The organism is Micromonospora sp. IBHARD004, assembly GCF_052814115.1.
Genome location: NZ_CP199934.1, coordinates 1230735 through 1286126, shown reverse-complemented (window position 1 = coordinate 1286126; position 55392 = coordinate 1230735). Strand labels below are relative to the sequence as shown.

General features: G+C 70.4%; 54 protein-coding genes, 3 pseudogenes and 1 riboswitch (2 of these 58 running past the window's edge). Of the genes and pseudogenes, 32 read left to right on the top strand and 25 right to left on the bottom strand.

Annotated elements, in window-relative coordinates; genetic code table 11:
• From ACTWO6_RS06325 to ACTWO6_RS06315, 3 genes are all read left to right on the top strand, one after another.
• A protein-coding gene (locus tag ACTWO6_RS06325; RefSeq protein ID WP_446218715.1) for a LysR family transcriptional regulator crosses the window boundary here: on the top strand, positions 1 to 395 show its end. The gene continues 583 nt to the left of window position 1, outside the view; only the last 395 of its 978 coding nucleotides appear in the window; its start codon lies off the left edge, out of view; the stop codon is at positions 393 to 395.
• 167 nt (positions 396 to 562) lie between these two features.
• Positions 563 to 1417, top strand: a complete 855-nt coding sequence (locus ACTWO6_RS06320; RefSeq protein ID WP_446218713.1) for an aldo/keto reductase — start codon at positions 563 to 565, stop codon at positions 1415 to 1417.
• 87 nt (positions 1418 to 1504) lie between these two features.
• Positions 1505 to 2203 carry a hypothetical protein gene (locus tag ACTWO6_RS06315; protein WP_446218712.1) on the top strand — a complete coding sequence of 233 codons (699 nt, stop codon included), beginning with the start codon at positions 1505 to 1507 and terminating at the stop codon, positions 2201 to 2203.
• 4 nt (positions 2204 to 2207) lie between these two features.
• Here the strand turns inward: ACTWO6_RS06315 and ACTWO6_RS06310 are convergent, their stop codons facing one another.
• Complete coding sequence (locus tag ACTWO6_RS06310) at positions 2208 to 3044, bottom strand: helix-turn-helix transcriptional regulator (RefSeq protein ID WP_446218711.1); 837 nt, start codon at positions 3042 to 3044, stop codon at positions 2208 to 2210.
• 102 nt (positions 3045 to 3146) lie between these two features.
• On the opposite strand from ACTWO6_RS06310, the gene ACTWO6_RS06305 reads away from it, so the two are divergent.
• On the top strand, positions 3147 to 3899 hold the full coding sequence (locus tag ACTWO6_RS06305; RefSeq protein ID WP_446218710.1) for an SDR family oxidoreductase: 753 nt from the start codon (positions 3147 to 3149) through the stop codon (positions 3897 to 3899).
• 72 nt (positions 3900 to 3971) lie between these two features.
• Positions 3972 to 4955, top strand: coding sequence for an aldo/keto reductase (locus tag ACTWO6_RS06300; protein WP_446218709.1), 984 nt, complete (start codon positions 3972 to 3974; stop codon positions 4953 to 4955).
• A gap of 42 nt (positions 4956 to 4997) precedes the next feature.
• Here the strand turns inward: ACTWO6_RS06300 and ACTWO6_RS06295 are convergent, their stop codons facing one another.
• The gene (locus tag ACTWO6_RS06295) at positions 4998 to 5498 is read right to left on the bottom strand and encodes a GNAT family N-acetyltransferase (RefSeq protein ID WP_446218708.1); all 501 of its coding nucleotides are present in this window, start codon (positions 5496 to 5498) and stop codon (positions 4998 to 5000) included.
• A 171-nt stretch (positions 5499 to 5669) separates the two neighbouring features.
• On the opposite strand from ACTWO6_RS06295, the gene ACTWO6_RS06290 reads away from it, so the two are divergent.
• The 4 genes from ACTWO6_RS06290 (at position 5670) to ACTWO6_RS06275 (ending at position 8458) form a co-directional block, all read left to right on the top strand.
• The gene (locus tag ACTWO6_RS06290) at positions 5670 to 6224 is read left to right on the top strand and encodes an NADPH-dependent FMN reductase (protein ID WP_446218707.1); all 555 of its coding nucleotides are present in this window, start codon (positions 5670 to 5672) and stop codon (positions 6222 to 6224) included.
• Positions 6225 to 6248: 24 nt separating this feature from the next.
• Complete coding sequence (locus ACTWO6_RS06285) at positions 6249 to 7262, top strand: ATP-binding cassette domain-containing protein (RefSeq protein WP_446218706.1); 1014 nt, start codon at positions 6249 to 6251, stop codon at positions 7260 to 7262.
• Complete coding sequence (locus ACTWO6_RS06280) at positions 7259 to 8113, top strand: ABC transporter permease (protein WP_446218705.1); 855 nt, start codon at positions 7259 to 7261, stop codon at positions 8111 to 8113. Before ACTWO6_RS06285 ends, ACTWO6_RS06280 begins: the two co-directional genes overlap by 4 nt.
• An 81-nt stretch (positions 8114 to 8194) precedes the next feature.
• A complete protein-coding gene (locus ACTWO6_RS06275; protein WP_446218704.1) occupies positions 8195 to 8458 on the top strand; it encodes a hypothetical protein in 264 nt (87 codons plus the stop codon).
• Between the two features lie 59 nt (positions 8459 to 8517).
• Here the strand turns inward: ACTWO6_RS06275 and ACTWO6_RS06270 are convergent, their stop codons facing one another.
• From ACTWO6_RS06270 to ACTWO6_RS06255, 4 genes are all read right to left on the bottom strand, one after another.
• Positions 8518 to 10992, bottom strand: coding sequence for an FtsX-like permease family protein (locus ACTWO6_RS06270; RefSeq protein ID WP_446218703.1), 2475 nt, complete (start codon positions 10990 to 10992; stop codon positions 8518 to 8520).
• Positions 10989 to 11714, bottom strand: coding sequence for an ABC transporter ATP-binding protein (locus ACTWO6_RS06265; protein ID WP_446218702.1), 726 nt, complete (start codon positions 11712 to 11714; stop codon positions 10989 to 10991). The genes ACTWO6_RS06270 and ACTWO6_RS06265 overlap by 4 nt, the downstream gene beginning before the upstream one ends.
• Positions 11711 to 12295, bottom strand: a complete 585-nt coding sequence (locus ACTWO6_RS06260; RefSeq protein ID WP_446218701.1) for a PadR family transcriptional regulator — start codon at positions 12293 to 12295, stop codon at positions 11711 to 11713. The genes ACTWO6_RS06265 and ACTWO6_RS06260 overlap by 4 nt, the downstream gene beginning before the upstream one ends.
• A gap of 188 nt (positions 12296 to 12483) precedes the next feature.
• Positions 12484 to 15744, bottom strand: coding sequence for an ATP-binding protein (locus ACTWO6_RS06255; RefSeq protein ID WP_446218700.1), 3261 nt, complete (start codon positions 15742 to 15744; stop codon positions 12484 to 12486).
• 220 nt (positions 15745 to 15964) lie between these two features.
• Here ACTWO6_RS06255 and ACTWO6_RS06250 point away from each other — a divergent pair, with 220 nt between their 5' ends.
• The 13 genes and pseudogenes from ACTWO6_RS06250 to ACTWO6_RS06190 all read left to right on the top strand — a co-directional run bounded on the left by ACTWO6_RS06250 (position 15965) and on the right by ACTWO6_RS06190 (position 24757).
• Entirely contained in the window at positions 15965 to 16381 is a 417-nt protein-coding gene (locus ACTWO6_RS06250; RefSeq protein ID WP_446218699.1) for a YbaB/EbfC family nucleoid-associated protein, read from the top strand.
• A 7-nt stretch (positions 16382 to 16388) separates the two neighbouring features.
• Positions 16389 to 16706 (top strand): hypothetical protein, encoded by a 318-nt coding sequence (locus ACTWO6_RS06245; RefSeq protein ID WP_446218698.1) that lies wholly within the window; start codon positions 16389 to 16391, stop codon positions 16704 to 16706.
• A 4-nt stretch (positions 16707 to 16710) separates the two neighbouring features.
• Positions 16711 to 17205 carry a WXG100-like domain-containing protein gene (locus ACTWO6_RS06240; RefSeq protein WP_446218697.1) on the top strand — a complete coding sequence of 165 codons (495 nt, stop codon included), beginning with the start codon at positions 16711 to 16713 and terminating at the stop codon, positions 17203 to 17205.
• Positions 17198 to 17716 (top strand): hypothetical protein, encoded by a 519-nt coding sequence (locus ACTWO6_RS06235; protein WP_446218696.1) that lies wholly within the window; start codon positions 17198 to 17200, stop codon positions 17714 to 17716. The genes ACTWO6_RS06240 and ACTWO6_RS06235 overlap by 8 nt, the downstream gene beginning before the upstream one ends.
• A complete protein-coding gene (locus ACTWO6_RS06230) occupies positions 17716 to 18168 on the top strand; it encodes an SUKH-3 domain-containing protein (RefSeq protein ID WP_446218695.1) in 453 nt (150 codons plus the stop codon). The genes ACTWO6_RS06235 and ACTWO6_RS06230 overlap by 1 nt, the downstream gene beginning before the upstream one ends.
• A 159-nt stretch (positions 18169 to 18327) precedes the next feature.
• Entirely contained in the window at positions 18328 to 18666 is a 339-nt protein-coding gene (locus tag ACTWO6_RS06225; RefSeq protein ID WP_446218694.1) for an ArsR/SmtB family transcription factor, read from the top strand.
• Positions 18663 to 19118, top strand: coding sequence for an SRPBCC family protein (locus ACTWO6_RS06220; RefSeq protein ID WP_446218693.1), 456 nt, complete (start codon positions 18663 to 18665; stop codon positions 19116 to 19118). The genes ACTWO6_RS06225 and ACTWO6_RS06220 overlap by 4 nt, the downstream gene beginning before the upstream one ends.
• Positions 19115 to 19705 carry a dihydrofolate reductase family protein gene (locus tag ACTWO6_RS06215; protein ID WP_446218692.1) on the top strand — a complete coding sequence of 197 codons (591 nt, stop codon included), beginning with the start codon at positions 19115 to 19117 and terminating at the stop codon, positions 19703 to 19705. Before ACTWO6_RS06220 ends, ACTWO6_RS06215 begins: the two co-directional genes overlap by 4 nt.
• 323 nt (positions 19706 to 20028) lie before the next feature.
• Complete coding sequence (locus tag ACTWO6_RS06210; protein ID WP_446218690.1) at positions 20029 to 20394, top strand: GYD domain-containing protein; 366 nt, start codon at positions 20029 to 20031, stop codon at positions 20392 to 20394.
• 69 nt (positions 20395 to 20463) lie between these two features.
• Complete coding sequence (locus tag ACTWO6_RS06205; protein WP_446218689.1) at positions 20464 to 21198, top strand: SDR family oxidoreductase; 735 nt, start codon at positions 20464 to 20466, stop codon at positions 21196 to 21198.
• A 40-nt stretch (positions 21199 to 21238) separates the two neighbouring features.
• Positions 21239 to 22498: a low temperature requirement protein A gene (locus ACTWO6_RS06200; RefSeq protein ID WP_446218687.1), complete on the top strand. Its 1260-nt coding sequence runs from the start codon at positions 21239 to 21241 to the stop codon at positions 22496 to 22498.
• Positions 22499 to 22757: 259 nt separating this feature from the next.
• Positions 22758 to 22937, top strand: a pseudogene (locus ACTWO6_RS06195) (DUF6642 family protein); the annotation flags it as partial.
• Between the two features lie 746 nt (positions 22938 to 23683).
• Positions 23684 to 24757, top strand: a complete 1074-nt coding sequence (locus ACTWO6_RS06190) for a sulfite oxidase (protein WP_446218686.1) — start codon at positions 23684 to 23686, stop codon at positions 24755 to 24757.
• Between the two features lie 15 nt (positions 24758 to 24772).
• Here ACTWO6_RS06190 and ACTWO6_RS06185 read toward each other — a convergent pair whose 3' ends face one another.
• From ACTWO6_RS06185 to ACTWO6_RS06175, 3 genes are all read right to left on the bottom strand, one after another.
• Positions 24773 to 25012 (bottom strand): hypothetical protein, encoded by a 240-nt coding sequence (locus tag ACTWO6_RS06185; protein WP_446218685.1) that lies wholly within the window; start codon positions 25010 to 25012, stop codon positions 24773 to 24775.
• 350 nt (positions 25013 to 25362) lie between these two features.
• Positions 25363 to 26964, bottom strand: coding sequence for a DHA2 family efflux MFS transporter permease subunit (locus ACTWO6_RS06180; protein ID WP_446220572.1), 1602 nt, complete (start codon positions 26962 to 26964; stop codon positions 25363 to 25365).
• A gap of 369 nt (positions 26965 to 27333) precedes the next feature.
• Positions 27334 to 27801 carry a hypothetical protein gene (locus ACTWO6_RS06175; RefSeq protein WP_446218684.1) on the bottom strand — a complete coding sequence of 156 codons (468 nt, stop codon included), beginning with the start codon at positions 27799 to 27801 and terminating at the stop codon, positions 27334 to 27336.
• Positions 27802 to 27986: 185 nt separating this feature from the next.
• Here ACTWO6_RS06175 and ACTWO6_RS06170 point away from each other — a divergent pair, with 185 nt between their 5' ends.
• Positions 27987 to 28112 (top strand): hypothetical protein, encoded by a 126-nt coding sequence (locus tag ACTWO6_RS06170; protein WP_446218683.1) that lies wholly within the window; start codon positions 27987 to 27989, stop codon positions 28110 to 28112.
• Between the two features lie 101 nt (positions 28113 to 28213).
• Positions 28214 to 29083 (top strand): endonuclease/exonuclease/phosphatase family protein, encoded by an 870-nt coding sequence (locus ACTWO6_RS06165; RefSeq protein WP_446218682.1) that lies wholly within the window; start codon positions 28214 to 28216, stop codon positions 29081 to 29083.
• Positions 29084 to 29226: 143 nt separating this feature from the next.
• Here ACTWO6_RS06165 and ACTWO6_RS06160 read toward each other — a convergent pair whose 3' ends face one another.
• Both ACTWO6_RS06160 and ACTWO6_RS06155 read right to left on the bottom strand, forming a co-directional pair.
• Positions 29227 to 30105 (bottom strand): FAD-dependent oxidoreductase, encoded by an 879-nt coding sequence (locus ACTWO6_RS06160; RefSeq protein ID WP_446220571.1) that lies wholly within the window; start codon positions 30103 to 30105, stop codon positions 29227 to 29229.
• Between the two features lie 47 nt (positions 30106 to 30152).
• On the bottom strand, positions 30153 to 30653 hold the full coding sequence (locus tag ACTWO6_RS06155; RefSeq protein WP_446218681.1) for an FAD-dependent oxidoreductase: 501 nt from the start codon (positions 30651 to 30653) through the stop codon (positions 30153 to 30155).
• A gap of 821 nt (positions 30654 to 31474) precedes the next feature.
• A riboswitch (cyclic di-AMP (ydaO/yuaA leader) is annotated at positions 31475 to 31625 on the top strand.
• A gap of 2 nt (positions 31626 to 31627) precedes the next feature.
• Between ACTWO6_RS06155 and ACTWO6_RS06150 the strand changes: the two genes are divergently transcribed.
• Positions 31628 to 32764, top strand: coding sequence for an NlpC/P60 family protein (locus ACTWO6_RS06150; protein ID WP_446218680.1), 1137 nt, complete (start codon positions 31628 to 31630; stop codon positions 32762 to 32764).
• A gap of 48 nt (positions 32765 to 32812) precedes the next feature.
• Here ACTWO6_RS06150 and ACTWO6_RS06145 read toward each other — a convergent pair whose 3' ends face one another.
• Genes ACTWO6_RS06145 through ACTWO6_RS06130 form a run of 4 tightly spaced genes read right to left on the bottom strand, consistent with a single transcriptional unit; the run spans position 32813 to position 36748 of the window.
• Complete coding sequence (locus ACTWO6_RS06145) at positions 32813 to 33892, bottom strand: sensor histidine kinase (protein WP_446218678.1); 1080 nt, start codon at positions 33890 to 33892, stop codon at positions 32813 to 32815.
• Positions 33885 to 34601, bottom strand: a complete 717-nt coding sequence (locus ACTWO6_RS06140; protein ID WP_446218677.1) for a response regulator transcription factor — start codon at positions 34599 to 34601, stop codon at positions 33885 to 33887. The genes ACTWO6_RS06145 and ACTWO6_RS06140 overlap by 8 nt, the downstream gene beginning before the upstream one ends.
• 58 nt (positions 34602 to 34659) lie before the next feature.
• Complete coding sequence (locus tag ACTWO6_RS06135) at positions 34660 to 35364, bottom strand: VanZ family protein (protein ID WP_446218676.1); 705 nt, start codon at positions 35362 to 35364, stop codon at positions 34660 to 34662.
• A 7-nt stretch (positions 35365 to 35371) separates the two neighbouring features.
• Complete coding sequence (locus tag ACTWO6_RS06130) at positions 35372 to 36748, bottom strand: AAA domain-containing protein (protein WP_446218675.1); 1377 nt, start codon at positions 36746 to 36748, stop codon at positions 35372 to 35374.
• A 235-nt stretch (positions 36749 to 36983) separates the two neighbouring features.
• Here ACTWO6_RS06130 and ACTWO6_RS06125 point away from each other — a divergent pair, with 235 nt between their 5' ends.
• Both ACTWO6_RS06125 and ACTWO6_RS06120 read left to right on the top strand, forming a co-directional pair.
• Entirely contained in the window at positions 36984 to 40277 is a 3294-nt protein-coding gene (locus tag ACTWO6_RS06125; protein WP_446218674.1) for an NACHT domain-containing protein, read from the top strand.
• A gap of 236 nt (positions 40278 to 40513) precedes the next feature.
• Positions 40514 to 41377 (top strand): hypothetical protein, encoded by an 864-nt coding sequence (locus ACTWO6_RS06120; protein WP_446218673.1) that lies wholly within the window; start codon positions 40514 to 40516, stop codon positions 41375 to 41377.
• 421 nt (positions 41378 to 41798) lie between these two features.
• Here ACTWO6_RS06120 and ACTWO6_RS06115 read toward each other — a convergent pair whose 3' ends face one another.
• Genes ACTWO6_RS06115 through ACTWO6_RS06100 form a run of 4 tightly spaced genes read right to left on the bottom strand, consistent with a single transcriptional unit; the run spans position 41799 to position 42991 of the window.
• Positions 41799 to 42206 (bottom strand): hypothetical protein, encoded by a 408-nt coding sequence (locus ACTWO6_RS06115; protein ID WP_446218672.1) that lies wholly within the window; start codon positions 42204 to 42206, stop codon positions 41799 to 41801.
• A gap of 10 nt (positions 42207 to 42216) precedes the next feature.
• Positions 42217 to 42480 carry a hypothetical protein gene (locus tag ACTWO6_RS06110; RefSeq protein WP_446218671.1) on the bottom strand — a complete coding sequence of 88 codons (264 nt, stop codon included), beginning with the start codon at positions 42478 to 42480 and terminating at the stop codon, positions 42217 to 42219.
• Positions 42477 to 42740, bottom strand: a complete 264-nt coding sequence (locus ACTWO6_RS06105; protein WP_446218670.1) for a DivIVA domain-containing protein — start codon at positions 42738 to 42740, stop codon at positions 42477 to 42479. The genes ACTWO6_RS06110 and ACTWO6_RS06105 overlap by 4 nt, the downstream gene beginning before the upstream one ends.
• Positions 42737 to 42991 (bottom strand): hypothetical protein, encoded by a 255-nt coding sequence (locus ACTWO6_RS06100; protein WP_446218669.1) that lies wholly within the window; start codon positions 42989 to 42991, stop codon positions 42737 to 42739. The genes ACTWO6_RS06105 and ACTWO6_RS06100 overlap by 4 nt, the downstream gene beginning before the upstream one ends.
• 425 nt (positions 42992 to 43416) lie before the next feature.
• Between ACTWO6_RS06100 and ACTWO6_RS06095 the strand changes: the two genes are divergently transcribed.
• Both ACTWO6_RS06095 and ACTWO6_RS06090 read left to right on the top strand, forming a co-directional pair.
• Positions 43417 to 43659: a winged helix-turn-helix domain-containing protein gene (locus ACTWO6_RS06095; protein ID WP_446218668.1), complete on the top strand. Its 243-nt coding sequence runs from the start codon at positions 43417 to 43419 to the stop codon at positions 43657 to 43659.
• Between the two features lie 182 nt (positions 43660 to 43841).
• A complete protein-coding gene (locus ACTWO6_RS06090; protein ID WP_446218667.1) occupies positions 43842 to 44111 on the top strand; it encodes a hypothetical protein in 270 nt (89 codons plus the stop codon).
• Positions 44112 to 44331: 220 nt separating this feature from the next.
• Here the strand turns inward: ACTWO6_RS06090 and ACTWO6_RS06085 are convergent, their stop codons facing one another.
• Positions 44332 to 44862: a DUF6884 domain-containing protein gene (locus ACTWO6_RS06085; protein WP_446218666.1), complete on the bottom strand. Its 531-nt coding sequence runs from the start codon at positions 44860 to 44862 to the stop codon at positions 44332 to 44334.
• 114 nt (positions 44863 to 44976) lie between these two features.
• Between ACTWO6_RS06085 and ACTWO6_RS06080 the strand changes: the two are divergent.
• Positions 44977 to 45755: pseudogene (locus ACTWO6_RS06080) on the top strand (transposase family protein).
• A gap of 489 nt (positions 45756 to 46244) precedes the next feature.
• On the opposite strand, the gene ACTWO6_RS06075 reads toward ACTWO6_RS06080, so the two are convergent.
• Positions 46245 to 46562 (bottom strand): hypothetical protein, encoded by a 318-nt coding sequence (locus tag ACTWO6_RS06075; protein WP_446218665.1) that lies wholly within the window; start codon positions 46560 to 46562, stop codon positions 46245 to 46247.
• Between the two features lie 229 nt (positions 46563 to 46791).
• Between ACTWO6_RS06075 and ACTWO6_RS06070 the strand changes: the two genes are divergently transcribed.
• Together ACTWO6_RS06070 and ACTWO6_RS06065 are read left to right on the top strand one after the other, a co-directional pair.
• On the top strand, positions 46792 to 48111 hold the full coding sequence (locus tag ACTWO6_RS06070; RefSeq protein WP_446220570.1) for a DNA cytosine methyltransferase: 1320 nt from the start codon (positions 46792 to 46794) through the stop codon (positions 48109 to 48111).
• A gap of 6 nt (positions 48112 to 48117) precedes the next feature.
• Positions 48118 to 48417 (top strand): annotated as a pseudogene (locus ACTWO6_RS06065) (very short patch repair endonuclease); the annotation flags it as partial.
• Positions 48418 to 48585: 168 nt separating this feature from the next.
• Here ACTWO6_RS06065 and ACTWO6_RS06060 read toward each other — a convergent pair.
• The 4 genes from ACTWO6_RS06060 to ACTWO6_RS06045 all read right to left on the bottom strand — a co-directional run.
• Positions 48586 to 48963 carry a transposase gene (locus tag ACTWO6_RS06060; RefSeq protein WP_446220569.1) on the bottom strand — a complete coding sequence of 126 codons (378 nt, stop codon included), beginning with the start codon at positions 48961 to 48963 and terminating at the stop codon, positions 48586 to 48588.
• A gap of 308 nt (positions 48964 to 49271) precedes the next feature.
• Positions 49272 to 51062 (bottom strand): DrmB family protein, encoded by a 1791-nt coding sequence (drmB, locus tag ACTWO6_RS06055; RefSeq protein WP_446218664.1) that lies wholly within the window; start codon positions 51060 to 51062, stop codon positions 49272 to 49274.
• Entirely contained in the window at positions 51059 to 54235 is a 3177-nt protein-coding gene (locus ACTWO6_RS06050; RefSeq protein WP_446218663.1) for a helicase-related protein, read from the bottom strand. The genes drmB and ACTWO6_RS06050 overlap by 4 nt, the downstream gene beginning before the upstream one ends.
• Positions 54228 to 55392 carry the 3' portion of a UvrD-helicase domain-containing protein gene (locus ACTWO6_RS06045; protein WP_446218662.1) on the bottom strand. Its footprint extends 671 nt past the window's final position, so 1165 of the gene's 1836 nt are visible here — the last part of the coding sequence; its start codon lies beyond the right edge, outside the window — the gene reads right to left on this strand; the stop codon is at positions 54228 to 54230. The genes ACTWO6_RS06050 and ACTWO6_RS06045 overlap by 8 nt, the downstream gene beginning before the upstream one ends.

Here is a 55392-nt window from a genome sequence, read left to right as displayed (position 1 = left end):
CGCCCCCGGCGACCGCGCCCGGCCTGCACGACCACGTCCTGGCGGTGTGCCGGCGGCACGGCTTCACGCCCGGCCGGGTCCGGCCCGCCCGCAACCCGGAGTTCCTCTTCGGCCTGGTGCTGGCCGGGGGCGCGGTGGCCGTCGAGCCGGCGGCGCTGGCCCGCCGGGAGCCCCGGATCGCGTGGCGGCCGGTGGTCGGGGCGCCGCTGGTGAAGCGGACGTCGGCGGCCTGGCCGGACCGTTCGCCGCACCCGGCCGCGCCGATGTTCGGGCAGCTCGCGGCCGAGGTGCTGGCCGTCGCCGAGCCGCCGGCCGCAGCGCCGGCGATCGTCCCGGCCGCGCGGCCCTGGCCGGTGCTCTTCGAGGCCGGCCGGGGCGGAAAGTTGCCCTCCTGATCTCCCGGAGTGGGCCACCGCGATCTGGGGCTGAGCGGGCAGCTTGTCGCAGATCACCCGGCCGGACCGTGAAGAAACCGCCTGGCCGGGTAGAACATCACGGTGGCACGCCCGGCTCCGCGCGTGGACGCGCTTCCGGGCACCCCGACGATGGGAGAACCAGCGGAATGGCCGCGAACACGATTCCCGACATCTCACTCAACGACGGCAACACCATCCCGCAGCTCGGCTTCGGGGTCTTCCAGATCGAGCCGAAGGACACCGTGGCGGCGGTCGGCAAGGCCCTGGAGGTCGGCTACCGGCACATCGACACCGCCGAGATGTACGGCAACGAGGCCGAGGTCGGGCAGGCGGTCCGCGCCTCCGGGCTGGACCGCGGCGAGGTCTTCGTCACCAGCAAGCTGAACAACGGCTTCCACCGGCCCGACGACGCCCGCAAGGCGTTCGAGTCGACGCTGGAGGCGCTGAGGTTCGACTACCTGGACCTGTTCCTGATCCACTGGCCGCTGCCGACCCTCTACGACGGCGACTTCGTCTCCACCTGGAAGGTGCTGGAGGAGCTGCGGCGCGACGGTCGGGTCCGGTCGATCGGGGTGTCGAACTTCCAGGTGGCGCACCTGGAGCGGCTGGCCGCCGAGGCGGACGTGGTGCCGGCGGTGAACCAGATCGAGGCGCACCCGTACTTCGGCAACGAGGAGGTGCGCGCGTACGACAAGGCGCACAACATCCTGACCGAGGCGTGGTCCCCGATCGCGCAGGGCAGAGTGCTCGACGACCCGACGATCGTCGACATCGCCCAGCAGGTCGGCCGCACCCCCGCCCAGGTGGTGCTGCGCTGGCACGTGCAGCGCGGCGACATCGTCTTCCCCAAGTCGACCACCCCGAAGCGGATCGAGGAGAACTTCCACATCTTCGACTTCGAGCTGGACGACGCGGCGATGGACCGGATCACCGGGCTGAACAAGGGCGAGGCCGGACGTCAGGGCCCGAACCCGGACACCTTCGACTTCGTACCGAGCTGACGTAACGCGGCGGAACAGCGCGGCGCAGGTAAGGAGGGGGGCCCGGAAGGGCCCCTTCCTCGCGTACGAAAGGACCACCTCGCCGCGATGATGTCCCGCCGTCTCCCCTTGGCCCTGCTGTCGTTGCTGATCGTCGCCGGAGTCGGCGCCTGCGGGCCGACCGCGGCCCCGCGGGCCAGCCAGTGGTCCGCGCCGCCGACACCCTCGGTGACGCCCCCGCCGCCGCTGCGGCCCGCGCCCACCACAGCCGCCCAGGTCCGCAGCCGGGTGAAGGCCGCGATGCTGGACCTGGACGCCGACTTCCACCCGGAGACGGCTGACTACGCCGAGGAGAGCACCGAGGCGGTGAAGCTGATCGCGCCCTGCCGGGACAGCCTGGCGTCGGACCGCAAACGCAGCGGCCAGCGGGAGCGGCTCTGGCGCGGGAAGAAGATCTGGCTCCGCCAGTACGTGGTCGGCTACCTGAAGGTGCCCGGCCGCAAGCTCGCCGACGAGCTGCGCGCGACCCTGGCCAAGTGCAAGCAGTACACGTACTCGTCCGACGGCAAGGTGTCGACGATCGTGCGCCCGTCGCCCCCGCTGCTGCCGGACGGGCCGGAGACCATCACCTTCTGCGAGCGGCTCGCCAGCAGCCGCCCGTTCCACCAGTGCACGCTGCTGCTGGCCCGGGGCAACTTCGTGCTGGAGATCGACGCCTCCGACGAGAACGGCGACCTGGCGGCCACCCAGAAGCTGCTGACTCGGCTGGCGCCGCTGGCGGTCACCGCCCTGCAGAAAGCGGCCTGATCCCTCAGGAGCCGACTCGCTCGGCGATCCGGTGGAACGCCGCCTGGGTCGCCGAGCCCGGTTCGGGGACGTAGACGATCAGCCGCTGGTCGGTCTCCGGGACGTGCAGCACCCGGCACTCGAACTCCAACGGCCCCAGCACGGGGTGGTCGATCCGCTTGACGGTCGGGCGGCGCTCGCCGACCTCGTGCTCCGCCCAGAGCGCGGCGAACCGCGGCGACACCCCGAGCAGTTCGGTGACCAGCGTGGCGATCGCCGGGTCGCCCGGGTAGCGGCCGTACGCGGCGCGCAGGTCGGCCACCGAGGTACGGGCGAACCGCAGCACCTCCGGGTCGTCCCAGTACGACCCGGGCACCGCGCGGCGGAACATCCAGCGGATCATGTTCCGCTCCTCGGCCGGCACCGCCGACAGCTCGCCGACGAACCAGGTGGCCAGCCGGTTCCAGGCCAGGACCTCGTAGCTCGCGTCGACCAGGTACGCCGGGGTCCCGGTCATCGAGTCGAGCAGGTGCCGCAGCCCGTCGGACACCTCCCGGCTGGGCCCGGCGGACTCCGGGGCGCTCTCCCCCGCGACCCGGAACAGGTACGCCCGCTCGTCGCGGGTGAGCAGCAGCGCCCGGGCCAGCGCGGCGAGCACCTGCCGGGACGGGTGCGGCCCGCGCCCCTGTTCGAGGCGGATGTAGTAGTCGATGGACATGCCGGCGAGCTGGGCGACCTCCTGACGGCGCAGGCCGGGCGTGCGGCGGCGTACCCCGTCGGGGAGGCCGACCTCGGCGGGGCGCAGCCGGGCGCGGCGGCTGCGCAGGAAGGCGGCCAGCTCGTCACGGCGCAGGGTCGTCATGCCTCCAGCTTGCCGCACCCGGCGCCGCCGAGGGTGGTACCGCCGGTCCCAGCATCGGCCGGCCTCTCCCGGCCGACCGCGCCGGGCGGCAGGCTCGACGGCATGACGACATCGACGATCGCCCTGATCACCGGGGCCAACAAGGGAATCGGCCTGGCCACCGCCCGGCAGCTCGGCGCGCGCGGGTGGACCGTGCTGGTCGGCGCGCGGGACGCCGCGCGCGGCCGGGAGGCGGAGCGGGCGCTGCGCGACGGCGGCGCGGACGCCCGGTTCGTGCCGCTCGACGTCACCGACGAGGAGTCGGTCGCCGCCGCGGCCAAGCTGGTCGAGCAGGAGTACGGCCACCTGGACGTGCTGGTCAACAACGCCGGCATCATCCGGGCCGACGGTTCGGCGCTGCCCAGCGAGACCACCCTCGCGACGCTGCGCGAGGTGTACGAGACGAACGTGTTCGGGGTGGTGGCGGTGACCAACGCGCTGCTGCCGCTGCTGCGCCGGGCCCCGGCCGCCCGGATCGTGAACGTCTCCAGCGAGGTCGGCTCGATCGCGGTGATGACCGACCCGCAGGGCGCCCTGTTCGAGCTCACCTCGGTGCCGTACCCGTCGTCGAAGGCGGCGCTGAACATGGTCACCGCGATGTACGCCAAGGAGCTGCGGGACACCCCGATCAAGGTGAACGCCGCCAACCCCGGCTACTGCGCCACCGACCTCAATCACCACAGCGGGTTTCGTACGGCCGAGCAGGGCGCCGAGGTCAGCGTGCACCTGGCGACGCTGCCGGCGGACGGGCCGAGCGGCCTGCTGTGGGGGTTCCAGATGGACGCCGGCGGCGGCTACGGGGTACTGCCCTGGTGACCGCTTGACTTCGCGCGCACTCGAAGGTCGAGGGTGGTCGGCGTCGGCTCTCATCCCACGGGGAGGACACCCATGAGATACCGCACGATCGGCACCGACCCGGCCACCCGCCGCGAGGTCAGCGTGCTCAGCCTCGGCGCGATGCTCTTCGGCACCGCCACCGACGAGGCCACCTCGTACGCCATCCTCGACCGGTACGTCGAGGCCGGCGGCACCTTCATCGACACCTCCGACAACTACGCGTTCTGGATGAACGGCGGCCAGGGCGGGGAGAGCGAGGAGCTGCTCGGCCGGTGGCGGCGCAGCCGGGGCGTCGGCGACGAGATCGTCGTCGCCACCAAACTCGGCGCGCGGCCCCTCGCCCCCGGCACCAGCTACATCGACAACCCGGAAGGGCTGTCGGCGAAGGTGATCCGGGAGTCCGCCGAGCGCAGCCGGGAACGGCTCGGCATGGACCGGCTGCATCTGCTCTACGCGCACATCGAGGACCGGACCGTGCCGGCGGAGGAGACCGTGACGGCCTTCGCCGAGCTGGTCGCCGAGGGCACGGTGGGCCTGCTGGGGGCGAGCAACCACCGGGCCTGGCGGGTGGAGCGGGCCCGCGCGCTCGCCGCCGCGGCCGGCCTGCCCGGGTACGAGGTGCTCCAGTACCACCACAGCTACCTGCAACGGCGCTTCGACGTGCCCAGCGAGCTGGACCCGGACGGCGACGTCGGCGCGGTCGGCCCGGACCTGGCCAGCTACCTGCGGGCCGAGCCGGAGCTGGCGCTGGTGGCGTACTCGCCGCTGATCCGGGGCGGCTACACGCGGGCCGACCGGCTCGGTTCCGCGTACGACCTGCCGAGCACGCCGGTGCGGCTGGCCGCGCTGCGGGAGGTGGCGGCACAGGCCGGGGCGACGGTGAACCAGGTGGTGCTGGCCTGGCTGATGGGCGGTGACGTGCCGGCGATCCCGCTGGTGGGGGCGTCGTCGGTGGCGCAGCTCGACGAAAGCCTGGCCGCGGTGGACCTGACGCTGACCGCCGAGCAGCGTGCCCGGCTCGACGCGGCGCGCTGACCCGGACGCCGAGGGCGGCGGCATCGGCTGCCGCCCTCGGCGCTACGCAGTCAGGTCGACGCGCCAGTCGTTGGAGCGCATCAGGTGGCCGGGCGGGTACTCGAACTGGGTCTCGCCGAGCAGGGTGAAGCCGGCCTTGCGGCAGACCGCGTTCGACGGCGGGTTGTCCACCGACGGGTAGGCGTGCGCCCACCGCCGGTCGCCGCGCGCCGCGGCCGCCGCGATCGCCGCGCGCACCCCCGCGGTCGCCAGCCCTCGGCCCTGGTACGCGGGCAGCACCGCCCAGCCCATCTCGTAGACCTGCTCGCCGCGCCACTCCCGGTCCCAGTAGCCGACGCTGCCGACCTTCACCCCATCGGGCAGCACGATGGTGAACATGTGGCCGCTGCGCGGGCCGGGGCCGCGCACGTACCGCTCGTGCCGGGCGATCACCTGTTCCTCGGTCTCCGGCCCTCCGGTGTGCGCGCGGACCTCCGGCGCGTTGAGCTGCCGCAGCAGGTCGAGGTCGCCCTCGTTCCACGGCTCGATGCGCACCTCGGTCATTTCGCTCCCGTTCTCGCGACGGCTCATTGAACCAGCCGCCACCGACGATTCCGTGCATCTCACCCTCGACCACCGAAGTGCCCATGCTCCGAGCCGCTAGATCGGATCTAGCGCGCGCTCGCCGTCCTCTCGCGCCTGAAGGTTGAAGCCCGACCGAGGTGGGAGGGGCGCATGACGCCGCTGAGGCTTGCCGTGATCATCGGCAGCACCCGTGAGGGACGCATGGGCGACCGGATCGGCCACTGGTTCGTCCACCAGGCGCAGCAGCGCGACGAGATGGCGGTGACCGTCGTCGACCTCGCCGGGTACGACTTCCCCGCCAGCTATCCGGCGGAGCCGACCGCGACGATGCGGTCGTTCGCGCAGCAGGTGAGCCGGGCGGAGGCGTTCGTCGTGGTCACCCCCGAGTACAACCACAGCTTCCCGGCCTCGTTGAAACAGGCGATCGACTACGCGTACGACGAGTGGCAGGCCAAGCCGGTCGGCTTCGTGTCGTACGGCTGCCGTTCCGTCGGCCTGCACGCGGTCGACCAGCTCCGGACGGTCTTCACCGCCCTGCACGCCGTGACGGTACGCGACATGGTCGGCGTCGACCTGCTCTGCGGCGAGCCGACGCCGCAGGCCGAGGACCAGCTGCGCCAGGACTCCCGGGTCCTGCTCGACCAGCTCTGCTGGTGGGGTCTGGCGTTGCGCGACGGTCGCGCCGCGCGCCCGTACGTCTCCTGAAGGTGGAAGAGGAAGGTTGCGATCATGAGTAAGCGCACCACCGGCCTGGCCGTCGAGGCCGACGGCTTGACCCGGTCGTTCGGGGAGACCCGCGCGCTGGACGGCATCAATCTGCAGGTCCCTGCCGGCACCGTGTACGGGCTGCTCGGCCCGAACGGCGCCGGCAAGACCACGGCGGTACGGGTGCTGGCGACGCTGCTGCGCCCCGACGGCGGCCGGGCGCGGGTCTTCGGGCATGACGTCGTGAAGGAGGCTGACGCCGTTCGCGCCCGGGTCAGCCTGACCGGCCAGTACGCCTCGGTCGACGAGGACCTGACCGGGTTGGAGAACCTGGTGCTCCTCGGTCGGCTGCTCGGGCTGGGCAAGCCGGCCGCCCGCCAGCGGGCCGAGAGCCTGCTGGCCGCGTTCGGTCTGACCGAGGCGGCCGGCCGCCAGGTCAAGAAGTACTCGGGTGGCATGCGGCGGCGCATCGACATCGCGGCGAGCATCCTCAGCACCCCCGACCTGCTCTTCCTCGACGAGCCGACGACGGGTCTGGACCCGCGCAGCCGCAACCAGGTGTGGGAGATCGTCCGGGCGGTCGTGGCGCACGGCACGACGGTGCTGCTGACCACGCAGTACCTGGACGAGGCGGACCAGCTCGCCGGGCGGATCGCGGTGGTCGACCACGGCAAGGTGATCGCGGAGGGCACGCCGGGCGAGCTGAAGTCGTCGGTCGGTTCCGGCACGGTCCACCTGCGACTGCGCGACCCGGGGCAGCGGTCGGAGGCCGAGAAGGTGCTCCAGGCCGCACTCGGCGTGCCGGTGCAGCTCGAACCGGATCCGGTGGCGATGACGGCCCGGGTCGGCGGAGACGGTTCCGACCTCGACGCCAGCGTGCAGGCCGCCCGGGCGCTCGGGGAGCTGGCCCGCGCCGGCATCGTCGTCGACGACTTCTCCCTCGGCCAGCCGAGCCTGGACGAGGTATTCCTGGCCCTGACCGACCACCCCGCCGTCGAGGCCGACGAGCGGGACGACCAGCTGGAGGCAGCCCGATGAGCAACGTCGCTACCACGACCGGGCGGGCCCCGTCCGTCTACGTGCCGTCCGCCGAGGCGCTGGCGACCGTCCTCGCGCCCGGTGCGCGACCGCCCCGGCCGAGCGCGCTGTCGGCGTCGCTCACCTTCGGCTGGCGGGCGCTGCTGAAGATCAAGCACGTGCCGGAGCAGCTGTTCGACGTGACGGCGTTCCCGATCATCATGGTGCTGATGTTCACGTACCTGTTCGGCGGCGCTCTCGCCGACAGCCCGCGGGACTACCTGCAGTTCTTCCTGCCCGGCATCATGGTGACCAGCGTCGTGATGATCACCATGTACACCGGCGTCGGCCTGAACACCGACATCGAGAAGGGGGTCTTCGACCGGTTCCGGACGCTGCCGGTCTGGCGGCCGGCCGCGCTGGTCGGCATGATCTTCGGCGACGTGCTGCGTTACATCCTCGCCGCCCTGGTCATCCTCGGTGTCGGGCTGGCGCTCGGGTTCCGGCCCGACGGTGGGCTGCTCGGCGTGCTGGCCGGGATCGGTCTGCTGGTGGTGTTCTCGTTCGCGTTCTCCTGGGTCTGGACGTTCTTCGGGCTGATCCTGCGCAGCGAGAAGTCGGTGATGGGGGTCAGCATGATGGTGCTGTTCCCGCTGACCTTCCTGAGCAACGTGTTCGTCGACCCGGGCACCATGCCCGGCTGGCTCCAGGCGTTCGTCAAGGTCAACCCGATCACCCATCTGGTGGCGGCGGTGCGGGCGGCGATGGCGGGATCGTCCGACCCGACGAACACCATGTGGCTGCTGCTGTGGAGCGCCGGCTTCGTGGTGGTCTTCGGCGCGCTGACCATGTACCGCTACAACCGCCGCTGACTCGGACGCGAACCGGGGGTACCGCCGCGTCCCGCGCGGTACCCCCGTCGTCGTCGCACCCGCCGCTGCCAGACTGGGCGCATGTCCGTTGCCAGCAAACTTCAGATCAAGCCGGGACAGGACGTCGTGGTGCTGCGGAAGCCTGACGATGTGGAGATTGAGGGCACATCGAGCGGTGTGGTCGAGGATGTGGCCTCCGCCGACGGGGCCGTGGTCTTCGTGACCGCCGCAGCGGACGCCAACTCGGCACCGACCTCAACCGGGACACCCTCGCCGCCCTCCTCAGCCAGCGAGGGGTCCAACCGGTACGTCAGATCTCCGTCGACGGCACCTGGTCCGCGCTGAGATTCCGCCCCGCGGCCTGAGGATCACAGGGCTTCCCACGCCGGCGACCGTTTCGCGCGTCAGTCGAGCGGCTGGCGCGCCAAGGTGGGCGCCTCCTTCCCCGCCAGCAGCCAGCCGCCGACGTACGCGACCACCGGCAGGCCGACCAGGATCGCGGCCAGGTCGAGTACCGGCACGTGACCCAGCCAGTGCGACTCCCGGTGGTACCAGGCGAGCAACGCCAGGTACGCACCGGCGGTGCCGATCACCGCGCCGAGCAGGGCCAGGGCCCCGGCGGTCGCGGCGGTGAGCGCCCGCCGGGTGCCGCGCCGCGCACCGGCCGCAGTCAGTGTGCGCAGGTCCCGGGCAGTCTCGCTGCGGATCAATCCGACGGTCATGGCGAGCACGCCGAGGGCGACCGCGAAGCCGGTACCGGTGGCTTGGTCGGCCAGCCGCGCCAGGTCCGCTCCGGTAGGTCGGGTCTCCACGCTGAGCCCGGCGGCCAGCGCCGTCCGCTGTGCCTGGTCGATCTGGGCCTGGGTCAGCGGGCGCGGCGCCCGGAGCAGCCAGCCGGCCGGGATCGGCGTCAGGTGCAGCGACTGTACGGCGTGCGTGGTGAGCAGGGTGCCGGGCAGGGACGTGTACGTCGGCAGCGGCGCGTGCTGGAGCCGTGGGCGCCAGTCGCGGTACTTGCCGGGGAACAGGTCGTAGCTATCGAGGCCGGCCCGCGACGTGACGACGTCGGTGCCCGCGTCGATGCTCGTCGGGTCGATCCCGTAGTGCCCGAGCAACTCCGACGTGGCCACGAACAGCGGTACCGCGTCGGCGCTGCTGTACCTGAAGCCCTGGCGCCCGTCGACCGTTATGGGGTGCGGCTTGCCCAACTGCATGGGTTCCCCGCCGCCCGAGCCACCCACCTGCGGTGCGTTCGGGTCCACCGCCGCCTGCAACGGCAGCACGGAGGTGGCATGCAGGTCGGCGGAGATGGCGTCGACCCGCAGCCGTGCGTTCTCCGCCTGCGTGGGCGTGAGCGACGGCAGGGGTCCGTTGAGCGCGTTCTGAGACAGCCAGACGATGAGCTGGTCGGCGGGCAGGTTGCCGCCGGTGGGTGCCGCCGCCTTGGCCACGGACACGGCTGCGCCCAGCGCGACGGCGGCCGCGATGCCCACGGCGAGCGCGATCGCGGCCAGCGCCGCGCTCGACCGGGCCCGGTACCGCGCCAGGTCGCGCAGCGCCAGCCGCGGCGCCAATGGAGCGAGCCGCGCGAGCCGGCCCAGGCCGGCGATGCCCACCGGGGCGAGCAGCAGCAGCCCGAGGGCCGTGGCGAGGACGCCGCCGATGATGAACGACGGCTTGGTCTGCTGTGCCGCGACGAGTGAGCCGAGCCCGCCGAGTAGGAGTACCCCGCCGAGCGCTGCGAACCGGCGCGCGGGCCGCGGCGGCACCGGCCGCGCGGACAGGGCGGCGACGACGGGTACCCGTGCGGCGGCGCGTGCCGGCCACCACGCGGCGCAGACCGCGGTCAGGATCGCCAGCAGCACCGCGGCGAGCACCGGCAGCCAGGGCAGCTGGAAGCGGTCGATGCGGTGCCCGACGAGGGATTCCAGTCGCGGGCTGAACGCGAACCAGCCGGCGAGCCCGGCCGCGGCGCCGGCGAGCGCACCGACCACGCCGATGACGGCGCCGTTGGCCACCAGTACCAGTCGGATGTGCCGGTGGCTCGCGCCGATCGTGCCGAGCATGCCGAGCGCCCGCAGCCGACGCTGGGCCATCACGGTGAACCCGGCGACCGCCAGTAGGCCGACGAACAGCAGTCCGATCGTGGCCAGCATGAGCACCCCGACGCTGGCGGTGTCCGGCTCCTCGCCCCGGATCTCGACCGACACCCCGTCGGGCAGGGTCTTCCCGGCGAACTCGGTCTGGGTGGCCCGGATCAGCACGATGACGTGGTCGGGCGGGGTGGCCCGGCCAGGCGCCACGAGGGCGAAGCGGTCGAGCAGGTTCAGCGGGTTCTCGACCAGGCCGACCACGGTCCGGTGCCGGCCGCCCTGGTCCCAGGTGCCGCCGAGGTGCAGGTTGAAGATCTTCGCCACGCGGTCGGTGACGGCGATCTCGTCCGGGCCCTGCGGGTACCGGCCGGCATTCAGCCGCAGCATCGACCTGGCGTAGGGGCCGCGTGGGTCCTGCGCCCGCAGGTCGACCGGGTTCGCCGAGCCCGGCACCGGGATATTCTGGTGCTCGATCACCTCGGCCGTGCCGAAGGCGGTCCGCAGCGCGGCCACGTCGGCGTCTAACTGCGCGCCCGTGCTGCTCACTGTCACCAGGTGGTCGGCGGTACCGAACGACGAGGACTGCGTTCCCAACGTGTTGGCGGCGACGCCGAGGCCGGCCGTGGTGGCCGCGACGGCGACCAGCAACAGGGCCAGCACCAGCGACTGCTGGCGCCACTCCCGGCGGAACAACCGCCACGCCCAACGCACCACGGCCCGCCGGGCCGCCATCCCGCCGTGGCCGCTACCGAGGACGAGCGGCGGATCCTGGACGTCGACGCTCATCGGGCCGGCTCGCCGGTGAGCAGGGAGTCCGGCCCCGGGCGGGCGGCGGTACGGTCGACGATGCGGCCGTCGCGGATGAACACCACCTGGTCCGCCCACGAGGCGAGCTGCGCGTCGTGGGTCACCACCACCGCGGCCAGCCCACGCTTGCAGGCCGACAGCACCAGCCGCATCACCGCCTCGCCGTTGGCCGAGTCGAGGGCGCCGGTGGGCTCGTCGGCGAGCAGCAGCCGGCGGTCGCCGACGACAGCTCGGGCGATCGCGACGCGCTGCCGCTCACCGCCGGACAGCTGGTCGGGGAACCGGGACGCCCGGTCGGCGAGGCCCAGCTCCTCCAGCGCGCGCAGCCCGGCGGCCCGTGCCCTGCCGGCCGACACGCCGTCCAACTCCAGCGGCAGCGCCACGTTCTCGGCCGCGGTCAGTCCGGGCAGCAGGTTGAAGTCCTGGAACACGTACCCGATCGCGCGCCGGCGCAGCCGGGCCCGGTCGTCACGCGACATCGAGGACAGTGACCGGCCGGCCACGAGCACCTCACCGGCGGTCGGCGACTCCAGCGCGCCGGCGATGGTCAGCAGCGTGCTCTTGCCCGAACCGCTGGGCCCCATCACCGCCACCATCTTCCCCGCCTCGACGGACAGGTGCACCTCGCGCAGCGCGTGCACCTCGTCCGCGCCGTCCAGGTAGGTCTTCGACACCCCGCGCAGTTCCAGCACGTCGCTCATCGACGAACCCCCGTCCGGCGCCGGATCTGCGGCGCGGGCGGCGCCTTGGCGGTTGCCCGAGGCTCCAGCGCGGCGCGTTTGAGTCGCCCGTCGGCGGTGTCCAGCCACCGCACGACCGAATCCAGCCGATAGAGCTCCGCGTCGACCACCAGAGCCAGACCGAGGTCGAGGTCGGCTTCCTCCTCCTTGAGCCGGGTCCACTGCTGCATCAACTCCACCAGGTAGCGCCGGTGCGCCTGGATCACCTCGTGCACGTCGACGCCGGGCAGGCGTACCGCGACCAGGATCTTGATGACCAGCTCGTCGCGGGGCGGCGACGCCAGGTCCGGTGGCGTACGCAGCCAGCCGGCCAGCTCCTCGGCGCCGTCGGCGGTGATCCGGAAACCCTTCTGCGGCCCGGGATCGGCGTCGTCGTCGGACTCCACCAGGCCGTCGCGCTCCAGCCGCTGGAGCGTCGTGTACACCTGCCCGACGTTGAGCGGCCACACCTCGCCGGTCCGCGCCTCGAACTCCTCCCGCAGCTGAAGGCCGTACTTCGGGCCCTCGCTGAGCAGCGCCAACAGCGCGTGCCGGATGCTCATGACGTCACCACCCTCGATATCATGCTGCGTATGATACTCGGTATACAGCACTCTGTCCGGGCTAGTCAGGAAGTTGACAGGCGGTATCAGCCGCCTCGGCTGGACCGTGTGCCGACGTGCAGGTCCGGTGGTCATCGACTACTTGTTAACTAGCGCTACGACCGCAGTCCGGCCAGATAGGACGCTGTCTAGAGGCGCCAGGGCGGCGGCTCGGCGGGGAGATAGCGGCAGGTGCTGCCGGTCGAGACGGTGTCGCGCAGGTGGGCGGCGAGCGCGGGGTGGCGGTCGTCGAGCCGGCGCAGCGTGTCCCGGATGCGGGCGGTCACGGTCTTGCGGGCCCGCTCGGCCTCGTCACCGAGGCGACGGCTACGGCCCGCCAGCCCTGCCGCGGCGCGCAACTGGTCGAGCAGCGCCGCGCGCTCGGCGTCGAGGCCGGCCACCTTCGACTCGTCGCCGCGGGCGGCGGCCCGGTCGATCTCGTCGTCGAGCCGTTGCAGATGGCGCCGGTAGCGGGCCTTCGCCTCGTCGTCGAGGACCGGGTCGCCGCCGAGCCGGCGGGCGGCGGCGAGCTCCGGGCCGGCGGCGGGGTCGAGCAGCTCGACCGCCGGCACGTCGACACCGGGCCGGCTGAGCAGCAGGCGCAGGTCGTGCAATCCCTTGGCGTCGGGCAGGTGCGCGACCACGCCCGCGTACGTGAGCTGCCAGACGGGACCGTCGCGGCGGAACTCGTACGCCTCGACGAGCTGCCGCACGAAGATCGACGCGTCGGCCGCCTCGACCGGTTGCTGCCCGGTGGTTGGCGCCTGGGCGGCGGTAGGTGGCTGAACGGGACGCTGTCCGGCGGGCACCGCACCGACCCCGGCTGGCGCCGCGCCGGCCAGCCGGGTGAGCACCTGGGCCATGCCGAGCGTGCGGGCGTCCCGTTCGGTGGCGGCGCGCAGCTCCGCCGCGGCGGCCGCGTCGCCCGGCCGGTCGCGCCCGGTCAGCGCGTCAGCGAGCGCGGCGCGGGCGAGCAGGGACCAGGGGCGGGAACCCATCCGGCCGGCGGCGTCGCGGGCCGAGGAGAGGAGGGCCACCGCGTCGTCCCATCGCTCCTGCGCGGCGTCGACGAGGCCCAGCCAGTGGTCGACCGGGCCGCTGATGTCGCAGCCGAACAGCGCGGCCATCCAGCCGCCGCGGTGCGGTTCCAGCGCCTGCCGCACCTCGGCGCAGCGGCGCGGGTCGCGGGTCGCGACGGCGGCCTGCGCGCGCAGCCGCACCCACAGCGGAGAAACCGCACGGGAGTACGTCGTCCCGGCGGCTTCGATGCCGGCGGTCAGGCGTGCGGCCGTCTCGTCGTCGCCGCGCTCGGCGGCGGTGATCGCCCGGAGCAGTTCCAGGTGGGGGTGCCCGGCCACGTCCGGCCCGTCGAGCAGCGTGTCGATCTCGTCGAACCGGCCCTGCAGCAGCAGCCGCGACCAGCGCAGGTGGTGGCCCATGAACGCGTGGTCGGAGTGCCCCCACTCGCCGTAGTCGTTCAGCTCGGAGAAGAACTCGTCGGCCTCGGTGAAGTCGCCCCGGAACGCGGCGATGATGCCGCCGTCGATGGCCGCCCCCATCCGGTGGCGGGCGTTGTCGCTGTCCCGGCCGGCCGTGACGAACGCGGTGAGCTCCCGGTGGTAGCCGGGGTCGCCGAGTTCCAGCAGCGCGACCCAGCGCAGCGAGGTCGCCCACATCTCGGTCTCCCGGTCGCCGGTCCGGCGGGCCACGTCGCGGATCTCGACGGTGAGCGACGCCCGGTCGGCGGCCGTGCCCAGCCCCCAGGTCGTGTCGTGGCGGGCCCACAGGCTGAACGTGAGCGCCTCGTCGTCGTGGCCGCGGCGGGCGAGCGTCTCGGTGGCGGTGATGAGGTCGGCGATGAGCGTGCTGAGCGGCGCGGCGACGTCGGGCTCGCCGATGAGCCGCCGGTACGCCTCGCGCAGCAGCTCCTCCGGCTCACCTGAGCGGCCTGAGGTGGGCCGGTGCCGGTGGGCGGTGAGCGCGACGCGGGCCAGCACCACCGGCTCGTCGAGCGCGAGCGCCAGGGTAGCGGCGTCGGCGAGGAGCCGCTCGGCCTCGCCCCGGCCGCCGGCGTGGTGCAGCAGTTGAGCGAGCTCCACCATGATCTTGACTCGTTGGGTCGGATCCTCGGCGACCTCCCGCGCGCGGCGGAAGTGGACCGCCGACTCCTCCATGGCCAGCCGACGGCCCGCGTCCCTTGCGGCGGCGACCAGCAACTCGGCGGCCCGGGCCGGGTCGAGATCGGCGCCGGCGAGCCAGGCGTGGCGGGCCAGGTCGGCGGGGATCAGCCGCTCGGCGAGCGCCGCCGAGCGGTCGACGGCCCGGACGACCGCGGCGTGTCGGGCCCGCCGGTCGTCGTCGGGCAGCCCGTCGTAGAGGGTCTCGCGGACCAGATCGTGGGCGAAGGCGAACCGGCCGCCGCCGCGGGCCACCACGAGCCGGGCGGTCACCGCGCGGTCCAGGAGCCGGTCGACCTGCGCGGCCGGGGTGGGTACGCAGGCGGCGAGGACCTGGCGGTGGAAGTCGCGGCCCAGCACGGCGGCGACGGTGAGCGCCTCGACCACCGGGGCGGGCAGTTGGGCGAGGCGCCGCCGCACGGCTTCCCGGACCCCGGGGGCGATCGTGGTGACCAGGCCGTCGGCGCGCCACAGCCGGGCGGTCTGCTCGACGAAGAACGGGTTGCCGCCGGTCCGCCGGTGCACCTCGTCGAGGAGGCCCGGATCGGGCTTCCGTCCGGCCGTGCGGGTCATCAGCGCGCCCACCTCGTCGCGGGACAGGCCGGTGAGGGTGACGGTGGTCGCCTTCGCCGTCAGTGGCATCAGCAGCGGGCGCAGCCGGTGGTCGCCCGACTCGACCTCCGCGTCCCGGTAGGTGCCGATCAGCAGCAGCCGCTCGAACCAGGTGTGCTGGGCGGCGAACTGCAGCAGCCGCATCGAGGCGGGGTCGGCCCAGTGCAGGTCGTCGAGGACGACCACGACCGGCCGCCGCTGGGCGACCGCGACCAGCGCGGTGGTCACCGCGTCGTAGAGCGCGAACGCCTCCTGGTCGCCGTCGTCCTCGTCGCTCGTGCCGTCGGTCGCCTCGCCGAGCAGGGCCCCGAGACCGGGCTCGGCGGCCTCCCGCGCGAGCGCCCAGTCGTCAGGCGAGCGGCGCAGGGCGCGCAGCACCTGCACCCAGGGCCAGTAGCCGGGCGCGCTGTCGGAATCCCAGCAGGCGGCGCCGAGCACCAGCGCGCCCCGCTGCCGGGCCTCCTCGGCCACGGCCGTGACGAGCGTCGTCTTGCCGATGCCGGGCTCGCCGGTGACGAGCACCAGGCCGCCGTGGCTCGCGGTCGCGCGGTCCACCTCGGCGCGCAGCAGGCCCGCGGGATGCTCCCGCCCGATGATGGTCTCGCCGAACCGCGGCTGCATGGCCCCCCGACCGTAACGGAACGGGCCGACATGATGAGGGCAGCGGCCGCCTGGCCGGTCACGAGGTGCGGGTCGGGCGGGCGGCGGTCCGCCGGCGAACCGTGGGCGCATGACCGGTGGCTGGGCCCCGGATGCCGGTACCGCACCGACAAGCCTCGATGCGCTTGCGGCGGTCGCTTAAGATCACGCTGACGTGGTCACAACGGAAACGGGGGCTGAGGTGGCGTCTACCGACCCGTCCGGCATCGACAAGGCGCTCACCGACACGTTGCGCAGCCTTGCCGCCTACCAGTCCACAAGGGAAGCCGCGGATGCGCCGCCGCCCGAGGGGTACGGCGAGGCGGCGGACGGCCTGGTCCGCGTCCGCACCGCACCGCCGGGCCGGATGACCGCGCTGGAGGTCGACCCGCGGCTGCTCCGGCTCGACCTCGCGACGCTGACCGACCACATCATGGTTGCGGTCAATGACGCGATGGAGGACCTCCAGCGGGCCACGGCGACGACGGCGGGCCCGGTCGACCTCGGCGACCTGGGCCGGCAGCTGAGCGCCATCCAGCAGGACGCCGCCCGACAGTTCACGACGTTCCTCGACGGACTCGCCGACGCGCAGGACCGGCTGAGCCGTCGGGGCGGGTGACCGCGGCGTGCAGATCGATCCGGACGGGCTGGCCGCCGCCGGCGACGCGATGCGTTCGGTGGCTGACGACTTCGCCAGCCGGGTGACGGCCTTCCAGGCGCGACTGGCCTCGATCGGCCCGGCGTTCGGCGACGACGACACGGGTTCCCTCCTCGGCATGGCGTACGAGGAGGCGTCCGGCTTCGTCTTCGAGGCGCTCACCGAGGCCCTCGAGGAGGTCGGTTTCGCCGGCGACGACCTCGCCGCGATGGCGCGGTCGCACGAGGCGAACGAGGCCGACACCAGCGACCTGTTCCACTCCATCCTCGGACGGCTCGGAGGCTGACGGCGTGGGCCTGCAGATCCCCGGCGAGCTGCGCAGTCTGCTCGACATCCTGGGCTACGACTGGCCGGCTTCGGACGAGCAGAAGCTGTTCGAGCTGGGCCAGGCGTGGCTCGAGTTCAGCGACGAGATGGCGGAGTTCCTGGCCGGGGCGGTCACCGCCGCCACCAACGCCCTCGCCGGCAACGAGGGCGGCGACGTCGAGGCGTTCCGGAACTGGTGGGCGGGTGCGGAGAGCCCGACCGCGAGTCTGGTCAGCAACGTCACCGGGTCGGTGGTCGGCGGGGCCGGGCTCATCATCTGCGCCGCCATTGTGCTGGCCCTGAAGATCGCCGTCATCGTGCAGCTGACGATCCTGGCGATCCAGATCGCGCAGGCGATCGCCACCGCGGGCCCGACCTTCGGCGCGTCCCTGCTCGAGATTCCCGTGTTCCAGACGCTGGCCCGCACGATCGTCGGCAACCTCATGCAGGAGGCCGTCTGGCGGTTGATCGATGGTTAGGAACCGCACCGGCAAGATCGCCGCCAAGTTCGCCCGGGAGTGGGTCCGGGACCTCAAGAAGGTCAAGCGTCGGCGGCGGGGCGCACCCGACGCACGGCCGACCCGCAACGCGTCCCCGGCCCGGCAGGCGTCGTACCGGGCCCGACAGGAGGCCGACCGCCAGCAGCGCAACGGGCGGGTCAACGGCACCGCCGAGGCGGTCACCACGGCGGACGGCCGGCACACCGCGGTCTCCGTGAGCGACGGTCCGGACAAGATCTACCCGCACCACCGCGAGGTGGCCCGGGCGCTCGACAGCGTGCCCCAGAACCTCCGCGCGCCGTGGCACGGCAACTGCGCGCTGCCGCAGTCGTTGTCGAAGCTGCTGGACCGGGGCATCGACCCGCGCGGGGGCGCCATCGGCGCGGCGCGGATCCGCGCCCCCGGCAACCCCGGCCACGGCGCCCACAACCCGTGCTGCAACAGTTGCAAGTCGTTGCGGAACGAGTTCGACCTCAAGGAGGCGCTGTGATGCGCGGCGACGAGCGCGACCTGCCGGCGCGGGCGGCACAGGAGCTCAAGGCGGCGGGCTGGTCGCCGCGCCGCCGGACGGACGTGTCCGGGTGGGAGAGCGCGCTCGCCCCGGAGGGGTTCACGATGCACCCCGCCGCGCGCGCGTTCCTGACCGAGTTCGGCGGCCTGGCCGTGCCGGTCAGCGGTCCCGGACGGGACTACGCCCGCATCGGCGTACGACTCGACCCGACCCTGTGCCTGGGGCAGAAGACGTGGTTCGACAGCCTCGACGCGTCGACGGCCGGCCAGCTCTATCCGGTCGGGGAAGAGTACGACGGGCACGCCAGCCTGGCGATCGACGCGGCCGGCACCGTCCACATGCTCTTCAACGACCAGATCAAACGGGTCGGCCGCGGCGCGACCGGCCTGGCCCGGCTGCTGGAGGGTGAGGAGGCCCCGAGCGAGCCGTGAGCCGCCGCGCTCCACGAAAGCCCTCGACCCGCTGGCACGGCGCGGTCGGGGGCTTCCTCGTGTCCGCCGCCCGACGAGTCCCGGCCGGCGGTCCGGCGAGCCCGAGAAAATTCAACTGATCGGTTTACGAACGGCCCGGCGCCAGCTATCGTCAACCACATGGTTGAGGATCCGGTGGGGATGGACGCGGTGTTCCACGCCCTCGCGCACGGGGCGCGGCGCACCATGCTGCGCCGGCTCGCCGAACGGGAGCTGACCGTCGGCGAGCTAGCCGAGCCCCTGGACATGTCCCTGGCGGCGGCCTCCAAGCACCTGCAGGTGCTGGAACGCGCCGGCCTGGTGCGGCGCACCATCGCCGGCCGCCGGCACGTCTGCGCGCTGGAACCGGCCCCGCTCGCCACCGCCTCCGCCTGGCTGGACTTCTACCGGCGCCACTGGGCCGACCGCCTCGACGCCCTGGAGGCGCTCCTCACCGACGACGAAGGGACCGACCGATGACCACCGCCGTACGGCTGCGCCGCGACCTGCCCGCCCCGCCCGAGAAGGTCTACCGGGCCTGGCTCGACCCCGACCTGCTGCGCCGCTGGCTCGCCCCCGGCGGGCTGGAGGTGGCCCGCGCCGAGGTCGAGCCGCGGATCGGCGGCCGGTACCGGATCTGGCACACCGACGCCGGCGCCGACGTCGGCGGCTTCGACTGCGAGCTGGTCGAGCTGGAGCAGGACCGGCGCATCGTCTGGCGCTGGGGCTTCGTCGGCCCGCGGCGCGCCGACGGCCCGACCTTCGACTCGCTGCTGACCGTCACCCTCGACGGGAAACCGGGCGGCGGGACGGCGCTCACCCTCGTACACGAAAGGTTGGACGACCTGGCGGCGGCGATGCCGCAGGTGGCCGACGGCGTCGCGGCCGGCTGGACGTCGGTGCTGGACAAGCTCGCGGAGGTGGCGGCGTGAAGGTCGTGGTGGTCGAGTGGATGAGCCTGGACGGGGTGGTGCAGGCGCCCGGCGCGCCCGACGAGGACCCCAGCGGCGGCTTCGCGCACGGCGGCTGGCACCTGCGCTGGTTCGACGACACCTCCCGACAGTGGGTGGTGGACAACCTGAACCAGGCCGCTGGGTTCCTCTTCGGACGGTTGACCTACGAGAGGTTCGCCGCGCACTGGCCGCACGTCACCGGGCCGGAGAAGGTGGTCGCGGACCCGCTGAACAGCAAGCCGAAGTACGTGGTCTCGTCGACGCTGTCCTCCCCCGCCTGGGCGCCCACCTCGGTGCTGCCCGACGTGCCCGCCGTCGCCAAGCTCAGGGAGTCCGGCGACGGTGAGCTGCACGTGATCGGCAGCGCCCAGCTGGCCACGTCCCTGCTGGCGCACGACCTGGTGGACGAGCTGCGGCTGATGGTCGACCCGGTGCTGGTCGGCGGCGGCAAGCGCATCTGGCCGGAGGGTGGGCGGCTCGCGTCGTTCCGCCTGACGAGCAACGAGCCAACCAGCACCGGTGCGCTGCTGCTGACGTACGGCCGGGAGCCGGCACTCGCCGGCTGACCGGTGCGGCCGTGGTCGTCGCGGGATGACTAGCGCTCCACGTAGCGGGTACGCGCGGTGCATGGGTAGCCACAAGCCAAACAAGCACGACCCCGGCGGCGAGTCGGCACGTGCGGGGCGGAATCCGGGCAGCGGGGCACGGGGCCGGCAGGGCTCCGAGGTCGAACACTCGCCAGACCGCCGGCACCTGCGGGCCGCGACCGGGACATCGGGCACGGAACGCGACCACGGCCGGGCGAAGGTCGAGGGCCGCGAGCGGATCCAACGCCAAGGGACGCGCTGAGCGCGACCTGATCCACGCGGGTTGAACCGAGCAGGCGCTGGTGGCCGTCGAGCGGCTGCCAGCACATCTGGGAGTTGATGCCGAGGTGCCCAAATTCCTGTTGCAGTCGACCTACACCCTCGACGGGCTCAAGGGGCTGATCACTGACGGTGGTACCAAGCGCGTCGAGGTCGTCCGAAAGACGATCGAGGCTAGCGGCGGCCGGCTGGAGTCGATGTACTTCTCATTCGGTAAGAAAGACACCTATGTGTTGTGTGACATGCCGGACCACAAGGCCGCGGCCGCACTGGCCATCGCCATCCGGGCGGCGGGCGGTGTGGACTCGCGGATCACACCGGTGCTCACAGCCGAGGAAATCGACGAGGCGGTCCGGGTGAAAGAGGCCTACCAGCCGCCGGGTAGATGACCTGTGTCCGGTGAGCGAGCGATGACGCCCATCCTGGTGACGGGCGGGACGGGGACACTCGGCCGCCACGTGGTGTCACGTCTGCGCGACGCCGGCTGCGTCGTACGCGTCCTGACCCGGCGCGCCCGACCGGCCGAGGGCGGAGTCGAGTTCGTCACCGGCGATCTGGCCAGCGGCCAGGGCGTCGAACGGGCCGTGGCGGGTGCCGAGACGATCGTGCACTGCGCCAGCAGCTACCGGGGCGACCCCGGCGCCGCTCGGCATCTCGTCCAGGCGGCGTCGCGGGCGGGCAGGCCGCACCTGGTCTACATCTCCATCGTCGGAGTGGACCGGATTCCGATCAGCAGCCCGATCGACCGGGCCATGTTCGGCTACTACGAATCCAAGCGACTGACCGAACGGGTGGTGACCGACTCGGGCCTGCCATGGACGACGCTGCGGTCGACCCAGTTCCACGACCTGATCCTGAAGGTCGCACAGGTGCTGGCCAGGTCACCGGTCATGCCCGTGCCCGCCGGCTTCCGGGCCCAGCCCATCGAGGCCGACGAGGTGGCGGCCCGGCTCGTCGAGCTAGCGCTCGCCACGCCGGCCGGCCGGGTGCCGGACATGGCCGGGCCGAGGGTGTACGCCGCGGCGGACCTGTTCCACGGTTACCTGCGCGCTGCTCGGCGGCGCGGGATCGTCGTGCCGTTGCCGGTGCCGGGTAAGGCGGCCCGGGCGTTCCGGGACGGGGCGAACCTGGCGCCGGAGCAGGCCGTGGGCCGACGGACCTGGGAGGAGTTCCTCACCGACCGGGTCAGGTAGGGCGGTTCAACGGCGGTGTCGCCGCCAGGGCGAGCCGGCGATGCTCGGGGTCGTCGGTGCGCTCGGCCATCGACCGGCCGGTGGTGCCGCCGCGCGAGCTGGCAGAACGGGCGATCCGATGGCGACGAGCAGGGCAGCCGAGGTGCTGCGGAGACCCGGGGATCCGCAGCGGGCCACGTTCCTGGAACTGTTCTTCGACCTGGTGTTTGTCGTCGCGATGGCCCAGCTCTCGCGCGGGCTGGTCCAGGATCTCGCGTGGAGCGGTGCCTTCCGGACGCTGGTGCTGTTGCTGGCCATCTGGTGGATCTGGTCCAGCACCGCGTGGGTGACCGACCGGATGGACCCGCAACGACCGGCGATCCAACTGCTGGTCATCACGACCCTGGTGGGCAGCCTGGTGATGGCGGCCGCGCTGCCCGAGGCGTTCGGCGATACAGGCCTGATCTTCGTCGGCGCGTACGTCGGCATACAGATCAGCCGCGGGCTCATCCTCATGCTCGTTCTGCGTGGCCACGAGTTGCAGCGCACCAGCGTGCGGGGGCTGTTCTGGTACGGCCAGTCCGCGCTGCCGTGGATCGCCGGGGCGCTCGTGCACGGTACGGCGCGTGGCGCGCTGTGGGCACTCGCGGTGGTCCTCGACCACACGGCAGGCACACTCGGCTTTCCCACACCGGCGCTGGGCCGCACGCCCAGGCAGGACCTTACGATCTCGGGCGAGCACCTGTCCGAGCGCTACCGGCAGTTCTTCATCATCGCGCTCGGCGAGCTGATCCTCGTCACGGGGCTGGCATTGAGCAGCAGCGGCTTCGCTCCGGACCGGATGGCCGCGTTCGGGGCTTCGATCGCGACCACCGTGCTCCTGTGGCGGATCTACATCCATCGCGCTGGGAAAATGATGGCGGAAGCCATCGCCGCGTCTCCCGACCCGGTCCGCCTTGCCCGATCAGCGTCATACGCCCACCTGGTCATGGTGGCCGGCCTGGTCGCCGCAGCCGTCGGCGCCGAACTCGTCATCTCCCATCCACTCGGGCACACCCAACCGGCCTGGATCGCCGTCATCCTCGGCGGACCCGCGCTGTACCTGGCCGGGCACGCCCGCTTCGAGCAGGCGGTGTTCGGCCGCGTGTCCCGGTCCCGGCCGATCGGCGTGCTTGTGCTGGCCGCCCTGACACCGGCGATGCTCGCCTCACCGCCACTGATCGTCGCCACCGCCGCTGCCCTCGTCCTGGCCGGGGTCGCCGCATCCGACGCAGCCCGCGCCCGTGGACGCCCACCCGAGCCGCCGTCACCACCCGGCTGACCGGATGTGCACCCACGTCCCGAGACCCGTCACGGACGCCCTGCACCCGAGCCGGTGCAGCACCCAGGTCCACTCGTGGCTGTGTCCGGTCGGGTAGATCCGTCGGCGCCTTTCGGTCAGCGGGGCGAGGGCTTTCGGTGCCGCCACTGTCTACAACAGGTCGTGCGGCAAGCCGATTGCTTTAGGCAACCTTTGTGGCGACCACCACCCGCGGCCAGGTACGCACCCAGTTCCTGGCCGAGTCGCTGCTGCCTTCTGCATCGAGGGCCAGTGGCACCGGGACCTCAACGAGCGCGGGTCCGTCCTGCCCACGCTCGAGCTGCTCGAACGGCTCGGCCGGATCCGGTTCATCCACAAGGACGCGGCCACCCGCGACGAGCTCTTCTACTTCCTCGACCGCTGGCTGCTCAAGCAGTACGCCGACTACCGGGTCGGCTTCCACATCCTCCGGCAGCTCGGCACCGCAGAGCGCGCAGATGTAGTCGTCGTCGCGGACCACGTTGCGCTCGCCGCAGTCAAGGCAGCGCCGAAAGACGATGGTCGCGGTGAAGCCTTCGGGGCGGCCAATACCCGCCCGGTCGAGGGCATCCGCCACCGCCGCCCAGGAGGTGGGATCGGGGCAGTAGCCGGTGGACTGGTTGCTCACCTCGGTCACGACCGAGCCGTCCCGCTCGCCGGCGAAGGCGATCTCCCCCGCGCCGAGGACCTCCCCACCGCCGGCGCAGGCGACGTGCTCGCTGCGTCTCGGCGCGAGCCGCAGAGTGCCGCCAGGGTCGATGACGTAGGTGAACGGCTCGTCACGGTCGCGCGGATCTGCGGCCGCCAGGTAGGTGTCGAGATCGACCGATGATCGGATGGGCCAGCCTTCGGGAAAGTCGGCGACCGACGCCCGTACGTCGGCCGGGCCGACGTACCGGTATCGACGCCCCGCCCGTGCCACGGCACCGACCCTACGCCCGTGCGTCCGCCGTCGTGGTCGTACGTGGTGATCCACCGCAGCCACGCTTGCTCCCTGGAGATCGACCGCCGCGAGAATTGCCGGAACCGGGCGCTGGCCTGCGGGAACGGGCACTAGCGTAGGCGTGGAAGGGGAGCTACGCGTCCCCGGCGAACGTGCAGCAGAGCGCAACCTCGTACGCCACGGTGTGCAGTAGCCGAAGGAACACCAGGAGGAAAGCCGAGGGCATGTGGGGGAAGCGGGACGACATGGTCGTCCACCAGACGGAGCCGTTCAACGCCGAGCCACCGCCGGCCGCGCTGGCCGGGCCGCTGACCCCGGCCGACGCCTTCTACAGCCGCAACCATGGATCGATACCGCAGATCGACCCGTCGACCTGGCGACTGCGTGTCGATGGCCTGGTCTACCGGGAGCTGGACCTGTTCCTGGCCGATCTGCAGGAGCGGTTTCAGCCCCGTACCGAGGTGGCCACGCTCGCGTGCGCGGGTAACCAGCGGGCCGGGCTGATGGCGGTACGGGATATCCCGGGCCAGACCCCGTGGGGGCCCGCCGCTATCTCGACGGCCGAATGGACCGGCGTGCGCCTCGCCGACGTGCTCGCCGCGGCCGGACCCGCCCCCGGCGCGGCGCACATCGCCTTCACCGCTCCGGACGTCGCCCAGGTCGCGGATCCGCCACAGCCGTTCGGCGGCTCCATCCCGTTACGGAAGGCCCTCTCCGACGAGGTGCTGCTGGCCTGGTCGATGAACGGGCAGCCACTGCCCGCGGCGCACGGTGGGCCGGTCCGGGTCGTGGTGCCCGGCTACATCGGTGCCCGCAGCGTCAAATGGGTGCAGAGCATCACCGCCTTGGCACAGCCGTCGGACAACTACTTCCAGGCGGCGGACTATCGACTGCTGCCGCCCGACGCCGACCCCACCCGGCCTGGGCAGGGCTTCGCGCTCGGCCCGGTGGCCCTGACCTCCGCGATCCTCTCCCCCGACGATGGCGCCAGCATGGCCGCCGGCCCCACCGACGTCGCCGGCTACGCCTTCACCGGTGACGGCCGGGCCGTCGTCCGCGTCGATGTCTCACCCGACGGAGGGCAGACCTGGATCCAGGCCTCCATCGACGACGCGGCCGGCCGGTGGGCGTGGCAGCAATGGCACGCCACCCTGGACCTCCCATCCGGTTGCAGGGAGATCACCGCCCGGGCGTGGGACGACGCCGGCGAGTCGCAGCCCGAGTCCCCCGCCACCGTGTGGAACCCCATGGGTTACGGCAACAACTCCTGGCACCGCATACGGGTCGATGTGCGCTGACCTGCTCTGGCGCGGTCAGAGGTGCCGGTGCAGGAAGGCGGCTGCCGCGCTCGCCGCGTCGGTGACGTACGGCTCGGTGTCGTAGAGGTCGATGTGCTGGGCGGCGTCGAGCCAGACGATCTCCTTCTCGCCGGCGGCCCGGCGGTGCAGCTCGTCGGCGAGTTCGGGCGCGCAGTGGGCGTCGACCTTGCCGTGCACGACCAGCAGCGGGGTCGCGGCGAGGAGCGGGGCCCCGCCGAGCGCGTCGAACGTCATCGGCGTATGCAGTGAGCCCCGGGTCACCCTGGTCGACGACCCCAACGGCCTGGGCGACGGCCCGTTGCGGTGAGGCGGACCAGCTCAGCACCGCGCCGCGCTTAGTAGCGTGAGCTGGCCTGTCTCGAGTCGCGACGAGAAGGACGCGGCGTACGATGACGCGCTCATCGCCCGGGGCCACGCGGGTCGTCGTCGCGCGGCTGCGCCCCTGACCTCGGCGAGTGCGTGAGAATCGCCCACGCGAACGGTGTGCGCCGACGTGGGTCCCGGCGCACACCGTTCGTGTGTGCGGTGCGCTCCTCCGCCCGAAGCGGGACCGCCGGGAGTACCCGACGGCCCCGAAGGTCGGCTCAGTGGATGACGACGGGCGTCTTCCCCTGCTCCCCCTGCTGGTCGTCGAGCAGGTGCGACCGCTCACGCCGGCGGGGCAGGAACGCGGCCGGGATGAACGTCAGCAGCACCAGCGCGAACGCCACCCAGAACGTCGTGGCGAAGGAGTTGGCGGCGAAGTCGAGCCCGCGCTCGATGAGCGACGGGTCGACCGGGAACTGCTGGGTCAGTTCCGGCCGCTGCTGGGCGGCGATGGCCAGCCCGGCCTCGGTGATCGGCTTGCCGCTCGGATCGGTCACACCGGGGATCGGCTGGGAGCCGTTCAGCTCGTTGGTGAGGATCACCGACATCACCGCGGCGCCGACGGAGCCGCCGATCTGCTGGAGGATGTTCACCAGCGTGGAGCCGCGGGCGACCTCCTGCGCGTGCAGGGTCTTCAGCGCGGACGTCATGATCGGCATCATCGTGCCGCCCATGCCCAGACCCATCACGAACAGCGAGCCGCAGAGCAGCACGTACGAGGTGTTCGGGTCGACCTGGGTGAAGGCGAAGAACCCGAGGACGATGAGCGCCAGCGCGAACGGCACCGTACGGCCGATCGGCACCCGGTCGGCCAGCGTCCCGGCGATCGGCATGGTGATCATCGCGCCGATGCCCTGTGGCGCCATCAGCAGGCCGGCGGCCAGCGTCGACTCGCCGCGCACCTGCAGGAAGTAGCTCGGGAACAGCAGGCCGGCGCCCATGAACGCGATGATGAAGACGAACAGGGTCACCGTCGCGATGGTCAGGTTGCGGTTGCGGAACAGCCGCAGGTCGAGCAGCGGGTGCCGCGGCTTGAAGGAGTAGAGGACGAACGCCACCACCAGCGCGGCACCGATCAGCATGGGCGCCCACACCTCGGGGTCGGTGAACGTGCCGGCCTCGGGCAGCGAGGAGACGCCGTAGAGGAACAGGGCGAGCCCCGGCGAAAGCATCAGCATGCCGAGGAAGTCGAACGACTCCGACGGCTGGGGGTTGTCCTTCGGCAGGGCCAGCTGCGCGTAGATCAGCGCGATGATGCCGATCGGCAGGTTGATCAGGAAGATCCAGTGCCAGCTCGCCACGTCGATCAGCCAGCCGCCGAGGATCGGGCCGCCGATCGGGCCGAGCAGCATCGGGATGCCGAGCACGGCCATCAACCGGCCGATCCGGTGCGGCCCCGCCGCTCGGGTCATGATCGTCATGCCGATCGGCATGAGCATGCCGCCGCCGAGGCCCTGCAGCACGCGGTACGCGATCAACTCCCCGATGGTGTCGGCGGTGGCGCACAGAACGGACCCGATCGTGAACAGCGCCAGGGCGATCATGTAGAGGCGTTTGGTGCCGAACCGGTCGGCGGCCCACCCGCTGAGCGGGATGACCGTGGCCAGCGCGAGCGTGTAGCCCGTCATCGTCCAAGCGACGCGGGCGTAGGACGCGTCGAACTCGCTCTGGAACGTCGGCAGCGCGACGCTGACCACCGTCACGTCGAGGATCGACATGATCGCACCGAGCACGACGACGCCGGCCACCTTGAGAACCGCGGCGTCGAGCTTGTCCGATGTCGGCACAGGCTGCGGTGCCGCGACAGCTTGCTGTGTCACGAAGTCTCCTGAAGTCGGATCTGACCGAACGGGTGAGCGGTGGTGGCGGCGCGGCGCCGGCCGATGGGCGGGCGCGACGTGCGGAGGGGTGACGCTCGCAGGCAGATTAGCCGCCGCCGCCGACACTCCGCCCTTGGATTAGCTCCCAGCGCCTCGACTTGTGAGGACGATTACGGCCGGCCCGGTGGCGAGCATGACGACAACGGCAAGGGCGGCGAGGACGTGACCAGCGCGTTCACCACCGACCCGGTCAGCGGCTACCCACCCGGGACCCCGGACGCGCCGACCTGACACGGCGTCAACGGGGCTCTGCAGGACGTGGCCGCATGATCGCGTTCCCCGCGTTGGTGGCGGCCTGCCCTGGCCGGTTCAGGCGTACGCCAGGGCGAGCCTGCGATGTTCGGGGTCGTCGGTGCGCTCGGCCAGTGCACGCAACTCGGACGATGCGGTGGCGAGGTTGCGGGCGCGCCAGGCGTGCATGAGGGCGGCGGCGGTTTCCGCCGGGCTGCCGGTGGCGGTGGCGACCACCTCCGCGGTCTCATCCGTCAGCGGGTCGATGGTCGGCACGGTGACGTCCTGCTCACGCAGGTGCCCGCGACCGGCCGCGACGACCGGTTCGACCAGTGGGCGGCGTACCGGCACCCGGACGGTGTGGTCACCTTCGTCGCGCAAGGGCGCAGAACTCGACCATGACCGGCCGGGGCTGACGACGCTGCCGTTCTCAGTGCCGCAGTTGGCGGCCCTCGCCGTCGACGAACGGTTCCATCTGCAGTGACTCGGCATCGCATGGGCTTTTGCCGGGTCAAACAGCGCCGCTGACCCCAGCACCTTGTTCACGATGGCTCGAACCTGCCGAGTCCGGGCCGCGGCGAGGCCGATCGCTGCGGCCGTCGCCATCGAAGCGCTACCGGCTGGTCATTCCGTCTTCGGTAAGAGATCATCGACGGCTTCACGGGCAGCATTTAGGGTGTTTTTGCGTCTCCTGCAGGGGTGCGCCGTTCTCGTACCGGAGGGAGCCCCTCATGTCGAAACGTCCTGTCACCCGCCGGCTTCCCCTCTTTGCCGCGGCCGTCCTCGCCGCGTGCTTCCTGCCGTGGCTGGCCGTGCCGCACCCCGCCGGCGGCTACCGGCATTCCGCCTGTTGCTGACGCGGAAAACCGGCTGGGTGATGAGAACGCTGCACCGAATGACCCTGAAGGGGAATTCCCGTACGGCGCTGGCCTGCCCACCATCTGATCCGGAGGACCTGTTGAGACTGAGCATTCACCGCCGCAAGCTGCTTGGCGCCGCGCTCGCCGCTGCGCTGGCGCCGCTGCCGCTGGCCACGCCGGCGGGCGCGTCCGAGCCCGCGGGAGCGGCCGCGCCGCCCGCGCCTCTGCGTGTGGCGACCTACAACATCCATGCCGGGGCCGGTGAGGACAACGTCTTCGACCTGGCCCGGACCGCCGGGGCGATCCGGGCGCTGAACGTCGACGTGGTCGGCCTTCAGGAGGTTGACGTCCACTGGGCAGCCCGCAGCAACTTCGTGGACGAGGCCGAGGAGCTGGCCGAGCGGCTGGGCATGCAGGCGTTCTTCGCGCCGATCTACGACATGGATCCGCTGACCGCCGGTGCGCCCCGCCGGCAGTACGGGGTCGCGGTCCTCAGCCGTTACCCGATCCTCGATGCCGAGAACCACGAGATCACCCGACTTTCGACCCAGGTGCCCAACCCGGTACCTGCCCCGGCGCCGGGGTTCGCCGAGGTGACGATCAACGTGCGGGGAGCGCACGTGCACGTGTATTCCACGCATCTCGACTACCGGGCGGACCCCAGCGTGCGGCGCTTGCAGGTCGTGGACACGCTGGACATCCTGGCCGCCGACTCCGGGCCAAAGGTGCTGGTCGGTGACCTCAATGCGGAGCCGGGGGCGCCCGAGCTGGCCGCCCTGTGGCAGGACCTGCGTGACACCGCCCCGGCTGGCGGCAAGACGTACCCGGCGACCGATCCGGTGAAGCGGATTGACGTCGTCAGCGTCTCGCCGGACATCACCGTGGTGGGCACGGGCACCCTGGCGACCCCGGCGTCGGACCACCGGCCGGTCGTCGCCGACCTCCTGCTGCACGAGCGCGGCGACTGAGCCGGCCGCCCGGGCGGCAGCCGACGCGGCAAGGGGGTGCTCCGGTCTTGGGACCGGAGCACCCCCGGCCTGAATCCTGGTCAGCGGGACCGGTCGGCGTGCCTCGTGCACGCGGACAGCCTGAGCCGACCGGTGTGTGGGTCCTACGGCTCGTCGGCTCGCAGAATGCTGGCGAGTATGTCGTTGAATGCTTCGGTCGAACTCGGGTGGGTGTAGACGGCGTCGCGGAGCTCGGCTGCCTTGATCCCGTGCCGCATGGCGAGCGCGACCGTGTTGATGATTTCCTGCGCGTCGATGCTCAGCAGGGCGGCGCCGAGAATCTCGTCCGTTTCGGCATCGATCACGAACTTCATCACGCCGCGGGTCTCCTCGACGGCGTAGGCCCGAGGCATCGCCACGATCTCGGCGACGGGTTGGCTCGCGATTTTCACCCGGTGCCCGGCCTGGCGGGCTTCCCGCTCCGTCATTCCCACGGTCGCCAGCGGTGGGGTCATGAACAGAGTGCGGGGGACGACGACGCGGTCGGTCGTCGTGCGCCGGCCCTCGCCGGTGAGCTGGTCGAGGACGATGCGGCTGTCGTCGAGCGAGAGATAGGTGGTGAACTGCGCTTCGCCCTTGACGTCTCCGACGGCGTAGATGTGCGGCTGGCTCGTCCGAAGGTGCTCGTCGGCCTCAATCTCTCCTGCCACTGTGGTGCGGACGCCAGCGGCGTCCAGCCCGAGGTCGCGCGTTGCCAGCACCCGGCCGGTGGCGGCGAGGATGGCGTCGACTTCGACGCTGTGCTGCTGGCCGTCCTTGTCGTAGATCACCGTCGCGCCGCTCTCGCCGTCGCGTACCTGGGTGACGTGCGCACCGGTGACGATTTCGATCCCGTCGCCCGCCAGGATGCTCTCGGCCACGGCCGCGATGTCATCGTCCTCCCGGCCCAAAAGGCTGGCAGCGCGCACGAACATGGTGACCTGGGAGCCGAACGCGCGGTAGATCGAGGCGAACTCGATCCCGAGGTACCCGCCGCCGACGATCGCGAGCCGCGGCGGCAGGAGCGTTGACTCAATCAGATCCCTGCTTGTCAGGGTGCGCTTGCTGCCGGCAGGCCGGGGATGTCAGGAACGATCGGTTCCGAGCCAGTGTCGATCAAGATTGTGTCGGCGGCGACGGTGAGCTGCTCGTCGGCCGTCACGACGCTGACGGAGTGCGGGTCGATGAAGGTGGAGCGCCCCGTGAGCACCGTCACCGTCTCGATGCTGTCCAACGCGTCGAAGTTGCCGCGACGCATCATCTCCCGGATGGCCTGGACCTCCCGGACTGACCGTTGGTACCAGTCCTGCGCCGGGTCATCCGGCCGGCCTTTGTGGGAACGGTCGACGAGTCCCTTCGTCGGTACGCAGCCCACGTTGGGGCAGGTGCCGCCGTACATGCGGTCCGACTGCTCCACGAGCACGATGCGCTTGCCGAGCCGGCCCATCTTCGCGGCTACGGTCTTACCCCCCTTGCCGAAGCCGATGACGAGAATGTCGGCGTGAAGAATTCTGTTCACGGCACCCATATCTCCGGTCTCCAACATAGCCATTCGGCCATTGGCGAGCGTGAAACCAAGCAATATCGATCCAAATAGCGCCGGCCCATGCTATCTGAAGACGCGCCGCTCCGTGATTCAAACGGGTTATAGCCGCCATAAGGAGGAAGCTTGCAGCCGAGAAGTCAAACCCGTAGCGTCGGCGCATCCGGCCGGGTCGTCAAGTCATCAACGCGATGACGCTCGGGCCGGACCGCCCAATCGCGATCATGTGAGCCGGGGAACCAACCGAACATTGGGTGAATCCAGGGCCCGACGGTCATGGAAGGGCGCATCCTCCCGCCCGAACCCGTCATGGCCAACTGGATCGCCACCCGCGGCTACTCCGCCTGACCGCACCACGCCACGCGCGGCCGAAGGTGCTGCTCGCGGAGTGTGCCCGATGAGGAACACTGTAGGCACGGATCCGTCGTACGACAGTTCGGCGGATCCGTGCCGTCAGTTCCACCCTCGTGGAAGCCGGCCGTCATACATCACGGACCGCAAATAGGCCACCCCCGACCGCCAATGCCCCGGAGGCGTATGCCGCCAGCACGTCCGAGCCGGCCCCAAGGATCGAGCGGTGCGGTTCCCGACCTGGCCAAGCCTCACGCGAGCCGTTACCGCAGGAGAACAGTGCGCAGGTTGAGGGTCAAGATTAGAGCCGTTTAAGATTCGATTAGCGGAACCTTATCGTACGCATAATTCCGGCACCCAATGTGCCCGCTTGACAGCGCAGTGAATTGGCGTCGCCGGCTCGTTGATTTCTTTGGGCCGTCCTCACTAATGTTGGTCAGCGTCCGTTCCGGATGTCGGTCTCCACCTGGAGTACCCCGGGACGGCCACCGCCGAGTCGCTGGACGTCACTGGCGTCGACAGGCGAGCCGGGGAACCACCGCAGGTTTCGGGGTGAATCCGCATCAGCGGTAGGGCGCCTTCCACGCCCGAACCCGTCAGCTAACCCGGCAGGCGGTCGAGGTCTGTGCACCGTGACGTGCGTCGGCCTCGAGTGGAAGGAGCCGAACCCGTTGCCACCCGTGCGCACCCGGCCCGCCGGATCGCGTCTATTCACCAGAATCCTCGCCGTCGCGGCGGCGGCCATGGTGGCCGTCGGGCCAGCGGCCCACGCCCACGCCGCACCGTCGGCCGCCGATGTACAGCAGCAGATCGAAGCGGCGTGGCAAAAGCTCGAACCCGTCATCGAGCAGTACAACAAGGTCCGGTCGGAACTGGCCACGAACCAGCGGAGATCGGCCGAACTGAGCCGGAGGATCGAGCCACTCGGCAAGTCGGTGGAGATCAGCAGGACCCGGGTCCAGGGGATTGTGGCGGGGTACTACAAGCAGGCAAAGTCGCTTTCCACATTCAACGCCCTGCTGTCCCGCGGCTCGCCGCCGACCGCGTTGGGGGATCAGCTCGCGCTCGTGAATCAGGTGGCAAATTCGGAGCAGCGACAGATCACCCGGCTGTCGGACCAGCAGGCGAGCTACGACGCCGACAAGAAGAAGGTTGACGCGCTGATCGCGATACAGCAGCGCCAGCAGGCCCAGTTGGCGGCTCGCAAGAAGGCCATCGACGCCGAGATCAAGCGGCTGGATGCGCTACACAGACAGGTCGCCGCCGCGGAGGCGACCGCAGCGGCCAAGGCGGCCGCGGACGCCGCGGCGGCCAGAGCCGCAGCCGCCGCGCAGACAGCCGCCACCGCGAGCAGCACCTCACCCATCACGTCGACCAGTTCGCTGTTCATCGGTGGGAAGTGTCCCGCCGTCCCCATCACGGGAAGCGGCGGCGTCGCGGCGAAGACCGCGTGCAATCAGATCGGCGAGCCGTACGTGTGGGCGGCCGACGGTCCCGACTCGTTCGACTGCTCCGGCCTGACCCAGTACGCGTGGGCGTCGGCCGGGGTGCAGCTGGACCATTACACAGGTTCTCAGTGGACCGCAGGTGTGGCGGTGAGCAGAGCAAACCTTCGCACGGGTGACCTCGTCTTCTTCTACTCCGATCACCATCACGTGGGCATCTACGTCGGCAACGGACTGATCGTCCACGCCCCGCATACCGGGGACGTGGTCCGAATGGCCCAGTTGGCGAATATGCCTTACAGCGGTGCTCGCCGCCCCGGCTGACCGTCCGGTCCCGAGCCCCTGAAAGACAGCCCCGATCGGGGACGATGCCTAGGGCGTGCTGGGCAGCCGGACCGTGACGAGAAGACCGCCGTTGGGGTTGGGGACGAGGTCGAGGGTCCCGTCGTGGGCGCGGACGATGCTGTGCACGATGGCCAGGCCGAGGCCGACGCCGGGGTGTTCGTCGGTGCGTACGCGTTCCGTTCCGCGCTGGAAGGGTTCGGTGAGGGTCGGTACCAGTTCCGGTGGGAGCCGGCGACCCGTGTTCTCGAGCCGCAGCACGCTTGTGTCGCCGTGCGCCTCGGTGTGGACCGTTACGGTGCCGTCGGCGGGGAGGTTGTGGACGATGGCGTTCTGGACAAGGTTCGTCACCATCCGCAACAGGAGCTCGGCGGAGCCGCTGGTCCGGGCCGCCCCGCCGGTGACGTCCAGCGTGATCCGGCGCTGTTCGGCGAGGGGAAGCAGCGTTTCGGCGGCTTCTTCGGCGATGAGGGAGAGGTCGACGCTCTCGCAAGTGAAGTTTCCGCGGTCGCCGCGGCTGAGCAGCAGGAGGGCCTCGGTGAGATCGATCGCCCGCTGATTGACGGTGTGCAGGCGTTCGATGAGTTCGTCCCGGTCCCGCGTGGGGTCCCGGCGGGCGACGTCGAGGAGCGTCCGCGAGATCGCCAGCGGGGTGCGCAGTTCGTGGGAGGCGTTCGCGGCGAACCTCTGCTGCTCGGCGACGTGGGACTCGAGTTGTTCGAGCATCGAGTCGAACGCGTCGGAGAGTTCACGGAATTCGTCCTGGCGGCCCTTCACACGGATCCGGTGGGACAGCGACCCCCTCCCGGCCATCCGTGCCGCATCCGTGATCTGTGTGAGTGGTGCGAGCATCCGGCCGGCGAGGATCCATCCCCCGACGAGCCCGAACATGAGCAGGAAGACCATCGCCACGGCCGCGGCGGGGGCGAAGGTGTGCACAAGGAGGTAGCGGTTGGGCGAGATCCCGAGAAGGCCCTGGGAGGTGTCGGGTACGTAGCGCAGCAGGAACCCCCACACCACGGCGAGCAGGAGGGCGACGGCGACGGCGAGGAACCCGGCGTAGCTGAGGGTGAGTTTCAGTCGGGCGCTGAGCCCTGGGCGTCTATGCATGCGTACTGCCGGGGGCGGTGGTGTCCCTGCCAGGGGCGATGGTGTTCATACCCGTGTCGATCCGGTAGCCGACGCCGGGCACGGTGGCGATGATCCACGGTTCGCCGAGCCGTTTGCGCAGTGCGGAGACGGTGATGCGCACGGCGTTGGTGAGGGGGTTGGCGTTCTCGTCCCAGGCTCGTTCCAGCAGCTCTTCGGCGCTGACGATCCCGCCCTCGGCGGCGACGAGGACTTCCAGCACGGCGAACTGTTTGCGGGTGAGTGCGACGTAGCGTTCGTCGCGGAAGACCTCCCGGCGGAAGGGGTCGAGCCGCAGGCCCGCGATCTCGCGGACCGGGGGCCGGGCGTACGCGCGTCTGCGGTCGAGCGCCCTCAGCCGCAGGACGAGTTCCCGCAGCTCGAACGGTTTGGTGAGGTAGTCGTCGGCGCCGAGCTCGAACCCGGAAGCCTTGTCGTCGATCCGGTCGGCAGCGGTGAGCATGAGGATCGGGATGCCGCTGCCGGAGGCGACGATGCGCCGGGCGACCTCGTCGCCGGAGGGGCCGGGAATGTCGCGGTCGAGGACCGCGAGGTCGTAGGAGTTGACGCTGAGCAGTTCCAAGGCGGAGTCGCCGTCGTCGGCGATGTCGGCGGCAATCGCCTCCAGCCGCAGACCGTCACGGACGGCTTCGGCCAGGTAGGGCTCGTCCTCCACGATCAGTACGCGCATGCCTGAAGCCTATTGTCAGCACAAAATATCGCCGACGTATGCACACCGGACACGCGACTCAGTCTGCCGGCGCCGGCGCGGGGCGAGGCTGGTCCGAAGGCACCTCCGCCGTAGTGCGCCACCAGTGGCGCGACGCCAGCGCGGCCAGCACGGCGCCGGCGGCGTTGACCAGTACGTCATCCACGGAGGACACCCGGTCCAGCCGCAGGACGTACTGTGCGGTTTCGACCAGGACCGAGCAGCCTGCCCCGAGCGCCAGGATCCGCGGCACGGACGCCAGCGCCGCGAAACGCATCGGAGCGAAGAACCCCAGCGCCGCGAAGATCAGCAGGTTGCCGACGATCCCGACCGGCCCCATCGTGACCAGGTCCCGCAGCGGGACCAGACTCACCCGACCGGGGACGAGGCCGGCCCCGGGGCCCGACATCATGGTCATCCATACGAACGGCACCGTCCCGTAGACCATGCCCACCTCGGCCAGCGACATCCGCCACGCCGATGTGACGCCAGCGGCACGCCGACGGCGCGCCAAAGCCCACACCACCAGAGCGGCCAACGGCAGCGCAACCAGCATCATGAGCAGCACACCGTTGAACGTGTCGAAGCAGCCGTGCCACCGGCCGGCCATGCACCTCGGAGCGGACATCATGAGCGGTCGCCGCACGGCGAACGCGACGCTCGCCACGCCCAGGATCGCCAGGCTGACAAGCACGATCCTGCGCGTGCGGCGAGGCGGTGCTGACAGGGATGCGCTGTGGTTCATGCCCCCATTAGAAACGGAGGGCCGTTGCGGTGGCGTATGCAATTTTCGATACGTCCGCGATACAGGTGACGGTGTGCTCGGCGAGGTGGCTGAGCATCGTCTGGTTGGCTGCCCAGCCGTCCGGGAACTTGACCGGCACGTCCAGGTGCACCCGCTCGGTCGACGGGTGCGCGTCGAGCAGCTCGGCGATCCCCGCCCGCGCCACGACGATGCAGGCGTGCCGGTGCCGCGAGGCGAGCACGCAGAGCCGCCCCGACTCCAGGTGGAAGGCGGTCGCGTCCCGCCGCCCCGACAGCGGGTGCAGCACGATCGTCACGTCGTACTCCCGGCCCTGGAGCCGGTTGGCGGTGTCGACCGTGATGCCCGCGCCGCCCGCGCCGAGTTGCGATCGGATCGCCGCCACCTGGTCCCGGTGGGCAGCCCCGACGGCGATCCGGTCCGCCGTGACCGGCACGCCGTCGGGCGCCTGCTCGGAGACCGCGACCGCGCCGCGCCGCAGCACCCGCAGCGCCAGCTCCGCGCAGGCCGCCGCGGCCTCGACATCGGTACGCAGTGTGTGCCGGGCCGGCAGCTCGTACAGCGCCCACCCCGACGCGGCCGCGACGTCCACCGCCGCGTCGTACCCGTCCCCCGGCCCGGCCTCGGTGAACGACAGTGCCCGATCGGCCCACTCCGTGCCGGACCGGAAGCCGGTGAACGGGTAGAACGCCGCCGCGACCACCGGCGCCGCCGACGCGGGCAGCCGCCACGACACGGGGAGGCGGTGCACCGGCAGGTCCGGGTTGTGCCGCAGCAGCACCGCCACCGCCGCCTGCATCGGGTCCCAGGTCAGGCCCGTCCAGCGCGCGGTCTCGACCGTGGAGAACGGGTCGAGCTGACCGGGATCACCCACGAACAGCGCCCGCTCGAATCTGCCGGCCACGCGCAGCAGGGCGTCCGACCGCATCTGGTACGCCTCGTCGACGATCGCCCACGGCCAGGAGCCCTCGGTGACGGTGGCCCACTTGGCGGCCGTACCGACGATGACGGCCGGACCGCCCAGGTCCGCGACCTTGGCGGCGACCTGGACCGTCTCGTGGTCCTTGACCCGGTCGGAGGGCCGGTAGTCGGCGGCGGAGAGCCGGCCGATGCGCAGGTCGGCGGCCTTGCGGGCGAGGCGGTCGATGAGGTCGTCGACCTGCTCGTTGGTCTGCGCGATGATGATCAGCGGCTCGCCGGCGGCGGCCAGCTCGACGGCGGCGCGGACGACGAGGGTCGACTTGCCGGCGCCCGGCGGGGAGTCGACCACGACGCCCCGGTGCGCGCCGGAGCGCAGGTCGGCCAGCACGGCCGTGATCACCCGCGCCGCCTCGACGGCGGGCGGCACCTCCAGCCCAGCAAGCATCGACCACACCTCCCGACAAAGGTTCTCCGGGACCCTACCGGCAATCCTCCGGCCACCTCACGCCCGCTCTTGGTCCCGGCACAGCGCCGTCCGGGGCTCCACGGCGGCTGATCCCGCCCGTCGCCGCCCCACCGCGAGAAAGCCGGAAGCGGGCGCTGACCTGCGGGAGTGGGCGCTAGCGTGGGCGTAGGTGAGGAGGTACGGCGCCTCCGTACGGTGGCCGACCATGCCGATCATGGGGGTGTCCATGGGCGGGCCGAGACGTGGTCCGGTCTGGGCGGCCGAGCTGTGGCTACGCCAGCGCCGGCGCAGGTGGCGCACCCGCCGGGAACGCCAGGCCGAGCGGAGCCTCCGCCGGCGGACGAGCGAGCGGCCCGACCACCGGATGGGCTGGCGGCACCACCGCGGGCTGCGGTGGGCGATCATCGGCACCGCCGGGACACTCGTCGCGTGGACCATCTACTCGCTGTTCCTGATGGTCCTCAACATCGAGCCCGGTTTCCTCCGGATGTCGGAGTGGTGCGCGGGAAAGCCGCCGAGGTCGTACTACTGCGGGCAGGTGGAGGGCTTCGTCAAGGGCCCGCTGATCGTGGCGCTGGGCCTGGCGGTCTTCCTCTTCTGGCGGTATGTCCCGGTCCGCCGCTGGTACGACCGGAATGCCGTGCGCAACCGGCGGATGGTGCTGCCCACCGCCGAGCGGGACATCAGCGCGGTCCACGTCGTCGGCCGGGACGAGTTGTGCGAGCTGATGATCCAACGGCTGCGCGATGAGCACAGCCGTCGTCCGCTGCTGCTCGTGGGCGGCATCGGCACCGGCAAGACGACCACGCTGATCCGCCTCGCGGAGATGCTGATGGCCACCGACGTCGTACCGGTCGGGATCGACCTGCGTACCGTCACGGATCCGGAGAAGCTCAACTTCCACCAGCTCGCCCTCGAACAGTTCCAACGCACCATCGACACCCAGCTGAACGCCGCGGGCGACGCCGACAAGGTGTGGCGGCGGCTCTGGCTGGAGAACCGCATCGTGGTGCTCGCCGACGGCCTGGAGGAGGTGCTCGCCGGCACCGCCCAGCCCGCCGACCGGGACAGCCTGCTCCGGGAGGCAGTCCGGGCCGCGGTCCGCGAGCGTCTCCCCCTGGTGGTCGCGTCGCGCCCCGACGACCCGCTGCGCGGGTTGGACGCGCTGCTGCTGCAACTGGAGCCGCTCGCCCCGGGCGCCGCCCTGGAGTACGTGCAGACCCGCAGCCACCGTTCGGACTCGGGAAACTGGCGGGACCGCATCGCCCAGATGGTCAAGGCCGCCGACGTGGCCGACTCACCGTTCTATCTGCGGATCATCGGCCAACTCCACGAGGTCGACCGCCTCGACCGCGTCGAGCCGGCGGGCCAGGGCAGATCCGCGCTGCGCTGGAGTCTGCTGGAGGAGTGGTGTGACGCCATCGTCGCGGGGGACCTGTACGAGGACTACGGCATGCCGCAGACCGAACGGTCCGACGCGATCGAGGTGCTCTCCGCGCTCGCCTGCATCGGGTTGCGCGACAACCAGCTGTCGGTGCGTACCACCGCACTCACCGGCGCCGACGGCACGACGGAGGCCGGCCGGCGGTGGATCCTGGCCGAGCTCCGGGCCCGGCTGCACAAGCTCAGCGCCGACAACCCGCAGGACATCGGGCTCGCCGAGACCACCGGGGACGCGCTCAGCATCGTCGTGAAGCGGCAGGACGGGGTGCGCTTCCAGCACGGGGTGATCCAGGCGTACCTCGGCTCGCGCTTCCTCACCGCCGCCATGCGCGACGAGGCTTTCCTCGAGCGGGCCTTCACCCACAACCACGGGCCGGGACGGGAAATGCTCTCCGCCCTCACTCTCTACACCCGCAGCGGCGGGGCGTTCGAACGGCTGGACGGGCGGCGCAAGCCTCCCTCCCCACCAGGAAAGCTGCACCGCCTCGGTGACGCCGTCCGGCAGACCGTGGGAATCCGCCCGGGCGCCCAGGACGCGAAGGTCACCCGGAACCGGTCGATCAGCCTCGTACAGCGGCTCTGTGCCGCGGCGACCGGGACGCGGAACCGCACCCGGGCCCTGGAGATGTTCGCGGCCGCGCTGGAGATGGACGCCGCCACCGGGCACCCGGTCCACCGGAAACTGGCCGACGCGATCCGCGACGCCTGGCCCAACTACCAGGGGGACGGCTCGGTCACCGACCGGCCCCTCGAGGACGCCAAGATCGCCCTGGTGCACCGGTACGGCGACGCCGCCCGGCAGCTCAGGGACCAGCCCGCCGAGGCCGCCGGGCTCTGGGGGCAGCAGCCCGTGCCGCAGTACCGGCAGCTGTTCCAGATGATGGCCGACGAGACGTCGTACCTGCCCCGGCTGGCGGCGGCCCGCGAGATCGCCGGCGGCGGCAACGCGGCGGTCCGTGCGCTGCGCGACCTGCTCGACGAGCCGCCAGGGGCGGTCGACACCCGGGGCCGGGAACGCCTGGAGGAGCTGCGGACCTGGATCGCGCCGTCGCTGTTTCTCTTCACCGAGGGCGAGCACGACCCCGGCGAACCGGACTGGCAGGGCGTGGCCCGGGAGACCCTGCGGCGCTGGGTGCACCGCCTGGCCACCGACGCCTCGGACGGGGCCCGTGTCTACGAACTCACCCTCGCGCAGGGGTTCCGGCTGGCGGCCAACTGCCGCGCGTACCCGGCGCACCGCAGCATCCTGATCGAGGAAGCCGAGAAGGCGCTGCGGCACTCCCGTTTCTGGTACTCGCACCTGGTGCTCATCCAGGCGCTCACCCTGCTGGCCATGCCCCGGGATCCCGGCGAGGCGTTGCGCGAGCGGGGGCAGGGTTCGGACCCACGCGGGCTGGTCGGCTTCTGGACCTCGATCGCCGGGGGTGGGCAGCGCGCCCCGCAGCGCGGCAGCGGTACGGCCCACCCGCTCGTCCTCGAGGTCGCGGACCTGTGCGCCGAGGCGCTCATCGAACGCCATCCGGAGCGGCACTGCTGGGTGGACGAGCGGGAGATCGTCGGGCGGGTGGGGTCGGTCAGCCCCCAGCCGGGCGTCCGCCGGCTCCAGAACTCCTGGCTGCCGCCCTCGCACGGCTGGGCGGTCCTGAAACCGCGGGCCCAACGGCTGCTGGCCGACGTGATGCTGCTGCTCAACCTCGCCGACCGGGGAGGGGACAATTCCGAGCGGGCGCGTCGGCTCAGCCGGGCCAGCCGGGCCGAGCTGCCCCCGTGCCTCACCATCGACCGCAGCGCCATGCGGGTCACCCTGAGCCGCCGCCAGGCCCACGACGTCCAACCGGGCTCCACGTGCATCGACGACTGCCCGTTCCGGCTGTGCCCGCTGCCGCCGAAGGGGGACGAGTTGCCGTACCAGATGGACGAGGCCTTCTGCGCCCACCAGATCGACCTCGTCGGGCGCTGGTTCCGCTCGCCGGGGCGGGCGGACTGGCAGGCGGTCAACCGGGAGGACCTGCGGACGTTCTGGCGGGAGATGTCCGAGCGAATGGCCCCCGCCTGGCGGAAGTGACCGAAGACAGTCGCTGCTGCCGTACGTGGCGTGGGCCTGCTTCGCCACCGCGCTGAACGCCTCGCTCGTCGCCCGAAATTCCGCACGCTGGCTCCGCGAACGCGACGGAGCGGACCGCTGGCGCGGACCCACCCCGGGTTGGGGGTCCACATTGGTGGCCGCGCCCCGACAAGATGTGGGGCATGGCGACCCCTGGAATTTTCCGCGCCGACCTCTCACGCTCTCAGGTCATCTGGTTGACGGTCGGACTGGCCGACCTTGTGTTCATCGCCGTCGTCGCGTCCTCGAACCTCCAGACCATCTACGACTCACAGAAGGACTTCCTGGTCGGAACGCTCTTCTCAGTCGCCGGCTTCTGCTTCGGCCGGGCCTTCAGCCGCACGCAGGAGCAGCGAGCCCTCGAAATGATCAGTACGCCCACCGAGGCGGTGGACCGAGTGCTCCGGAGGAAGATGGAGGAACGCCTGCACGACGAAGGCGCGTTCCGGACGTTGTCCGTCCTCGATCGCGACATCGAAGCCGCAGTCGGTCGACTGTCGGAGTACTACGACTCGCAGGCGCGACGCCTGCAGTTCTACCGACACGCCCCGCTGCTGCGGGTCGCCCTCGACGACCTGGACAAGGCAGCGGCGAACGTGTCGACCCTACGCGCCACCCTCGACGGCGGCAGGCAGGCGAGGCCCGACGAGAGCATCCCCGTTTCCATCCGGCTCGATCTGATGCGCACCCGACGAGACCTGCACGAGGCCATCGGACGGCGGGACCAGGCGTACGAGTGGCTGGCCGACCGGATGGGCACGGACGCGCACGAGGCCTGGGACCTGTTCGCCGTCATGACCGCCGACATGCTGAAGGGTGACCGCATGCTGGAGGCGCTGGGCGGCCAGCGCATCGCGTACCCGGTGCCCGAGTACCTGCGCACCGTGCACGGGTATCTGGCCGCCGCCCTGCTCCGAGCCGAGGAGTTCGAACGCGTTCTCGCGCAGCACGAAATCACCAAGCCCACGATCTACAACGTGATGATCACCGATCTCACCAGTGCGTGCAACATCCTCAGCGAGCTGGTGCCGAAGGTGATCGGGACGAAGAAGCCGGAATGAGGTCGGCCGGCCGGGTCGGTAGGGTGCGGCGCGTGACGGGCACGGACTACGGGCTCCTGCGAACAGCGGTCAGAACGGGCCAATCTCCGGCGGACCGTTCGAGGTCCGACAGCTCACGCGATACGCCAGCCCCCGGCACGATGCAGTGGCAGAGTCGAGGGATGGACGTGCAGAGGTCACCGCTACAGCGTGAGAGGTGAGAAGCGGTGGCGCCACCCATCCTGGTCACCGGCGGTACAAGGGCGATCCCGAGGCAGCGCGGAATCTCGTGCGGGCGGGGAGACCGCACCTGGTGTACATCTCCATCGTCGGAGTCGACCGTGTTCCGATCACCAGCCAGGTCGACAGCACCATGTTCATGTGGGCCGCCTGGAGCACTGCCGGGACATCGCAGCGGGGCAGTCACCCACGCGCCGCTCCGCTATTCGCCACCGCCCGCGTGACGTGGCTTCGGCACCTGCCGGTTGAAGTGCGGCTTGAGGGCGACGACCAGGGCTTCCTTCGTACCCTCCGGGCTGTCGGTCTCCTGCCAGCGGACCTCGCGCCGACTCAGCCAGCCGGCGATGTCGGCGGCCGACGCCGCGTTGCCCGCGGTGTCGAGAAGCTGGCCGACCTGCTCGTGCAGCACCGACGACTCGCGGTTGCCGGTCAGGTGCTGCCGGAGGCGATCCCGCAGACCCCGCCTGGTCCGGCCGACGTAGATGACCACGCCGCCGTCGAGGACCACGTGCACGCCGGGCGCGCGGGGAGCGCCGGCGACGGCCTCCATGGTGTACGGCTGGGGAGCCGTGAAGCAGGCCAGCAGATCGTCGTGCGCGGTGTCGGGCATCCCCGGGACGCTACCGGCGCGGGCCCTCATCCGTGGCCCCGCACGGGCCGTCGTGGTCGTTGCGGCGTCGGCAACGGCCGGAGCCGTTGAGCTTGGCGTCGCACCAGATCCGGGTACGCAGGAACTGGCGATCCTCCTCGCTGAGGGTGGTCTCACCGAAGTCGATGGCGGTGATGTGGTCGAGCGAGTCGCGCAGGGCCACGGCGAGGGTGGTGGCCTCGTCGAGGCTAGTCAGGGTGGTGGGGAGGTGGATGATCCAGCGGGGTGCGGTCATCGCTGCCACCGACTGTTCGGTGAACCTGGATCTGTGTGGCGGCAGCCGGTGTGCCGGGACTGCCACTGCCGCAGCGCCTGGCGGATGCGTTCGGCCTCGGTGTTCGCCGTGGTCAGCTCGCGGTGCAGTCGTTCGAGTTCGTCGGCTATCCGGTTGAGGTAGTCGTGCACCTGGGCGGGGTCGAGGCCGCGCCAGCGGATGTCGAAGGAGGCGACGCGGGCGTGGTGCGGGTGCACGCGCTCCCCGGTCACGTAGATCATCGCTGCGGCGCCTCCTGTTCGGCAACCAGGGCGCGGATCTGCCGGTCGGTGAGGCCGCGTTGGTCGAGGATCCGACTGCCCCAGCGGTGCAGCCGGCAGGGGTGAGGTGCGCGGTCGTTGCGGCAGCGTGGGCCGTCGGGCCACTGCTCGGGGGCATGCACGGTGATCGCCTTGACGGCGAAGCTGACGTCTTCGGCGGTGACGTCGGGCGGTAGCGGTAGTTCGCCGAGGATGCCGTCGATCGAGTCCATGGTCCTCCCTTGGTCGGGCGGTTGCGGCGCCGAGGCGGGCGGGGACGGCCGGTACGACCGCGCGTCCGTACCGACCGGAGCCCAGCACCCACCCCGGGCCTGCTTGAGGGCCTTCCACAGCCGCACCCGGCAGCGGAAAGGTCGTTCCCGTTTGCTGTGAGTCGCGTCCTCTCTGACTCGATCTGTCGAGCCGAAGCGTCACAGGTTCGGGATGCCGGGACAGCTCTGACGACATGAGGAGCTGTGTCACAGCCGCTGCCCCGACACCGTTCGGGCATTCACCCAAAACGCAGGAAACCAAGCTGCCGAGCGAGGAAACCCGCGTCGACGACGTTAGGTGACGTACTTACCTAAGTCAACATGCATCTTGTAGTTGATGACGCCCTCGTGCTCAAATCGAAGAGCCGAGCGAGGAGTGCCATCACATGCCCAACCGACCCGCGGACTATCTACGTGTCGTCAACGCCATCACAGAGCAGATCGACAGCGGAGAGCTGGCGCCAGGCGACAAGCTGCCCACGTACGCGCAGCTGGCCGAGCAGTACAAGGTCAGTGTCTCCACCGCGCAGGCGGCACTACGGATCCTTCGCGATCGAGGCCTGGTCGAAGGCCAACAGGGGAAGGGAACATTCGTCGCCGACCGAGCTACCAAGTCCTCGAACGGATGAGGGCAAGAAGCCGTCGGTACGACCCCGACGCTGCTATCAGCTACCTCGAACTGCCGCCGCCCGATCCACACCGCGAGGGCAGACCTCACACAGCACGCAGGCCCGCAGTTAGGAGTGCCGGCACCGCACCACCGCCGCCCGTCCAGCCAGGCGGGGAAGTCGAGTTCACCGGGTCGCTCGGGGTGCAGGCGCCGGGCCACATCCACGATGTGGTCCAGGTCGTCGTACTCGGCAAGCTGCGTCCGCAGGAACACCCGCCGGACGTGTACGTCGAAGGCGATGTCGCTGCCGGACAAATCGGCGATCGGCACGCCCAGGTCGCGGGCGAGGATCTCCACTGCCATTGCCGCCTTCTTCTGCCCGATGCCGGGGAACCGGCGCAGGCGGACAGCGAGCTCGGCGGCCCCGGGGCGGCAAGCCCAGATCGAGCCGGCGTCCGCGAGTGGGGGTAATCGTCGGCGGCGGCCGCCTCGGCGAGCGGCTCGGAGCCCACGAAGACGACAATCCGACGGCGTAAGCGGCCGTACGCTTCGCGGTCGCACGCAGCGACGCGCACCCGGTGGCTCGTCCCGGCCACCGTGACCGTGAGTTCGGTGGCCGATTCGAACGTCTCCGCCAGATCTGGCCACCGGTAGGTGAACGCGGATATCGCGCGGGGGCCGTCGGCGACGGTCAGGTTCGTGAACCACCCGGCCGGCGGCTCGACCTACGGTGTATCCGGTTCCGGTCGTACCAGGACAGCCGCTCGCCCAGCCGCAGACCGAGCGTCGGCTGAGAGGCGCCGGCCCCGGCGGCGCGCAACAGTGGCAGCAGCGGAGCGGCGTACGCCTCCCCCGCGTGGATCTCGATGACACGGCCCCGCAGGTCGCCCTCGACCCGCCGCAGCTTCGCGACCACCCACTGCGCCCACGCCCGCCGATAGTCTTCGCTCTGGTCGGCAAGCGCAACGTCGTACGGCTCCAGTAGGGCGTCGGGATGCACCAGGCCGTGTTCGGCGCTCAGCACATACCAGGCGCGACTGCGGGCTTCCGCGTAACGGCGGCGCCTCTCGAACATTGGAGACTGATAGAAGACCCTGGCGGGCCTTGGCGTGCCCGCCTTCGTCTTACTGCAGCCGACCAGGACGATGTCAACCGGCCCGCTGCGCGGCGCCTCGGGCGCAGGCCGTGGCGGAGTCGGTCTCGGGGCCACCCAACCAGCCATCGAGGGCTGGGTGACAAGCCGGTAGTGGCCGTGGGCGACACGTGGGTTGCGCCCCTAAGGGACGTCTCGTAACCCGCTGTCTGTCTGTTGAGGACGATCATCGAGGATGCCTGGGTGCAGGTGATCTCCGCAGCGCGCGCCGAGTGGATCTTCCCGTTCACGGGGTTGCAGCCCGCTCAGTTCCGCAAGCTGGTCCGCCTGGTCGCCGAGCGAGGCGGGGACACGATCGCTGACGGTCGGCCGGGCCGGCAGTGGGCCCTTGACCTGCCGGACGCGTGCTGTTGGTGGCCGTGTACTGGCGCACCAACCTGACCATGCGCCAGATCGGCCCGCTGTTCGGGGTGTCGCACTCCGCCGCGCACCGGGTCATCGACACCCTCGGCCCGCTCCTGGCCCTCGCCCCCGTGCGTCGGCGTCCGGTCGACCAGATCGCCATCGTCGACGGCAGCCTGATCCCCACCCGGGACCACCGCCTCGCCGCCCCGAGCAAGAACTACCGCTACTCGACCAACCTGCAGGTCGCCATCGACGCCAGCACACGTCTCGTCATCGCCGTCGGCGACCCCCAGCCGGGAAACCGCAACGACACCATCGTCTACCGCACCTCAGGCATCGACCAGAAGCTCGCGGGCCGGCCTGTGATGGCCGACGGCGCCTACCGCGGCAACCCGGAAGTGATCATCCCGTACCGCAAGCCCTCCGACGGCAGAGAACTACCGGCCTGGAAGCAAGAGCTCAACACCCAGCACCGCACCGTCCGCGCCGGGGTCGAACACGCCCTGGCCAGGATGAAGTACTGGAACATCCTGCGGGACTACCGCCGAGCCGCCCACACCTTGATCGATACCGCTTCCGGCATCGCCCATCTCCACAACATCGTCCTCGACGGGTGAGCGCCAACCCGGTCACGGGCAACACCTTCACCTAGTTACGAGACGTCCCTTAGTGAACTCCGTAAGGCCGCGCCTGGACAGTTCACGAGCCGCCTCCAGCACCAACTCCCACGCAGATTGGGTCACGCGCACCCCAGCCGCCCGCGGTGGACTGTCCGTTGACCGTCGAGCTACTCGCCTCGGATGGGCCTCACCCTTCCATGAAGGGGCTGACCGCTGGTAACCCTCACGATGGTGCCATGCGCGATCTGACCGTTCGGAAGTGGATAAGGGACAAAGGTCGACCGCCATGAGTGCTGTCGTGGGAACTGGCGGCTGTCCCAACGGACCCGCAGGTCCGTGGATCGAACGCGCATACCTGGAAACACCGCAGGCCCTGGCCGGGGCTCACGTCCTGACCAGGGCCTCATGGTCGTTGACCGTTGCATTGACACACATCGGGCACATGGAGCACGCTGGATCGCTGCTGTAGCTGAACACAACCTCGCGTTACATCTGACTGATACCGCGCAGCTTGTCCATCACGCCGCGCTCTACCGTGACCAGATCATCCGCCCGAGGGCTGACCGCTCTTGGCTCGGCAATGTCCGGGTCAGGCGTTACACGGATGAAGACGTGTGCACCTCCCGTGCGATTGAGCACCTCGGTGACGGCCAGGGCTCGGTCGTACCCGCCAACCTTCACCGTGCCGTTCTCGTAAAGCAGCAGCCACATGCCGTTCGGTAGCACGACCCGCTGTGCGGGGTTGTGCGGTCCTTTAGGCATATCCGGCTCCTCTTTGTACAAGGCCTCGTCTTCTTTGTACATAACACTACGAGGCTTGTACAAGCGCGTCAAGGTCCTCCTGGGCTACCCGCCCGAGCACTCACCGAAGCACTGCTCAGCGCTTCAGCGACCGACGCCTGGGCTCCTGCGGAACCCCGGCAGCTGCCGCCGAGGCGATTAGCTAGGCCATCTGGACGGTCACGGGCGTGACTCGGCCGGCTTGGATCCTCCCCGCTCGGGGCTCCAATTCTGCTGGCTCGAGCGGGTCGATATGGCTCGGGGCCTACGCACGGCTGGTGCCGCACACCTACTTACTCCCCCAACCGGTTGCTTGCCAGGGTGGGACGGCCGGTCGGTCATCGTCGGGCTGCGTGCCGCAGCCGGCCGGGTCAGCGTCCCGGGGTATGGTGCTGCGATGACGGCAAGCGTGGTGGACCTCTTCTCTGGAGGGGGCGGGGCGAGCGCTGGTTTTCACGCTCACCCCGCGTTCAGCGTTGTAGGCGCAGCTGATGCGCAGTTGGGAAAACCCAGTAGTCCAAGGGGTAGCCTGTCATGCAATCTGACGTACGCCGCCAATATGGGCCTTAAGCCCGCAGAGGTGGACCTGTCGGAGGCTTCCCCCGATGAAGTCGCCCAGCTTATGGGTCTGACACACTCCCCGACCGTTCTCATTGCCTGTCCGCCTTGTACCGGCTTCTCTAGAACGCTCGCAAGGAATCATCTTCAGGATGACCCGCGGAATGGGCTTGTCCGTCGCACGGCTCTTTTCGTCCAGCACTGGCTGCCGGACGTTGTCGTGATGGAAAACGCGCGCGAGCTAGTGATGGGGCGATTCCGGGATCATCTCGCGGGGCTAACCAGCGACCTCGCTGGGTTAGGCTATCAAGTCCATGCCTCTACTCACCTCCTAAACCGTTTCGGTCTTCCGCAAAAGCGGGAGCGGGCAGTAGTTATCGCTGTGAGAGAAAATCTTCCATTGCGAACGATGGACGATCTCTGGAGCGGACTTGAGGTTGACTCGAAGGCGACACACGTACGCAGAGCGATATGGGACCTGCCGGCATTATCCGAGGGCGAGGCCCACCCAGCCGACGAGGTGCATGTTTGCCCAACATTTCGTAGCGACGCCACCCGAGACCGCATACGGTCGGTGCCGCACGACGGAGGGTCGTGGTTCGATCTGGCACAGCATGAGAACTCTGCTGTCCTCCTAACGCCTGCGATGAAACACCGGCTTGCCATCGGAGACCTGGGGAGTCACCCCGACGTATACGGACGAATGTGGTGGGATAGGCCAGCTCCGACTATTAAGCGGGAGTGTTCGCATGTCGGGAATGGGCGATACGCGCACCCAGAGCAAGACCGCCTTTGCTCCGTTCGGGAGCTGGCGATTCTTAACGGTTTCCCGGCGTCCTACAAGTTCCGGGGTGGTGTCAGCAATATGTACCGCCATATCGGTGACGCGGTTCCTCCCCTCGTTAGCTACCAGATGGCTTCGCTGGTGAACTGGATACTCACTGGCACTCGGCCCGAAAAGCAAGATCTAGTAATGCCGGACACCCATCTCACGCCCGACGACATTCGCGGCTGATTGAACATGAAGCCTCCCGCGAGTTCGCCCGATGTTTCTGCTCGCATGAAGAAGCAGAAGTCATTCGATACGTCTTTAGAGCTGCAGCTTCGCCGACTTCTCTATAGCAGGGGACTTCGTTACAGAATTCATAGCCAGATTGTCCCTGGAACGCGCAGAAGAGTGGACCTGGCATTCTTGACAGCAAGAGTCGCAGTCTTCCTAGACGGATGCTTTTGGCATGGCTGCCCACGACATGGCTCGATACCTAAAGCCAACGCTGCTTGGTGGGCCGCCAAGCTACAAGAAAATAGGTCCAGGGACGCGGATACCGACCGTCGACTTAGCGAGGCAGGGTGGCAAGTCGTCCGTGTGTGGGAGCACGAGGACCTGGCTACCGGCGCGGCAGAAATCGAGAGAGTCGTCAGGGAGCGCGCTCCGCGTCGGCCACGGAACCCGGTGCCGATCCCGAGAGACCAAAAACATGGCACCTTGTCAACTTATGGGAATCTTCGCTGCCGATGCCCCGAATGTCGGGCTGCGAACGCCCGGTACCAGGCCGAGCTGCTTGCACGCTACCGACAGGAGGGCGGACGGGGCCCGCATGGCAGCGACTATCGGTATCGAACCGGCTGTCGCTGTGACGCCTGCCGAGCTGCCCACGCTGCCGACGACCGGGCGTACCGTCGCAAGAGGAAGAGTGCCGTGTAGGGTGCGGTGGTCGTAGCGCATGCCGCACAGGGCGGTGGTGCGTAGGGCGTGGTTGGCGCCGCGGTCGCCTCCTCGGTGGAGGCGGTGGCGGCGCACCCGTCCTGAGCTGGCAAGTATGGGTGCTGCTCTGCAGAGGCGGGCCAGGGCCGCTTCGGAGTGCAGCCGGTCGGGGTTATCGCCGGCGGTGGTGAGCAGTTGAGCGGCGATGTCGAGGCCAACGTCGAAGAGATCGGATCTTGGTCGACTGCTGTCTTACCGGGAGCCTCGTCCTACAGGGGCATCGACACGCCGCCACCGCCAATGCCGCCTCACCTGCGACGGCAGGATGAAAAGGGCTCATTGTGCAGCCGGGCGTTCATGCTCTTGATCTAGGTTCGAGGTACTGATCACCGAGCCTCTGCTGAAGTTCATCCAGGTGCTGGCCTAGCGCATCTGTCGACGTCATCGTCTTCCCCCGTCGTGGATCGCGTTCAGGCTGGGCTGAAGTACCCCATTCGGGGCTGCTCCGGCCAGCCGATGAGAAGTCCACGGTCGAGAAGCGTGTTGGTGAGTTCGCAGCTCGTCTCAGGCAGCAGGCTGCAGACGTGGCATGCGGCGAGGTTCAGGCTGTCTGATCCCGTGGCCCCCGATTCCATGCACAGGGGGTCCGCCGAGCACCACCCTGCCCTCTTCAGCGCGGAGGCCAGTGTCCGGCGGAGCCGCTCTCGCTCGCCTTGGCGGACGACGCCGCCCAGGCTACCCGCGGAGTCACTGGTCGCCGTATAGATGAGCAGACCGGTCATGCTCTCGTCGGTGTAGAGGCGTTCGCGCATCGCGGAGGCGGAGTAGCCGGAGTCGAGGCTCCACTCATTGATCAATGCGTGCGCGAGTGTGTGGATCATGATCGAGTGGGCGGTGACCCGGGACCGTGGTGCAGGCTGCCCCGACGCCTCGGCACGTCGGGCGAGCAGCTTCTGGTGGTTTCTGGTGATCTTGTCCGTGCGTGCGCGGACCTCCGGCTGGGCCTCCCACGCGCGCAACCTCTCATCCGACAGCCGGAGGAACACGCCCTCACCCATCACCTCCATGGCGGGCAGCCAGTCCAGTTCGCCTGCGGCGAGTGCGGCGTTGCGGCTGGCCGGGTCGGCCCCGCTCGGCGGCTCGACGCGGGTGAAGGATTGCAGCACCCGTACCTCGCGCAGCCGCGTCACCAACATAACCTGAGCGATCTCGGGGAAGGGCGGGTCACCGTCGATGGGTCGACACTCGAAGTCGTCGCTCTCGTCGACGTCGTCGGTGGTGGGAGCGCACAGCTGTTCGTACTCTTCCGCCTTGAGGTCCATGTCGAGGTCGACCTCGTTGGACGCCCCGCGGGCCTCGAGCTGCTCGCGTCGTCGCACCGCGTCGATGAGGTGCCGGACCGTGATCCTGTCGCCGACCAGATGAGCCTTCTCCGCCTGGCGCGCGATGACCGCATCATCCTCGCCCCGCCACATCGCGAAGTGGGGATCGATCAGGTGCTGCAGTCTCGTGGACCATGGCGGGATGGCCAGTGAGGACCGCACCACTCCGAACCAGGCAGCCGACGAGCCTCGTTGCATCGTTCGGGGCGCCTTTGTGCAGCCGGCCGTCCGTTCCTCGCCGCGCAGCCACGGGCGTGCGCCGGAGCACCTGATGCCCAGCTTGCGCAGTTCACTGCGCCAGAATGCGCCCTGCATCGATGCCTTCCGGCCGCAGCCGCAGACTATTTCGATCGATCGAAGTGACGCTGTCCGACCCGAGGTGATCATCCGAAGGTCCTGTTTGCAGGGACCGACGTCCTGCGCGCCGCGGTGCACCCAGGCCCGGTACGGGAAGTCGTCCAGGTGGCCGTCCTCGCAGGCCAGCACGAACCGAGAGGGGATCAGGGTGCCGCCGCAGGCGCAGGTGGAACTCTTGCCTCCGAAACGGCCGTAGGGCTGCAACAACGTGCAGCGATGGCACGAGTAGTAGGTGGGGAAGCGTCGCAGCGCCGCTCCGTGGTACGGATTCTCCGCGGGTGGCAGGTACAGCTTGGAGACGCCTAGGGCGCGTTGGAGGCGAGGTTCGTGGGTCTGCTGAGCCTCGTTCACCTTCCATTCCTCGAGCCCCGCCACGATGTAGGAGGCCTCGTCGATGGGGATCATCGAGCCCACGCCGTAGGTGGTGATCATCTGGGCGCGGCGTGCCTTGCCGATCGCGGCGAGGGTGGGCGCGGTCGGCCGCGCCGGTCGCTGGAGCCTGGATCTTCCCGGCATGCTCATCGCCCCTCCCGGTTCAGCAGGTTGGTCTCGACATCCACGTCTCGAAGGCTGTTCATCGTCCGGAACGACCACGGCAGGTCGTCGTCCTCGAAGCTGCGCAGCAGCGCGGCGGAGTCCGGTCGACGCTTCGAGTCGCCCGCCCACTTGGCTTTCTGGTACACGAGATCGTTGTTCCAGTCGACGAGCTCCGTCCAACGGCCGACGATCTCGTCGAGATGCTCTTGGGTCGACTCCAGCTCATCGGGTGCGACCCGCTTCACCCGGTCCAGGATGCGCGCGGTGAGGTCCCGTAATTCGGGCATCAAGTCATCGAGACGACCGGCCCCGTCGTTCTCGCGCGCGTTTGGAATCGTCAGCCGAGCGGCCCCGATCAGGGCGGCATGCAGCGCGCGGTCGCGGGCCCGGGCGGAGAACGGTGTGACGCTCGTGGACTCCACCTGCCGGTACAGCGCCGAGTGGTAGGCGCGGAAGTTCTCGTAGTGCGAACGGTCACGCGAGCGCGCGGCGTTGTACAGCATGAGGACCAGGCCGGGGTAACGGCGGCCGACCCGGCTGGTCGCCTGGATGTACTCGGCGGTCGTCTGCGGTTGGCCGGTCACCGCCATGAGGCCGAGGCGGTCGACGTCCACGCCCACGGAGATCATGTTGGTGGCCAACACGACGTCGAACGCGTACTTGTCGGGGTGGCGCACGTCGAGCTGGCGGAGCCGGGAAGGGATTTCGCTCGCGGGGACGCGGCTGGTCAGCTCCGTGGTCTCCACCTCACGTGGGGTGTCGCCGGCGAGCAGCTTCAGCCGCCCGGCGACGTCGTCGTTGACCTGGAGTTCTGCCGCGGCCAGCAGCCGGAGGCTGCTGAAGTAGCCGACGAGTGTCCAGTACGTGTCGCGGACGTCGTCGGCGCCCTTGATCGTCGCGGCATGATGCAGCAGGGCGCCGTACGCCCGTACCAACAGGGTCGCCTGGCTGGTGCCGGGGGCGAACAGGCCGACGTACCGTCGCGAGGGTTTGCGCTGCGGGCTGGCTTCCACGGCGAACCAGGAGTCGCGGGCGTCGAGCCCGGACGGGGGGAACTGGTGGACGTCCCGGTCGAACAGCGCCTTGCCCTGCTCCCGGGCACGGTGGATCGTCGCCGTGGAGGCGATCACCTTGGGCCTGTCCGCGGCGATGTCCAGGGCCGTCTCGTAGAGCCCGACGAGCGTGCCGAGCGGGCCCGAGATGAGGTGCAGCTCGTCCTGGATGATGAGTTCGGGTGGCGGGGTGCCCTCTGGCGCGTTGCGCCGGTTGAACAGCGCAGCCGGGTCGGGCTTCCAGGTCATCTGAGCGAACTTGTCGACCGTGGCGATGATCAGCGTGGGTCGGTGCTGGTACACGGATTCGTCCACGAGGTGGACTGGCAGCCCGTCGCGGAACTCGCAGTCCGGATTGCCGCATGCCGCCACGAGCCGCTGCGTGCCGAGATCGACGCGATAGTGGAACACGTCGATCTCGATGCCGCACCACGGGCAGCGGCGCAGCTGCACGGGATTGTTCTCGCGCAGAGTCTCCCCGGCGCGGAGCTTCCTCAGCGCCGCCTCGGCGTCCTTCAGCGTGTTCGGAGTCGCGCTGGAACCGACCCACATGCCGATCGAGATCTCCTCACCGGGCAGATCCGGCTGGTCCCGACGGACGCGCTCCATGGCGCAGATCAGCGTGGCGGCGCGTTCGAACTGCTGCAGTGTCAGCAGGCGCAGCGTGTAGCGCATCAGGACGGTCACCCCGCCGCCGATTTCACCTCGACGGATTCTGCGCAGGAACACCGTGAAGGCGACGAGCCCGAGATACGCCTCGGTCTTGCCGCCGCCGGTGGGGAACCACAGCAGGTCGGCGACCTGCCTGTCCTCGTGGTCAGGGTCGGCGATACCCTCTAGGCAGAGCAGGATGAACCCGAGCTGAAACGGATACCAGCGGCCGGCACGCAGGTCCGCATCCGACCTGCTCTCGCGCATCATGATCGTGCGGGCCCGTTGGATCGCCATCGCCCTGTTGGCCAGCTTGAAGGCGCGCATAACGTCGGGATCGCGAGCGAGCAGATCGATGCCGCTAGCCATTCGAGCGTAGGCGGTGCGGCAAAGACGTACTTGGTCCATGGCGACCTTGCCGTAGGGCGCCGCCATGCCGGCCGCCTCCGCCTCGCGATCGTCCACCCACCTCCGGTAGCCGTCGGTCAGCCTGCGGAGCGTCTTCACCACCTGGCCGGGTTCGATCTCGGCGAGATCGATCATTTTCAGGCCGGAGACGTCGATCTCCGTGTTGGACTCGGAGAGCTGCACGTCGAAGGTCGGGGTGAAGGAGGAGTACACCTCGGCAACGGCTCGCCGGACGTCGGACGATCCTCGGGTCGTGGGTCCGCTCCATTCAGCCGCGCAACCGTGACCGATGGCGAATGTCGGTGCGTGACGATAGAGCATGCCCGAGACCAAGGTCTCGTCGTCATCGTCGATGGATGGGGCGAACTGTTCGACGATCGCCGGCTGGTCGGCGTCGGAGGCGACGCGGAGGCTGCACTGGAAGAAACACCCGGTGTCTCGCGGCGATGGTCCGTGAACGATGTGAACGTTGACCAGCGTCACCGTGACAGTGATGCTGCCGCGGTCCCAGTCCAACTCTCGGACGAGCGCACGGATCTCCAGCCCAGGGACGAGAGGTCGCGTGTGCCGGCCGGGCTGCGTGACGTCGATCGGAACCGGCGCAGCATCGATCGCGCGGCGTCGCCACCTGATCGATGACTGGTCAGTGGAGCGCGCGGCCTCCACCCCGGCTTCCACCGGATTGCCCGCCATGTCGATCGGTTCGTAGATCGCGGCTGCCACCGAGACCGTGAGGCTGCCGCATCGTGGGTCTACGGCGAAGGTCAGGCCCATCGTGGACGGGGTCTGCACATTGGCCATCGACACGCCGATGTCGGGCTGCTCGTCCCGGTCCAGTCGGGCAGCCGTCAGGTCGACGTCGGACTCGGCGGCGTCCTCGGCGGCGTCCTCGGGCTCGCGCTGCGGAAACAGCACTCCCGTCAGGTAGCTGCTCACCGGCCCGTCGGTCAGGATCTCGTCGGCTCCGCCCGCCGGGCCGAGCACATCGAGAACGAGCTGGTCGGTCAGGTCGTCCCTGAATTGGAAGTGCTCGTCGAAATCAACCATCGTCGGACTCCGCCTCCGCGTAGTGGAACCGGCTCAACCCGCTCAGCCGGGGTGTCAGCCAGACGCCGTGTTCTCCCAGACCGGCACGCCGCCCCGCGGCGGTGCTGCCGGTGACCGCCTCGACGTCGTCGATCCAGCAGTCGGAGATCGACGTGGGCCAGGCCGAGCGCGCGTCGATCGTCTTGCGCCCGTACATGTACCGGGCAAGGGCTTGTCGGAACAGCGGTGAGACGACCCCGATGGATCGGCCGCCGTGCTCGACGGTGTACGGCGGCACGGCCAAATAGTCGTCGACCCTCTTTGCACTGCGGATCAGCGTCACGGGATCGCCCGACTGCACCTTCGCCGCCAGATAGTCCTGCAACTCGACCGGGTCCGCCGTGAAGCCGACCGTGCCGGCGGGGAAGTCCTTGCTGACGTCGCCACCCTCCAACGCCATTCCGTGACGCCGCCCCCGATGGCGGAAGTGATAACGGCCCCAGCGGTCCCCGTTGGGTGGGCGCTTGGTGTACACCCCGCCCGACTTGGGAAGCGGTTCCAGCCGGAACAGATCGTCCCGGCATCGCGTCATGGCCATGTACAGCAGACGCGCCTCCTCCATCGGATCATCGTCGTCCCGGCGCCGGCGGTCGAGCACGAACACGCGGTCGTATTCGAGGCCCTTGGCCCGGTGCATCGAGGAGACCGTCACCGCATCCGGCGGCGATGTGATAGCCAACCTCGCCAGGCGTCCGCCCGCGAGCGCCGAACGGAGCCGACCGAGATCGATGCGGTCCGCACCCGTCCGGCTGACCGTCAGCAGCGCCTCCCACGCCGCGCCCAGCGACTCCCCGGTCAGGCCGGTGTGCTCTGCGAACGCGGCGAGGTCGGCGGTGAGGCCGGCGTGCCGGCGGAACAGGGTCGCCAGCCATCGTGGATTGGCATCGTCACCCGCACGGCGCTGAAGTCGATGCCCTACGCCGGCCCAGTGCAGCTCGGCCGACACCTCCAGGGCCTGACCGTTGTCCCGGCACAGGATCGCGCAGCTGCCATCCAGGTACGCGAAGCCGCCGAGGATGTCATCCAGCTGCCCTGCGCTGGGCGCACCGAGGAACTCGTCCCGTATCCGCCGCGGGATGTCGGCCGCGGACGCGCCGCTCGGCGTGCGGAGCGCCTCG

Bases quoted from the DNA above. Each gene is read 5' to 3' on its own strand.
- ACTWO6_RS06085 (WP_446218666.1), bottom strand. From the start codon at position 44,862: ATGGCTGGTTGGGTGGCCCCGAGACCGACTCCGCCACGGCCTGCGCCC.
- ACTWO6_RS06095 (WP_446218668.1), top strand. From the start codon at position 43,417: ATGCCCAACCGACCCGCGGACTATCTACGTGTCGTCAACGCCATCACA.
- ACTWO6_RS06305 (WP_446218710.1), top strand. From the start codon at position 3,147: ATGACGACATCGACGATCGCCCTGATCACCGGGGCCAACAAGGGAATC.
- ACTWO6_RS06290 (WP_446218707.1), top strand. From the start codon at position 5,670: ATGACGCCGCTGAGGCTTGCCGTGATCATCGGCAGCACCCGTGAGGGA.
- ACTWO6_RS06225 (WP_446218694.1), top strand. From the start codon at position 18,328: ATGGTTGAGGATCCGGTGGGGATGGACGCGGTGTTCCACGCCCTCGCG.
- ACTWO6_RS06255 (WP_446218700.1), bottom strand. From the start codon at position 15,744: ATGCAGCCGCGGTTCGGCGAGACCATCATCGGGCGGGAGCATCCCGCG.
- ACTWO6_RS06105 (WP_446218670.1), bottom strand. From the start codon at position 42,740: ATGATCTACGTGACCGGGGAGCGCGTGCACCCGCACCACGCCCGCGTC.
- ACTWO6_RS06125 (WP_446218674.1), top strand. From the start codon at position 36,984: ATGGGGGTGTCCATGGGCGGGCCGAGACGTGGTCCGGTCTGGGCGGCC.
- ACTWO6_RS06260 (WP_446218701.1), bottom strand. From the start codon at position 12,295: ATGAGCATCCGGCACGCGCTGTTGGCGCTGCTCAGCGAGGGCCCGAAG.
- ACTWO6_RS06220 (WP_446218693.1), top strand. From the start codon at position 18,663: ATGACCACCGCCGTACGGCTGCGCCGCGACCTGCCCGCCCCGCCCGAG.
- ACTWO6_RS06285 (WP_446218706.1), top strand. From the start codon at position 6,249: ATGAGTAAGCGCACCACCGGCCTGGCCGTCGAGGCCGACGGCTTGACC.
- ACTWO6_RS06265 (WP_446218702.1), bottom strand. From the start codon at position 11,714: ATGAGCGACGTGCTGGAACTGCGCGGGGTGTCGAAGACCTACCTGGAC.
- ACTWO6_RS06280 (WP_446218705.1), top strand. From the start codon at position 7,259: ATGAGCAACGTCGCTACCACGACCGGGCGGGCCCCGTCCGTCTACGTG.
- ACTWO6_RS06050 (WP_446218663.1), bottom strand. From the start codon at position 54,235: ATGGTTGATTTCGACGAGCACTTCCAATTCAGGGACGACCTGACCGAC.
- ACTWO6_RS06320 (WP_446218713.1), top strand. From the start codon at position 563: ATGGCCGCGAACACGATTCCCGACATCTCACTCAACGACGGCAACACC.
- ACTWO6_RS06145 (WP_446218678.1), bottom strand. From the start codon at position 33,892: ATGCATAGACGCCCAGGGCTCAGCGCCCGACTGAAACTCACCCTCAGC.
- ACTWO6_RS06295 (WP_446218708.1), bottom strand. From the start codon at position 5,498: ATGACCGAGGTGCGCATCGAGCCGTGGAACGAGGGCGACCTCGACCTG.
- ACTWO6_RS06110 (WP_446218671.1), bottom strand. From the start codon at position 42,480: ATGACCGCACCCCGCTGGATCATCCACCTCCCCACCACCCTGACTAGC.
- ACTWO6_RS06075 (WP_446218665.1), bottom strand. From the start codon at position 46,562: ATGTACAAAGAAGACGAGGCCTTGTACAAAGAGGAGCCGGATATGCCT.
- ACTWO6_RS06310 (WP_446218711.1), bottom strand. From the start codon at position 3,044: ATGACGACCCTGCGCCGTGACGAGCTGGCCGCCTTCCTGCGCAGCCGC.
- ACTWO6_RS06190 (WP_446218686.1), top strand. From the start codon at position 23,684: ATGTGGGGGAAGCGGGACGACATGGTCGTCCACCAGACGGAGCCGTTC.
- ACTWO6_RS06230 (WP_446218695.1), top strand. From the start codon at position 17,716: ATGCGCGGCGACGAGCGCGACCTGCCGGCGCGGGCGGCACAGGAGCTC.
- ACTWO6_RS06100 (WP_446218669.1), bottom strand. From the start codon at position 42,991: ATGGACTCGATCGACGGCATCCTCGGCGAACTACCGCTACCGCCCGAC.
- ACTWO6_RS06185 (WP_446218685.1), bottom strand. From the start codon at position 25,012: ATGACGTTCGACGCGCTCGGCGGGGCCCCGCTCCTCGCCGCGACCCCG.
- ACTWO6_RS06135 (WP_446218676.1), bottom strand. From the start codon at position 35,364: ATGAACCACAGCGCATCCCTGTCAGCACCGCCTCGCCGCACGCGCAGG.
- ACTWO6_RS06270 (WP_446218703.1), bottom strand. From the start codon at position 10,992: ATGAGCGTCGACGTCCAGGATCCGCCGCTCGTCCTCGGTAGCGGCCAC.
- ACTWO6_RS06275 (WP_446218704.1), top strand. From the start codon at position 8,195: ATGTCCGTTGCCAGCAAACTTCAGATCAAGCCGGGACAGGACGTCGTG.
- ACTWO6_RS06115 (WP_446218672.1), bottom strand. From the start codon at position 42,206: ATGCCCGACACCGCGCACGACGATCTGCTGGCCTGCTTCACGGCTCCC.
- ACTWO6_RS06315 (WP_446218712.1), top strand. From the start codon at position 1,505: ATGATGTCCCGCCGTCTCCCCTTGGCCCTGCTGTCGTTGCTGATCGTC.
- ACTWO6_RS06070 (WP_446220570.1), top strand. From the start codon at position 46,792: ATGGCTCGGGGCCTACGCACGGCTGGTGCCGCACACCTACTTACTCCC.
- ACTWO6_RS06170 (WP_446218683.1), top strand. From the start codon at position 27,987: ATGTCGAAACGTCCTGTCACCCGCCGGCTTCCCCTCTTTGCCGCGGCC.
- ACTWO6_RS06200 (WP_446218687.1), top strand. From the start codon at position 21,239: ATGCTCGGGGTCGTCGGTGCGCTCGGCCATCGACCGGCCGGTGGTGCC.
- ACTWO6_RS06130 (WP_446218675.1), bottom strand. From the start codon at position 36,748: ATGCTTGCTGGGCTGGAGGTGCCGCCCGCCGTCGAGGCGGCGCGGGTG.
- ACTWO6_RS06300 (WP_446218709.1), top strand. From the start codon at position 3,972: ATGAGATACCGCACGATCGGCACCGACCCGGCCACCCGCCGCGAGGTC.
- ACTWO6_RS06235 (WP_446218696.1), top strand. From the start codon at position 17,198: ATGGTTAGGAACCGCACCGGCAAGATCGCCGCCAAGTTCGCCCGGGAG.
- ACTWO6_RS06140 (WP_446218677.1), bottom strand. From the start codon at position 34,601: ATGCGCGTACTGATCGTGGAGGACGAGCCCTACCTGGCCGAAGCCGTC.
- ACTWO6_RS06155 (WP_446218681.1), bottom strand. From the start codon at position 30,653: ATGGCTATGTTGGAGACCGGAGATATGGGTGCCGTGAACAGAATTCTT.
- drmB (WP_446218664.1), bottom strand. From the start codon at position 51,062: ATGAGCATGCCGGGAAGATCCAGGCTCCAGCGACCGGCGCGGCCGACC.